The 57671-nt window shown below is 43.0% G+C and carries 26 protein-coding genes (1 of these 26 running past the window's edge); 7 read left to right on the top strand and 19 right to left on the bottom strand.

Annotation, left to right across the window (positions count from 1 at the left end; translation table 11 throughout):
- Both DW182_RS18820 and DW182_RS18815 read right to left on the bottom strand, forming a co-directional pair.
- Window positions 1-3118, bottom strand: partial view of a TonB-dependent receptor gene (locus DW182_RS18820; RefSeq protein WP_044533858.1) — the 5' portion only. 173 nt of this gene lie to the left of the window's left edge; only the first 3118 of its 3291 coding nucleotides appear in the window; its start codon is at window positions 3116-3118; the stop codon falls past the left edge of the window.
- 183 nt (window positions 3119-3301) lie between these two features.
- Window positions 3302-5215, bottom strand: coding sequence for a DUF4978 domain-containing protein (locus tag DW182_RS18815; protein WP_158580819.1), 1914 nt, complete (start codon window positions 5213-5215; stop codon window positions 3302-3304).
- A gap of 266 nt (window positions 5216-5481) precedes the next feature.
- Here DW182_RS18815 and DW182_RS18810 point away from each other — a divergent pair, with 266 nt between their 5' ends.
- Window positions 5482-5874 (top strand): hypothetical protein, encoded by a 393-nt coding sequence (locus DW182_RS18810; protein WP_225663093.1) that lies wholly within the window; start codon window positions 5482-5484, stop codon window positions 5872-5874.
- 107 nt (window positions 5875-5981) lie between these two features.
- Complete coding sequence (locus DW182_RS18805; protein WP_115503632.1) at window positions 5982-10019, top strand: two-component regulator propeller domain-containing protein; 4038 nt, start codon at window positions 5982-5984, stop codon at window positions 10017-10019.
- Window positions 10020-10220: 201 nt separating this feature from the next.
- Here DW182_RS18805 and DW182_RS18800 read toward each other — a convergent pair whose 3' ends face one another.
- The 17 genes from DW182_RS18800 to DW182_RS18720 form a co-directional block, all read right to left on the bottom strand.
- Window positions 10221-11201, bottom strand: a complete 981-nt coding sequence (locus DW182_RS18800; protein WP_115503548.1) for a glycoside hydrolase family 43 protein — start codon at window positions 11199-11201, stop codon at window positions 10221-10223.
- Window positions 11202-11321: 120 nt separating this feature from the next.
- A complete protein-coding gene (locus DW182_RS18795; RefSeq protein ID WP_118296492.1) occupies window positions 11322-14417 on the bottom strand; it encodes a glycoside hydrolase family 2 TIM barrel-domain containing protein in 3096 nt (1031 codons plus the stop codon).
- A gap of 127 nt (window positions 14418-14544) precedes the next feature.
- Window positions 14545-16476, bottom strand: a complete 1932-nt coding sequence (locus tag DW182_RS18790) for an alpha-L-arabinofuranosidase C-terminal domain-containing protein (protein ID WP_115503546.1) — start codon at window positions 16474-16476, stop codon at window positions 14545-14547.
- A gap of 9 nt (window positions 16477-16485) precedes the next feature.
- Complete coding sequence (locus DW182_RS18785) at window positions 16486-19011, bottom strand: alpha-L-arabinofuranosidase C-terminal domain-containing protein (protein WP_118296491.1); 2526 nt, start codon at window positions 19009-19011, stop codon at window positions 16486-16488.
- A 16-nt stretch (window positions 19012-19027) separates the two neighbouring features.
- Entirely contained in the window at window positions 19028-21955 is a 2928-nt protein-coding gene (locus DW182_RS18780) for a glycoside hydrolase family 97 protein (RefSeq protein WP_118296490.1), read from the bottom strand.
- A gap of 40 nt (window positions 21956-21995) precedes the next feature.
- Window positions 21996-23885, bottom strand: coding sequence for a family 43 glycosylhydrolase (locus tag DW182_RS18775; protein ID WP_233564190.1), 1890 nt, complete (start codon window positions 23883-23885; stop codon window positions 21996-21998).
- A gap of 231 nt (window positions 23886-24116) precedes the next feature.
- Entirely contained in the window at window positions 24117-25241 is a 1125-nt protein-coding gene (locus tag DW182_RS18770; protein WP_007660077.1) for a glycoside hydrolase family 88 protein, read from the bottom strand.
- Window positions 25242-25490: 249 nt separating this feature from the next.
- Complete coding sequence (locus tag DW182_RS18765; protein WP_007660078.1) at window positions 25491-26780, bottom strand: BNR repeat-containing protein; 1290 nt, start codon at window positions 26778-26780, stop codon at window positions 25491-25493.
- A gap of 5 nt (window positions 26781-26785) precedes the next feature.
- Window positions 26786-28036: a DUF2264 domain-containing protein gene (locus DW182_RS18760; RefSeq protein WP_007660079.1), complete on the bottom strand. Its 1251-nt coding sequence runs from the start codon at window positions 28034-28036 to the stop codon at window positions 26786-26788.
- A gap of 151 nt (window positions 28037-28187) precedes the next feature.
- Entirely contained in the window at window positions 28188-30089 is a 1902-nt protein-coding gene (locus tag DW182_RS18755; protein WP_370449831.1) for a family 43 glycosylhydrolase, read from the bottom strand.
- Window positions 30090-30184: 95 nt separating this feature from the next.
- The gene (locus DW182_RS18750; RefSeq protein ID WP_118216545.1) at window positions 30185-31681 is read right to left on the bottom strand and encodes a family 16 glycosylhydrolase; all 1497 of its coding nucleotides are present in this window, start codon (window positions 31679-31681) and stop codon (window positions 30185-30187) included.
- Between the two features lie 15 nt (window positions 31682-31696).
- A complete protein-coding gene (locus DW182_RS18745) occupies window positions 31697-32587 on the bottom strand; it encodes a discoidin domain-containing protein (RefSeq protein WP_118216544.1) in 891 nt (296 codons plus the stop codon).
- 27 nt (window positions 32588-32614) lie between these two features.
- A complete protein-coding gene (locus tag DW182_RS18740) occupies window positions 32615-34288 on the bottom strand; it encodes a RagB/SusD family nutrient uptake outer membrane protein (RefSeq protein WP_118216609.1) in 1674 nt (557 codons plus the stop codon).
- A gap of 40 nt (window positions 34289-34328) precedes the next feature.
- Window positions 34329-37349: a SusC/RagA family TonB-linked outer membrane protein gene (locus tag DW182_RS18735; protein WP_044532555.1), complete on the bottom strand. Its 3021-nt coding sequence runs from the start codon at window positions 37347-37349 to the stop codon at window positions 34329-34331.
- 39 nt (window positions 37350-37388) lie between these two features.
- A complete protein-coding gene (locus DW182_RS18730) occupies window positions 37389-39302 on the bottom strand; it encodes a RagB/SusD family nutrient uptake outer membrane protein (protein WP_082074120.1) in 1914 nt (637 codons plus the stop codon).
- A 32-nt stretch (window positions 39303-39334) separates the two neighbouring features.
- Entirely contained in the window at window positions 39335-42469 is a 3135-nt protein-coding gene (locus DW182_RS18725; RefSeq protein WP_118216543.1) for a TonB-dependent receptor, read from the bottom strand.
- A 345-nt stretch (window positions 42470-42814) separates the two neighbouring features.
- Window positions 42815-47026, bottom strand: coding sequence for a hybrid sensor histidine kinase/response regulator transcription factor (locus tag DW182_RS18720; protein WP_118296488.1), 4212 nt, complete (start codon window positions 47024-47026; stop codon window positions 42815-42817).
- A 363-nt stretch (window positions 47027-47389) separates the two neighbouring features.
- On the opposite strand from DW182_RS18720, the gene DW182_RS18715 reads away from it, so the two are divergent.
- The 5 genes from DW182_RS18715 to DW182_RS18695 all read left to right on the top strand — a co-directional run bounded on the left by DW182_RS18715 (window position 47390) and on the right by DW182_RS18695 (window position 57442).
- Window positions 47390-49405, top strand: a complete 2016-nt coding sequence (locus DW182_RS18715; RefSeq protein ID WP_370449832.1) for a DUF2264 domain-containing protein — start codon at window positions 47390-47392, stop codon at window positions 49403-49405.
- A 78-nt stretch (window positions 49406-49483) separates the two neighbouring features.
- A complete protein-coding gene (hemW, locus tag DW182_RS18710; RefSeq protein WP_118296486.1) occupies window positions 49484-50614 on the top strand; it encodes a radical SAM family heme chaperone HemW in 1131 nt (376 codons plus the stop codon).
- Between the two features lie 88 nt (window positions 50615-50702).
- Complete coding sequence (locus DW182_RS18705) at window positions 50703-51245, top strand: RNA polymerase sigma-70 factor (RefSeq protein WP_007660103.1); 543 nt, start codon at window positions 50703-50705, stop codon at window positions 51243-51245.
- Window positions 51246-51455: 210 nt separating this feature from the next.
- Window positions 51456-55742 carry a two-component regulator propeller domain-containing protein gene (locus DW182_RS18700; RefSeq protein ID WP_118296485.1) on the top strand — a complete coding sequence of 1429 codons (4287 nt, stop codon included), beginning with the start codon at window positions 51456-51458 and terminating at the stop codon, window positions 55740-55742.
- Window positions 55743-55846: 104 nt separating this feature from the next.
- Entirely contained in the window at window positions 55847-57442 is a 1596-nt protein-coding gene (locus DW182_RS18695; RefSeq protein ID WP_118296484.1) for a glycoside hydrolase family 43 protein, read from the top strand.
- The last annotated feature ends 229 nt before the right edge of the window (window positions 57443-57671 follow it).

The raw sequence follows: 57671 nt of genomic DNA, 5'->3' as shown, positions 1-57671 counted from the left end.
CAGACTTCGGTAATGAGTATCCTAACTGCAAGTTTTTCAGACGCATGTAACCGGCATTCTGCATATAACGGCTCTGAGTTTGTTGATTCTTAGATCCGAAGGTATTTCCATTCGAATTCGCAGAAGTAATGGGACGTGGATAGTAGGAGTCCAGATTGACGGGCAATTCATAACCTTCCAAACCAATAGGCTGGTCACGGAAATAATCATTATGTTGTTCCAAACCAATAGTATACCATTTGGAATAACCACCACGAACTCCCCAGAAGTAAGATGATTCACCCGGCCAGAAGTCATGTTTCAAAACGCCTTGTAAGAAGCAACGGAAATCGAATCCCTTATAACTGGCTGTCAAGTCAATACCGTAGAAATAATGCGGATTGCTATCACCCAGAATCTTCAAGTCACCATGGTCTTCCCAGGTACTGGCACCTTTACTGATTTTGCCATCACCATTCAGGTCTTTATACATGATATCTCCAGCCGCCCATTGCGAACCGATTGCATCTTGACCGCCATGAGGCAATGTGGCAAGATGGTTGTCCATCTCTTCCTGAGACTTAGCGATGCCGGCAGTCTCAAGTCCCCAGATAATACCGGTTTTCTTACCCGCCATATATGTACTGATAGAGCCTGTCTTGTTGCCGGGATAGCTGTCTATATAAGTTGTCTGGTCGGAAAGAGACAAGGTGACGCCGTAATTCAGTCCATTGTTCAGACGATCTTTCCAAGAGAGTGAAACTTCCCAACCTCGGGTCTGAAGGTCACAGTTATTCGTGTTGGGTACAGAAATACCCAATGTGTTAGGCATCTGGTCAGCCGGGCCAACCATGTTCTTTGTATAACGTATAAAGTAGTCAGCTGAACCCGTTAAACGGTTGTTTAGTAATCCCCAATCCAGACCAATATCCCAGGTACGGACAGTCTCCCATGTCAACGCCTCACTAATCAGGCTACCAACCGAAGCCGTATTGGGCTGCATGCCATTCTGTATCCAAGTACCATTGGCAGCCCCCAAAGACATCACACGATAAGTGGGATAATAGGAACTCGTATTCTGGTTACCCAATTGCCCGTAAGAGAAACGCAGCTTCAACTGATCCACCACTTTGGTAGCCGGAGCAAAGAACTTCTCTTGTGCAATGTTCCAACCTGCCGAGAAGGAAGGAGATAGTTGCCAGCGACTACCCCTACGGAAACGGGAAGTACCGTCATAGCGCATATTCACTTCCAGCATATAGCGGCCCATAAAGTCATAATTCAAACGTCCGAAGAAGCCGGCAGTAGCCCATTCTCTCGAATAACCGTTCACGCCCGTAGTCTTTTCTTCACCTTTTCCGCTCAATCCGGAGGTCAAGTCAAACTCCCAGAAATCTTCATCTTCTACATACAGTCCGTATTTGGTTACATCAAAATAATGCAGTTTGAACTCTTCAGCCTGGAAACCACCCATTAGTTTGAAGTTATGCTTGTCGGCAAACGAATGAGAATACGCAGTATAGACATTCAGGTTCAGATAATTCTCCTTTTGGTCATTCTCCTTCAAACTCGTATCTTTGCTGGTCACAATCTTGTCACCCTTCGGATCGTAGTTGTAGGCAGGGAGTGTAGCAGCCTTAGTGCTTTCTTCCTTGATGCTATAGTTAAACTCTACATTAGTGATCCAGTTCTTAACCGGCTCGATGATGAAAGCAGCCTGATGATAGTGCCGGTCGGTCTGTTGGGTTCTTTGTCCACCTTCAGCCAATGCACGGGCATTATCATGGTTGACGTGCCCATTCTGGTCATAAATAGGCATATTCGGCCAGTTACCACGTCCCAAACCCTCATAAAACCCATCTACAAGGCTGGTGGGCCTACAGATATCATTACGAGTGAAACGGGTAGAATAATTGAACTTCAGCCAGCTTGTCAGAGTAGCATTGATTTTAGCCGTGGTGTTAAAACGCTGCAAGCTCTCTTTTCCAAACTCAACAAGCCCTCCCTGGTCCAGATAGTTGAACGAAGCATAATAAGACATCTTTTCGCTACCACCCGTGACGCTGATGTTGTGTTCCTGTGAGAATACATGGTCTTTGTACATAGCATCCCAGATATCCGTATTAGCATATCCCTGAGTCCAACGGTCTTGCCAGGCAGTCTCACTCTTGGCATCCAATCCGACCTCTCCATTCGTAAACTTTCCATTCTGGAAATCAATCATCTTCTGCATCGTTTCATCTGTGTATGCACCCTTGATACCACGATTGGCATCCGCATAATTCATCATGACGGCAAACGAATAGGAATCCATAGCTTTCGGCATATTGATAGGACTGGAAATGCGGAAGCTATTGTTGTAATTGACAGACACTTTGCCGGACTGTCCCTTCTTGGTTGTGACAAGAATCACACCAAATGGTGCGCGCGAACCATAAATACTGGAAGCGGCAGCATCCTTCAAAACAGAGATATTCTCAATATCTTGCGGATTGACCGTATTAATGTCACCGACCATACCATCAATTAAAATCAATGGTGAACTGTTTGAACCGGAACCAATCGTACCCGTACCGCGAACGGATACACTCATATTCTTCTCCAACTGCCCCGAACTGGTTGTTATCTTCAGTCCTGGCACCAATCCCTGCAAAGCCTGAGTTGCCGACGTCACGGGACGTGATTCTATTTCTTTTGCTGTGGCAATGCCTACAGAACCTGTCAAGTTCACCTTCTTCTGTACACCGAAGCCCACTACCACGACTTCATCAAGCATCTCGGTATCATCTTTCAGCATTACATTGATTACTTTTCCTGCAACGGCCTGCACCTCTTGCGTCTTATAACCTATATAAGAGATGACGAGCGTTGCACCGGGATTGACGGCAAGAGAGAAGTTACCATTAATATCGGTAATGATACCGTTGGAAGTTCCTTTTTCGAGTACACTGGCACCGATAACGGGTTCGCCCGTTACGTCTTTCACAACTCCCGAAACCTTCACTTGTTGTTGAACGATTTCCATACCTGCTTCATTGCTTTCGGCCATCACCGCCAGAGGATGTCCTGCAACAAGACCCGTACAAAGCAACAAGGCAGCGAGTGCCTTCCGGTTGTTTCTGATTGAATCTGATTTCATTGTCTTTCTTTTAAATTAGATAAAAAGGGTTAATACAATCATTGTTCTTTTTCGTCGAATGAACGATGTGCAAATATATTAAGTCCGGAGATAAATAATGAGGGACAATTTCTCATGAAAGAAGGGGTAAATCGGGCAAAACACATGATAAAACGGGCATGACGAATTTACCCCTTCCTGTTTTTAATATATTTGCAGTTCATCTACATAGCCCGTACCCGTCCAAGTAGATTCTAAAGTAATGGTATTATCCGCCCCCGGACGAAGTTCAACAGATATTTCGGCACACCGATAAGCATTCCATGCACCGGTAGGTTTAAATTGAACGGTGAAACGGCTGCCATTCACATTCAAGCGGGCGGTCCGCACCTGAGTGCTTCCGTTGGAATAGCGCAAGGCAAGGGTTCTCTTGCCGCCCGTCAGTCCATCCACCTCTTTCCAGGTAGCATATCCGCCCGAAAGTGGAAACACCAAATAACCGGAACCGGAAAAGCCCCAAGCGTTTTCTATATCGACTTCCATGGTTACACCGCCACCCACATCTGTCAGTTCTGCTTGTCGGATGACGGCAGGCATCGGAGCTTCCGCCTTACGCAATAAACGTATAGTCCAACCGGCATCGGCTTTCAATGAAGTTATCTTCTTATTATTCTTCAGTTCCAAAGCACCTTCGTCCACCCATTTGTTGTTCGTATCAAAGTATCCTCTGCTTGTCGAAATAAATTCCAGCGAATCAGGCCAAGAGAAAACACCGCCTTTGGAAGTTGCCAGCACCACTTCACTACCGCTACGGATGATGCTGAGCGCCTGCGAATTGATATAACCGGGTTTAAAGGTGATACCTTCAACACCCGTAGTCGGCATCAACGAATCTCCTTTCCAATTATGGACGAAAAGCCCATATCCACTGGCATTCAGTGCAACATCCGTCATGACGCTATTCAACATTCGGTTCACCAGCCTCACATCTTCCAGATAGGCACCACGTGGAGCAAATTCGTTCTTCTCATCTTTAATAAAGATGCCATGATCGTCAGGACCGCACAACTCATAGTAATCAAAGTTATTATTGCCCGACAAAGCTGCAAGTTGCAACTGAGCTATATTGGGAATCTCGGCACCTATTTCCATTATCATACGGTAGTTCTTTCCCATATAAGGAACATTTGTCCGTACACTTTCAGCATACGAATCTTCCGTACCGAAGTGATGGCGATAAGTATCAATACCTACAAAGTCAATATAAGTGCCAACCGTGGAACGTAACTGTTCATTACTATACAGCACAGAATGTATATCGACATAAGTGCAGTTCATCCGTGTCCAAACAGGATAAGAGGACTCCTTGACGGCACGTCCCAGCTCACTCATATACTCCACAATTGTCGCAGACGGGTAGCTACGCACTTCATTTCCCAGCTGCACCCCTATCACAGTATGCGGAGAGTCATTATCCAAATCCCATTGGGCAATGTGTTCCATCACTTTACCCAGCACATAAGCTTCACGCGCCCTCAGTTTCTTATCACCAAGATCCAGAGAATAATCTGATATATCCCTTCGTATGGTATAATCACTGGTGGTCTGGCGCGAACTTCCCTCTGTAGAGAAAGATTGGAAATCACCTGCCTTGGGAGAGTGCATCACATAATCAGGCGTTCGCAACTGGTCAGGTTTCAACCACTGCACATGTCCTCCGCTATTCTGACTAAACCAAAGCATTTCCACTTTAAAATTATATTTCCGTGCCAGATTGAGGTAAAGCTCCAGCGTTGTCCAGTCGAAATGATCTTTACTTGGCTCCACCTCGTACCAGTGGATAGGAATGGAAAGGGTGTTGAATCCCAGTGCGGCAGTTTGCTCAAGTAATCTTTCACAAGTGGCTATATCCCAATTCCAGCGATAGCGCAACTTGTCGAAACGTACCTGTACATTGGTCATATAAAATGGTTTTCCATCTACCCTCAATACATATTTCTGCGAACCGTTGAGCGAAGTATCTACATAAGAGATTACTTTTTTTTGAGATGTTTTCTCCTTTGCCATCCCGCCCGAAGACAGCAACAGCAACATTGTGAATAGGATAAAAGATTTCATGCGAACCTTTGTTTTGTGTCCTGAATGGTTTGATTTCATGGTTTTCATATTTATCTGATTAATAAATTTCAGTAGAATGAAGAGACAGGCAAAAGTAACAAGTTTATCCGAAAACAAGCAGAGGCAAATCGGGAGAATAGAAAGGGGAAAACAGTCAACCGCCACGGGGGGTATTTCTCCTTAACAGAATAGTTTCTTCCTTCTCATCAAAAAGTTACTATTATCCCAAGAAAAAGTTTTCAGTATCGAATACAAATTTGTAAATTTTGCCTGCAAATATATATTCGCAAATTAGAAAGACAGGGGAGAACCTGCCCAACAAAGAAGGAAAACGCATGCTTTATCCACGCCTCATGCAGCGCGGACAAGCCGACACGGAATACATTGCACGAGTTCTATCCCAAAGAAGTTCATTCAGCAAAGGTGCCGTTGCCGGACTATTACAGGAACTGGCTGATGAACTGGCTTACCAAATGGGACAAGGAAAGTCCGTAAAGCTGGATGGCATAGGCACCTTTGTCACTGCACTCGCCTTGCGCGAAGACAAAGAACGGGAAACAGGCGAAGAAGATTCCACCCGCCGAAACGCACGGAGCATCATCGTAGGAGGCATTACAGCCCCGGGACTGGAGACACACAAGGTATACATTAATGGGTAAATTCACCAAATTGCAGGGACAAATCGAGCAAAACCATCTTCTTCAGTAGCGATTTTGCCCGATTTATCTTATTTTTGTTGCATAGAGAAATCAGAATTCCAATGAATATGCGACCACGTATCTGTCTTCCCCTCTTCATCCTGTTGCTACTTGCCGCCAACGGCATGGCGCAACCTTACATTTTGCGGCATCTCGGCATCGAGGACGGACTGTCGAACAATTATGTACGAGACATTGCGCAGGACCGACAAGGTTGCATCTGGATAGCGACGGAACTTGGACTGAACCGTTTTGATGGTTGTAGCTTCACCACATATAAGAGTAACAGCTCACAGCTAAACAGTGATGCGCTCAACGTGCTGCTATACGACGAAGCGGAAAACAGTCTGTGGATAGGCGGCAAGTTCAAAGGTATCAACAAACTGGATTGCTACACTTACGAGTTTCATGATTATGTGCCAGAAGAAAGCATACATATTGATAACATCGTACACCTTTCGCACGCTTCCGACGGTGGAATATGGATTACTCCACATAATGGGGACGTTATACATTATGACAAACAGAATCGGACATTCACCACACTTCCCGACATAGGAATCACCGGACTGAGCAGTTCAAACTGGTGTACCTTCGACGATGGGAAAGGTTTTCTTTACATCGGACATGCGCAAGGCGGGATGAGCATCATAGACCTGAAAAATAAAACCAGCCATACGCTCAGTAATAATCCCAACAATCCGCAGAGCTTGCCCGGCAACAGTGTCTACTCTATCTATAAAGACCATCTGGAAAACATCTGGGTAGGAACCAATCGCGGGCTTGGACTCTTCAGCCCGAAGACCGAAGAGTTCACCGTATTCAGGCATGAGCCACGCAATCCGCATTCACTGATTGCAGACCATATTTATGCCATCAAGGAGATGAACGACGGCAGTCTATGGATCACCAGTGACATTGGTGGCATCAGCATACTGGACTTACATAGCATCACTTTCAGAAATCCTGAGAGTGTGCAATTCTACAACATAACGGCAGATAACAGTAAGAATGGCGTTTCATCCGGAAATATCCGCAATCTTCTGCAAGATTCCTTCGGAAACATCTGGATAGGTAACTACAGTAGCGGAGTAGACTTTATCAGTCACACACAACCGGTATTCCACGTCCTTCCCTATATGACCGAGAAGGGAAACATCCTGAAGCACAAACCCGTCTGGGGCATTTGCAAAGATGAGAACGACCTGCTATGGATAGGCGGCGAGAACGAAATCAGCCTGTTCAAGAATAATGAGTTCCTGAAAAGCATCAATATCTCCAAACAATTGTCAAGACCTTACGGCCAAGTATTCTCCATAATCAATGCCGGGAACGGTATTCTGCTGCTTGGCATATACGATGATGGCCTGCTGAAGTTCGACATCCGTAGTGAACGCATCGAACGCATTCCACTGGATATGGAGAATGTGGACATCATCACTTTCTTCAAGGACACGGACGGCACCATATGGATAGGTGCAGAATACGGCATATACACGTATGCCAACGGACAACTGAAGAAAGAGACCCAACTGGATGCCCTGTTACCGGACAAGTCGGTATACGGTATCTTGCGCGACAGGCAAGGGAAACTCTGGATAGGAACTTATGGAGGCGGAATAGCCATCTTCGACAGCAACAATAAGACGGTTGCCAAACTGAATACAAGCACTAACTTCTGCTCTAATGCAATAAACCACCTTCACATGGACAATCAAGGTGGCATTTGGATTGCTACGCGTAATGGAATCGGTTACATTAAAGATACATCCCATCCCGGAGAGTTTGAATTATATGGCTATAAACAAGGACTTGAAGACACTTTTGTGCGCACTATCCAGGAAGATGCATCGGGCAATATCTGGCTCAGCACCAACGACGGCATCTCCCGCTGGAACAAGCAGAAACAAAACTTCGATAATTACGATTATCGGGATGGTATTCCTATGGGAAACTTCATAGAAGGCTCGGCTTGCCGTACAGAAGACGGTACACTCTATTTCGGTTCGTTGAATGGTGTTTGCTACTTCAACCCCGAAAATTTGATTACTGAGCGACAAGTAGCTCCTGTACAGATTATCGAATGTAAAGGGCTTGATAACCAGATAGAAAGTCGTAGCGGGGAAACACTCATCCTGGCCTCAAACGGCAATATCAAATTGCCTTATGATCGGAATTCATTCCGTATCTATTTCTCCGTTCCCGACTACTCGCAAAGCCAACAGGTGGAATACGCCTATCTGATGGAAGGATTGGAAAACACCTGGACTAATACTTTAGGTGAAAACCAAGTGACCTTTCGCAACATATCTCCCGGAGAGTATACATTTAAAGTGAAAGCACGACTGAGAAACCAAGAATGGGACGATACGCACATTGCCACCATCACTATACATATATATCCTCCTTTATGGTTGACATGGTATGCCAAAATCTTTTATATCCTGCTGATATTGTTATGCGTATTTTTCTGGTTTCGCTTCTATAAGCGTAAACTACTGTTGGAAAGTTCTCTTGAATTGGAAAAGAAGAAAAGCCAGAATGAACAAGAACTTAATAATGAACGACTGCGCTTCTATACAAACATTACTCACGAACTGCGTACTCCGTTAACATTGATACTCGGCCCATTGGAAGATTTGGTCAACGATCCCCATATACCCACCTTCTATAGTAATAAGATTAAAGTAATCCACAGTAGTGCCATCCGGTTGCTAAACCTGATTAACCAAATACTGGAATTCCGTAAAACAGAAACGCAAAACCGGAAACTGACCGTATCCAAAGGAAACTTAGGTAATTTGGTCACTGAGACTGGATTGCGCTACAAAGAGCTGAACCGAAACGGAAAAATTACATTCCAAATCAATATCGACACCCGGGAAACAAAACTTTATTTTGATACTGACATCATCTCTACCATATTGAACAATCTACTTAGCAATGCAATAAAGTATACACCGGAAGGAGAAATCAGGCTCATTATGCGTTCAATTGTTGAAGAAGAAAACAAATATACGGAGATAGCAGTAAGTGATACCGGATACGGAATAGATGCCGAGTCTCTCCCTCATATCTTCGACCGCTATTATCAGGCAAAAGGAAAGCATCAAGCATCAGGAACAGGCATCGGACTCGCATTAGTCAAGTCATTAGCCGACTTGCATGAAGGTACACTGCAAGTAGAAAGTGAAATTGGCAAAGGTACCACTTTCACCCTCCGGCTCCTTGCTGAAAACACTTATCCTAATGCCCTACACAAAGAAGAGAAAATGGAAAAAAAACTCATTGAACCGGAAAAATCGGAAGAAGAGGATAAAGAAGAGGCTGATGTTCGTCCGATGTTACTCATTGTAGAAGATAACGATGACATCCGGGAATATATTGTTTCTTCTTTCAGTAACAATTATCGAATCATAACCGCTACCAACGGGAAAGAGGGTTTGGAACAGGCACAGAAGCATATACCTGATATTATCATCAGCGATATTATGATGCCCGTAATGGATGGAATAGAGCTTTGCAAACGGGTAAAAGAAGATATATGTACCAGTCATATTCCCGTTATCCTGCTTACAGCCAAAGACTCCATCCAAGATAAAGAAGAAGGATACGAAAGTGGTGCTGATTCTTATCTGACAAAGCCTTTCAGTGCCAAGTTACTAAACAGCCGCATACACAACTTACTAGAATCAAGAAGGAAACTGGCACTCCTTATTGCAAACCGTACCAAAGAATTGAAGCCGGAACAACCACAGGAGCCTATCAAATTAAGTCGTCTGGATGAAGAATTCTTGGCCAGGTTTACTTCTATCGTAGAAGAGAACGTTGATATAGACAAGCTCGACATGTCTTTCATGATGGATAAGATGAACATGAGCCACTCCACCCTTTACCGGAAGATAAAGGGGTTAACAGGCATATCAGGCAATGAGTTCATCCGGAAAATAAGACTGAAAAACAGTCTCCGCTTATTGATGGAAGAAGGACTAAACATTTCCGAAGCTGCTTATGCAAGCGGTTTCAATGACTTGGGGTATTTCCGGGCTTGCTTTAAGGAGGAATATGGAATGGCACCGTCGGAGTACATAAAACAGAAGCAATAAAAAGATGAAGCGGACATCCCTTCTAGCTGAAAGAATGTCCGCCTCTTATAACAACTACCTACTGAAAACTGTAACTAAAAAAACTACCCTTTGTTTATTAATACCAATCTTATGTTAATCTATAACCTATTGTCGATGTTGCAAAGATAGGGTGAAATTTCTATTCAGTAGTAGCACAATTGTTTCATAAAAGGTGATAAATCAGTCAATTTTCAGTTTATCCCCCGATAAATCGACTTTAAACAGGTGCGGAATACGAATATATCGCCCGTTCACATCTTTATGACTATGAACCGACATCATCCACTCACCATCCAAAGTACGAAACAACATTCCATGTCCGAAGTTAGGCGGAGTGACCGGTTCTTTCTCTTGTATCCAAGGACCATCCAAGGTTCCACTCTCGGAATAGGCAACGCCTTGTGTATAGTCCTGGAATACCCAGCTTGTCCATATCATACCTAACCGGCCCGTACCTGTGCGGAAAAGCCATGGTCCGTCAGTTACACGGTTGGGCAATACTTTGTCCCCCATCTTCTCACGGCTCCAGGGAGAGTCACTGGCACGGAAAAGAATCTTTCCTTTGCCGATGGAACCGCTTAAATCGGGCTTTAATTCAATCTTTTCCATCGTACCGTTCCAGTTTTGCAGCCATTCGTGGCAATAGATCATATAAGGTTTGCCATCACTGTCCACCCAGAATGTCCCATCAAGGGTAGGCATATTCTCGGGTAGGTAAGTGGGGTCTTTCATAGGTTTATAAGGGCCATCCGGTTTATCACTGACCAGGATGTGGCTGGCACGACGGGGGATGACGTTTCCTTTTACGGTATCAATCTTGATGACGTTATTCGTAAAAGTGGCGAAATAGTAATATTTTCCATTGTATTCGTGCAGTTCAGCTGCCCAGATTTCGGGTTTAGGGCCCATCCAGGAGTCAGGATCAGTTTCTGCTACACGATAAGGGCCTTCCCAACGGGCAAGGTCTTTGCTTTTCCAAAGGAGGCCGCCGGTGCCGGTCATATAATAAGTGGAGGTTTTCTTATCGGCCAGTATGCAGGGGTCACTCAAGTGGATGGAATCAAGAGGGATGTTGGTACGGAAGCGGTTTGGGACCTTCTGCTGGGCAGATGCAAGGACAGAACACAAGGTAAATATAAACACCAATAATTCTTTTCTCATATTAGTTCTTTTAATATAATGAGGATAGATACGCGGACGACGCGGATAAGGAGGACAAACGCGGAATAATCATAAATCCGCGTTTGTCCGCTTCATCCGCGTCGTCCGCGTATCTATAACTTATTCAATTTCTATGCCGTGTTGTACCGGAGTAAGGATGAACGTAAATTCATAGTCACCATAAGGCAACTGATATTGTGGCAACGGCCATGCACCCCAACTGTTCACACATCCTAAGCCCATCTGAGCCTTGTCGATGCAGAGATTTGTCAGGTTAGCCTCTTTCACTTCGGGAGAGTGGCTCTGACCTTTGTCCCAACCATCGTCCAAAGACTCGATAGTATAGTGCAGGGCTGATGCGGAGAACGGAGCGTCAGCTACAATCTGCAAACCGCGTCCGGCATCGTTCAGTTGCTTCCACCAGCGGATATCTGTCTTCGTACCTGTTTCCTGCGGACGGATATAAGAATAGAATTGTTCATCTACACTTTGGCGATACAATCCCAGATCTGTACAATGATTACGGTCACTGTAGTTCTCTACCGGGCCACGGCCATAGTATTCTACAGTTTCAAAAGTCTTGGGCATCTGCATCTGCATACCGAAACGGAACATATGAGATACTTTAGCCTGCGGATCGGCAGTCATCTTCTGAGTCACCTTTACAGCACCCTTGTTGTTGATTACATAAGTAAGATCCAGTTTGGCAGAAACATTCTTCATTTCGTATTCTGCACGTACCACTGTCTGATTGTCTACTGTCTCCCATTTGAAGGAAGTTAGCTTCAGACCCGGGTTCTTCCAGACAGCGAATTTCTGTTGCAAACCTGCACCGAAATCATTGTCCGTAGGTGCACGCCAGAAGTTAGGTGCCAGTTCGGCATCTTCGTTCATCAATTCCGTGCCTGCTACGTTGTAGCGATTCAGGTAACCGGTATGTTTGTTGAATTCCAGACGGAAGTTATCACCGTTGATGATCAGATAACGCCAGTCGTTTTCCTGGATTTGAGGAGCAACGGTAGGAGTATTCACAACTTCCACATTCTTCAGGTCCATAGCAGGAGCCTTGTAGGGGTTCAGTACAAGCTGGTCTTTGGCTACGGCATATCCGGCAGGGAGCAAACCTTCGCGGTTCTTCAGGCGATAAGTTACATTCAACAACCATTCTTTGCATTCGCAGGTTTTGCCGATGTTCAGTTTCACTCTGGCAGTCTGCTGCGGAGCTACGTTGAGGTCTTCTACACGACCGGTACGAATTACTTTACCGTTAGCAAGCAATTGCCAATCCAGATAGTAAGCGGAAAGGTCACGGAAGAAGTTTTCGTTGTACACGTTCACTTCACCGTTCTTCAGGTCAGCAGGAGTTGTCCAGATGTTCTGGTAATAGTAACCCACTTCGTACATGTGCGGATTGGGAACACGGTCGGGACTGATCAGACCATTATCACAGAAGTTCTTGTCGGAACCGTCGTAACGGTTGAAGTCACCGCCATAAGCGTAGATAGTAACACCGTCTTTGCCTTTCCAACGAACGGACTGGTCTACGAAATCCCAGATAAAACCGCCTTGCAGGTTGGGGTATTTACGGATCAGATCCCAATATTCTTTGAAACCGCCCTGTGAGTTACCCATAGCGTGGGCATATTCACACTGGATAAGGGGCTTCTTGGCATCTGTACGCTGGCCATATCTTTCTATGTGCTTGTAATCGGCATACATGGGACAGTCGATGTCGGTAAACTCGTTTCCGTGTGCCTGTTCGTATTGTACGGCACGACTGGAATCTTCATTCTTGATCCAACGGTAGCAAGCTTCAAAGTTAGGTCCGAAACCGGCTTCGTTACCCAATGACCAGAAAATAATGCTGGGATGATTGAAGCCGCGTTGTACGTTGCGCTGGTTACGTTCCATGTGAGCTTTGGCATAGTCGGTGCGTTTAGCCAGTGTCTTTTCACGATAACCCATACCGTGTGATTCGACATTAGCCTCAGCCACTACATACAAACCGTATTGGTCGCAAAGGTCGTACCACAGATTGTCATCAGGATAGTGACAGGTACGCACAGCGTTGATATTAAATTTCTTCATGACCTGGATATCCTGGATCATGCGTTCGGGAGATACGACATAACCACCATCCGGATCAATTTCATGACGGTCGGCACCTTTGAAGAGAACGGCCTGACCGTTTACTAATATCTGGTCACCTTTCAATTCAATCTTACGGAAGCCTACCTTTACGGGGATTACTTCGTTGCTGCCTTGCAAAGTGGCACGCAGTGTATAGAGGTAAGGAGTTTCGGCTGTCCATTTATGCGGATTTTCCACATTCATCAGAATGGTACCGCTACCTTTGGCTGTTTCCGTAGCTACTGCCTTGCCGGTAGCATCCAGTAATTCCAGATTTACGTTACCACTGCCTTTCAGGTCGAGCGTCACACGCAGAGAACCATTTTCGTATGCCTCGTCCAAATCCGGAGTGATACGGATGTCCTGGATACGTTTCTTGTTGCGGGCATAGAGGTAGCAATCACGTCCCACACCACTGTAACGGAAGAAGTCCTGGTCTTCTAGGTAGGTTCCATCACACCAGCGGAATACCTGGAAAGCGATAAGATTCGTTTGTCCGGGTTTCAAATAAGGAGTCAGGTCAAATTCGGCTTCAAGCTTGCTGTCTTCGCTATAGCCTACATAACGACCATTTACCCAGAGATACATGTTGGAGGTTACAGAACCGAAATGAGCAATGATGTCTTTCCCTTTCCAGTCGGCAGGAACAATGATTTCACGACGGTAAGAACCTACATGATTGTTCTCTATAGGAACCTCAGGAGGGTTGTTCTGGAACTGATTACGCCAGGCGTAGCCGGTGTTCACATAAATAGGATCACCGTAACCATTCAATTCCCACACAGCTGGGACTTGCAGATTATCCCATCCTTTGTCATTGAAACCTACTTCCCAAAAGTCGGTAGGACGTTGGTCGGCATTGCGTACCCAAGAGAATTTCCAGGTACCGTTCAAAGTCATGTAATTAGTAGATTGGGCTTTCTTGCCTTGCATGGCGGCATCTGCCGATTCATAGGCAAAGTAATTAGTGTGCATGGGAGCACGGTTCACGGCATTGATTTCCGGATCAAGCCACTCTTTAAAGGACTGTGCATTGGCAGTCAGAGCCAGGGCTGCAAAGAGTCCGGTAATAAGATGTTTCTTCATGGATATAAAATTAGTATGTTTGTAGCGGCACGAAGAATATTTTCTGCATACCGCTACAAAGATAGGGTGAATGAACTTTTTTTAGGGTGAATAATAGTTCAAAAAAGGGGGAATAGAGTTCAAAGAGCTACTGTATCCGGTACACTCCGAACGAACGTGGTTCAAGTTTCAGTTTCAGAGATTGTCCTTCTACCTGTACCGGACGTACACGGGGAACAATCGCTTCCTGATCCAGCGTATTTACTGTGCGCCAATTGTCATTCTGTAAGTAAGTGCAGGAACCGGCAACCAACTGACGTTTCTTCAAACCATTGAAATCGATCTGAACATCGGCAGGCTTACTGCTTGCATTCACCAGTTTCAGGATGATTTCTCCGGTAGGTGCATTCAGTGCAGCTGTTGCATAGAGGCTGTCCTGCCCCGCTACTGCTTTGCCATCCATCTTCAGGCTGAGTACATCGGTACCGGCATTCATGCCGTACATCTGCTGAACGTAATAGTTCGGTGTGCGCATCATGCGCAGGTTATCGAACCAGATCAGGTCGGGATTCCACTGCCAAGCGTCTACGTGAGCAAACAACGGCGCATAAGTAGCCAGATGAACAACATCCGCATTCCGTTCCAGTCCCGTCATAAAGGCAGCTTCGGAAAGGGCGGCGAGGAAGTTGTTATCCTTCTTCGTGGAATGATCGTGTGAAGCATATTCTCCGGCGAAAACCTTCGGACCTTTGCGGTCGTAATTGTCATAGCGTGACGCATTGCCAAAGAACCAATCAGGATTCATGTAGTAGTGTTCGTCCACCAGGTCTACACCGATACGCTTCATTTCGGGCCAGAGATAATCGAATTTATCACCGCTGGCACTCGGGCCGGAGCTACCTACAACCTTCACATCAGGATATTTCGCACGGATAGCTTTTGTGAAAGCTTCCAAACGTTCTACATAAACCTTATCCCACTGTTCATTACCGATACCGATCATCTTCAGATTGAAGGATTCGGGATGTCCCATATCGGCACGCACTTTTCCCCACTTGGAAGTAACAGGCCCGTTGGCAAATTCAATCAGGTCGAGTGCATCCTGTATGTACGGATCGAGTTCATTCATCGGAACTACTTCGTTGCTTTCGTACTGGCAGGAGAGCCCGCAGCTGATTACCGGAAGAGGTTCTGCACCGAGGTCTTCGCTCAACAGGAAGTATTCGAAGTAACCAAGTCCCAAAGTCTGGAAATAGTCAGGGAAGGCTTTATGTTTGAAGGTGTAGTTCCAGCGGTTTTCATTCAGAGGGCGGTTTTCAACAGGACCTACGGAATTCTTCCACTGGTAACGGGTTTCAAGACTGTTACCCTCGATGATACAACCACCGGGGAAACGGAATACGCCCGGGTTAAGGTCATAAAGGGCTTGTGCGAGGTCGGCACGCAGGCCATTCTCACGTCCTTTCCAAGTATTCACAGGGAACAGGGAGATATGATCCATATCCACCGTACCACGTGTTTCGAGGACGATACGCAGGCGGGCATGAGCATCTGTGAAAGGAGATTTCAGCACCGCCGTCAGCTTTTGCCAGTTATTGCCGCTGACTTCGATTTCTTTCTTCAACAGATTCTGTGCATTGGAGTTGACAAGCTCGATGGAGAGCTTCATCGGCTTCGCATCCGGCGTGCGGGCATAAACGGAGAAACGATATTCTTCACCTTGCTTCACACCGATGCCGCGGTAACCTTCATTATCCAGTCCGGCGCGCAGCAGACGACCATCGTTCACTACGCGTACATAGTGAGGATTGCGGTCAAAACAAGGATTTGCATCCTGAACGGTTACATTACCGAAAGGCACCCAACCCACGAAAGGTTGTGGGAATTCAAACGAACGGTTCTTTACCAGTTCGGCATACAGACCGCCATCGGCACCGAAGTTGATATCTTCGAAAAAGATGCCATACATTTCAGGTTGTATCTTTGCCGTCGGTTTAGAAACGTCGACGGTCATTACATGTTGTTGTGCCTGCATGCTCAAAGCAAGAGACAAAGCAAAAAGGGCAGTTAACTTTCTCATTATTATATCTTATTTTTTCTTTTCAATATTCTGATGGATACGTATCACTGTAAACGAATAAGCAGGCATAGAGTAAGAAAAGTCATTTCCTTCTACCTTGAAATCAGAAGAAGCAGGTTTAGCTCCTCTGTCTTTCGGATCACCTGTCAATATCGTTTTTGTAGCCGAAGGATTTACCAAAGTAACCCCGTCCAACTTCACCTGGGAAGAAACTTCTACCGGAAGCATATTCACTAACTTCACGATATAATCTCCGGTATTAGCGTCTTTCACAACTGATACTCCGACACGTTTCTTCACGGCATCCCAGCCATTATTCAGTTTTACCGTAGAAGACAAGTATTCGGTACCGGCATTCTGACCATACATCTGTTGGGTATAGTAGCCTACTGTGGGTTTTACTTCCGCATTATTAAAGTAGATTAAATCCGGATTCCATTGTGTATGGCCTTCTTTAGCCAATAGAGGAGCATAAGAAGTCATTTCTACTACATCACCGTTACGTTCTACGGCAGTCAGGTAGAGAGCTTCGGCAAGTGCAGTTTCTACATTATTGGGGCGTCCCGGCAGGTGAGCGGCGTATTCGCCCAAATAAACTTTCGCTTTGCTACGGTCGTAATGGTCGTAATATTCCTGATTGTGAATCATCCAACCCGGTTCTACATAGTAGTGTTCATCTACCATCGGTACACCCAGTTCGGTAGCAAGATCCCAACCTACTTCATAATCCGTACCTTCGTAGAACGGACCGGTAGTACCAATCACGGTAACTTCAGGATGTTTTGCTTTTACGGCATCGAATATCATCTTAAAGCGTTCCACGAAGACAGGTGTAATCATGTCCTCATTACCAATACCGATGAACTTCAGGTTGAATGGTTTCGGATGTCCGGCTTCCGCACGCTTCTTACCCCACACGGTTTTGCGGGCATCTCCGTTGGCATATTCTATCAGGTCGAGAACATCTTGGATGTACTGATCCATTTCTTCCATCGGAATACCACCCTGCTGTCCCATGCAAGTCAGTTCATCCTTGGAATGGTGGGCGCAGGTACCAGAGTTCTGACAAGGTACACCGGCTGCAAGCACAGGTACGGGTTCCGCACCCATATCTTCACAGAACAAGAAGTATTCGTGGTAACCCAGACCGCGTGTCTGATGGTATCCCCAAAGATTGCGAAGCGGCTTGCGGGCTTCCAACGGACCGATAGAGCCTTTCCAATCATAAATATTATCTATTCCATCGCCATGAGCCACACAACCGCCGGGAAAACGTACGAAACGGGGATGCAGGTCGGCAAGCGTTTGTGCCAGATCAGCACGAAGTCCGTTCTTACGACCTTTGAAGGTCTTTTGCGGAAAGAGGGAAATCATATCCAGCGCATACTTGCTGACAGCTTGCGGAACAATAGACAGAGATGCAGCAGCCGCATCACTTGTGGCTGTCAAGACTGCTTTCTGTTGTTTCCACTCTTTAGATGTTACGTTTACGGCAGTTTGTGCTATAATTGTTCCATCTTTATCAACCAAGTTCACAAGTACCTTGCCTCCTTTACCCTCAAGTACTTTACCAAAGAGTGAGAAGTCATATTTCTCGCCTTTCGTCAAGGCTATGCCATCGAAACCGGCATTCACCAATGCAGTTTGTTCAGCTGCACTCACATCGAAAACAGCATAATGGGGATTATTAGGATGAATAGGATTCTCCGTTGCAATACTCAATGTAGCATCACTCCCCTGAACACTCCAGGAGTGAGTACTATTCCAGTTCTGATCGTTACCACGGTCGGTCGGGGTATATTCAAAGTCGCGGTTCTGAACCAGTTCGGCATACAAACCACCGTCAGCTCCATAGTTGATATCCTCAAAGAAAATACCAATCAGATGCTTGCTGATTTCTTTCGCCTGACCTGCATTTACCTGAATGGTAGCCTCTACTGGCTTGAGGTTGGCAAAACGTACAGGGTCTTGCTCGGTACGCTCGGCATTCAGTGACTGGCGGTATTTCTTATGTTCGGCATAGCGAATGATTTGCTGCACGGTAGTATAGGGAACTTCCTGCACCCAGCCTTCTTCTTCCGAACCATTCACCAACACCTTCTTCTGAGTGGTGGGATACACATCTTTGGGTTCATACTTACTGCGTTCTTCGGGAGAGAAATAACTCTGTGCTTCCCACTTCTGCAAGTCGGGAGAGGTTACATAGGCAAGTGCCTTACCGGTATTCGTAGTTTCCCAGATGCAATGCCACTTGCCATCGGCACGGGTTTGCATCAAATGGGGCTTGAACATAGTCTTTGCCCGTCCCCACGGACCAAAGTCGGAATTCACATAGGCAAATCCATTAGCTACGCTAAACCACTTCTCTCCGTCGGGACTCCAAGCAAACTTCAGGCCGCTGCGTCCATCACGGTTCGAATAGGAAAAGAGGTACACCTGATTCGGTTCATTCGTCACGCCCTCCACCTTTGCCTGCACAGGGAAGACAAAAGACAGAAGTAAACATACACTTAAAAATCTAATCAATCTGTTCATGGTATTATTTATCGGGTTATTTGTTTTTCCAGTACTTTCTCAGCTTCTCAGCCTCTTTCTTAGTGATGTGGATTACTGCTCCATGTTTCGGTGACGAGAAGTTAGTCGCCTTCATCACACCTTCATTGAAGTGTCCTAGATCTTTGAAGTTCACAAAATCAGTGGTTTCACTGAAACCGAAATTATGAGGATTGATACCATAGATGTCATACATTACCACCCATTTGTCTTCGCCAATGCGCTTCCACATGTTAGGAGCTTCGCAGGCTTTCGGCTCCGGATCTACCCATTCCGGCAGGTAAGTATATCCACGGTTGATATATTTCGAAACAGCTTGTTTGATGCCCGGTGTTCCGTCGTGAGCGACGTAGAACATGTGATACTTATCACCTACTTTCGTGATATCAGCATCGATAGCTGATTTGGTAGCATCGGGATATTGGAACAATAAGCGGGGTTCTGTTTCCAGACCGTCGAAGTCTCCGTTTACATAAGCATAGTACAGCATATTCCGTGCATTGCCCATGCGCATGGTGAAGTAGATCATTATTCTGCCTGCATGTTCATCGTAGACCAGTTCAGGTGCCCAAGCACAACCGATCTCATCATATCCGGGGAAAGTCTTGTCAATACGGACCACATGGTGTGTCCAGTTTACAAGGTCTTTTGATTTCATCAGGACAAAACCACGGTTGTTGCCCCAGCCGTATTTGGCTCCATCACGCTCCCACTCGGTGTTGCGCAGACCTTTCTGCTGGGCAAAGATGTGCAGGTCGGTCATGGCAATGTAGAAAGTACCATCCGGTGCACGATAGATATGCGGATCACGGATACCTTTCTGTTCGGCAATCGTATCACCGGCAATAATGGGCTGACCGTTATTTACATCCGTAAATGTATATCCGTCATCACTGACTGCGAAATATAAACTATGTGTATCATCTTTGAAATAGGTAAACAGATAGGCTCCCATTTCCTTTTCATTCGTTTTCCAATCCTGAACCAGTACGGCACCACCTTGCGGTTGGAGGGTCAGTTGGAATTTGCCGTCAGCTTTCAGTTTCAGAGTTTGCAACTGAGGTTGCAGTTCTTTATCATCATTATAGAATGAAAGAGTCTGTCCTGCCAGCATAGGCAATTCGAGTTTCAGTTTCAGCACTTCTTTTGTACCGTTAACAGCCGCTACATACCATTGCTTACCGTGACGACGTGCAACGACTGCATATTTTCCAGGATAACCATCAATAAAGCGTGTTTCATCCCATGTAGTAGGCACCTGTTTCATAAAGTCCAGGCAAACTTGCGGGGCATCTGTCAGATTGTTGGGTGCCAAAGCATAATTCTGAATAGGGTTCTGGAACAATACAGCTGTTGCTAACTGGAATACATCCGTCGTGCGACGGGTAGTTCCGCCATTGTTTCCCCGGTTCAAACGCTTGTTCAGGAAAGTACCGCCAAATTCCATGCAGCCTACCGCATTACGGATAAAGGGATGCAGGCAGGCATTGAAAGCTTCTTCATCACAGAAATGTTGATTGAAAATCAGATTCTCGGAAGCCAGTACCGCTTCGCTGCCTACATAGTTGGGATACATCCGCTCCCATCCGCGAGGCACTGTACAGCCGTGGAAGATTACCATCAGACCATGATCGTCAGCATCACTCAGAATACCTTCGTACAAACGCATGGTTTCCTGTTTGTCTCCACCGAAGAAATCTACCTTGATACCTTTCACACCCTGCTCCTGAAGCCATTTCATTTCACGCTTGCGGATAATCGGATCATCCATCATATTGACAGGCCCTTGCTCGATATCATTCCAATAACCGCTTGAACTGTACCACAGGAATACATCCACACCCTTACCTTGTGCATAGTCGATGAGAGATTCCACACGCTTATGGCCGATTTTCGTATCCCACCAGTTGTCAATCAACACGTATTCATACCCCATTGCAGCAGCCAGATCAACATAACGCACCTGGTCATCATAATTAATACTGCCGTCCTGCCAGAGTATCCAGCTCCAGGTACCACGCCCCATCTGATAATCATGTTCCGTCTCATACAGCGGTTCCACTACATCCCAGATCACAGTGGTTTCTACAATAGGCTTCAATGTCTCACCTACCGTAATCGTACGCCAAGGGGTAGAACCTGGTAAAGCGAAAGCGGGGGCAACTGTTCCGTTACCATTATTCTCTTCAGCCATCGGAAAAGCTACCGTATACAGATTTCCTTCTGTTACATCGCTCAGGCGCGAACCGCAATAGCGACTGTCTACACCTGTCTCACTGACAAGCACCCAGCCATTATCTCCTACGCGGAACAGGCAGGGGAAAGTATATCCGTGTCCGTATTGCGAACGGACATCCATCGGGGCATCCGCCTTATATTCTTCTTCATAACTCGGTTTTGTCCGCTTCCAGCCTATCATGGCGTCACTTTGCGGACACATGAAGGTAGTAGTCTGTTCAGGAAAACGGAAACCGGTTGCTTCGCTGTTCACAACAAGGCTTCCCCGTTCGCCCTGGCGGGGCAACGTATAGCGGAAAGCAACGTCATTATTGCTCACACGGAAGATTACGTCCATCTTCTGCCCTTTTGCATTGACAAAGGCACATACCAGTTCATTGGCCTGATAATGTATCTTGGAAGCTTTGATACGCGATTGCGTGTAAACGGTATCAATTTTCCTTTCTTCATGCCCGGTCAGTTTCATTGCTTTCGCAAAGTCTCCCACATTGGTCTCCAGACCCAACGGAGATGATTCCAGCATCTGTTTCCCGTTATAGGTGAGAGAATACGATGCTTCCTTCCCTTCCGGACACGAAACTGTTAGTTGTAATTTACCGTCAGGTCCGCTGACGGTTACATTCTGTGCTGTCAGCGGCAAGGCTACCGCCATACATAAAAAAGTTAATCCCTTCAGTTTGTTTCTCATGGTCAAATAATGTTTCTCTGGTATTTTAATAGTCATATAATTAAAGGGTTGGCACTACCCGTTTAATCGTTCCGTCTTCATTGAATTCCATACGGTCAATGCATACTTCCCGATGCGTACCCGGACCATCTTTCAGGAAGTTCTTATTAATACGATGGTAAACGATATACCACTCATCCGTACCCGGAATTTGTAACACTGCATTGTGTGCAGGACCGTAGATTTGTTTCTCCGGATTCTGAATCAGTACAATCGGATCTTTAGCTACCTCAATAGGTCCAAGCGGCGATTTAGATGTGCCGTAAGCCACGTGGTAGTTGGGTGAGCCAGTGTCATCTACCGACCACATAAAATAATAAAGTCCGTTACGGTAAAATACATAAGGAGCTTCACGGAATGCATAATCCTGCAAGGTTCCTCCTTCGGGAGTCATTACCGTAAGTGTTTTCTTCTTGATGGAAATCATGTCTTTGTTCAGTTCGGCGCCGGCCATGTAGCCATTTCCCCAATACAGATAAGGTTTACCGGATACAGGATCGGTGAAGACATCCACGTCTATCTGCTGTCCGTGTCCTACGGGAGAGTCTGTAATGATGGGCTGTCCCAGATCGGTAAACGGTCCGACAGGTGAGTCGGCCATTGCTACGCCGATTTGCTTTCCTCCGCCTTTGGCGGGATTGCCGCTATAATAAAAGAAGTACTTGTATTCTCCCTTGATGAGTTTTTCCTCAATACACGGTGCCCAGGCATTTCCATTCGCCCAAGGTACCTGTTCGGATTTCAAATCCAGCATAACGCCTTCATAGTTCCAGTTCTTCAGGTCGGTTGAAGAAAAAACAGTGAAATACCATCCACCCCAACCGGGTTGTCCGTCTGTTGTGGAATAGATATAATATTTCTTTGTCTTGTTTGAGTATAAGATTTCAGGGTCGGCATGAAATCCGGGCAATACAGGATTGTTCGGTATTGCCCCCAATTCGACAGGCTTGCCCCATTTATCCGTGATACGGATCAATTCATCGCGTGTGATAGGAATAATCGTTCCGTGGCGGGGATGGAAGTTCATCTTCACCTCACTGTCTATCACTTTGAAGTTCTTCAGGTCGGTAGTTTCCGTAAACTGATATTTGCCTTTCATGTATACATCATACATTAATATATACTTATCCTGATTTATCAGTTTAAATGTGCCGGCACCTTCCACAGCATCCTTTGTTTGCTGCTTGTAATCCGGTTCTTCTTTCCACTGGCCGGAAGTCAGTGAACGGGTGGTTGCCACTTTAATGCCGTTTCCATGTCCTTCTGTCTTATAGAACAGGTGGAAAACACCGTCTTTATAGACAATATCCCCGTCGATACATGATTTCTTATTCTCCGGAATGAAGAGTGGCTTCGGTTCACCAATCAGATCTGTAAAGTCGTCATTGGCATACGCATAGTAGATGATATCGGCTCCACCGGCATACTGCATAGACCAGTACACCATATATTTTCCGGCTTCAGGGTCGAAAACCGTCTGCGGTGCCCAAACACGTTTCAGCTTTTCCTGTCCTTTATAGCGTTTCTGCATGTTGATGATGGAATGCGTCCAGTTTACAAGGTCATTGGACTTCAGCAGCACCATCGCACGGTTTGAATCCCAACCATTGTCAGATACCATATCTGTCACCACCATATAAAAGGTATGACCATCCTGACTTCTCAGAATATGCGGATCGCGCACACCACCGGTCGAACTGATCACTTTCGAATCAAGAACGGGCTTACCGTCATTCAGCGCCCAATATGTATATCCATCCATACTTACGGCATAACATACAGCTTCTTCACTGATGTGGTTACCTGTAAAGTAGGTAAACAAATAAGCCACATAATCTTTTTCAACGATAGGATGTTGTTGGGAAAAAGAAGGCAATGTCATTGCCAACATTAAACTAATAGCAACTGCAAAATGTCTCATAGTATTCCTCATAAAATTCACGTTAGTTATTGGGTGTCAAAAATACACATAAAAAAGGAAATATACTACTACGAATCATGCAAAAAGGGAATAATTTTGTGTCATTTCATTAAAAAACAAAGATTTACCCACTTATCTATAAAAAAATGGAGTTTGTCGGCAAAACAAACTCCATTTCGTATTTCAATTAAAAACGAATGTTCAATCCAAGAAACGTACCATTTCACAAGCAGCCAATAAGAATGCTCCCACTCCAAAGTTAGCTGTTGAATTGGCATCTACCACCTGCCCCGGAATTGCCTTTTCTCCGATAGGCTGCACATAACCGATACGTCCATCCGGCTGTAAAGCAACAGTCGTTAGATATTTCCAGGCTTTTTCTACTACAGGCTGATAAGTAGCCTTATCCAAAAGGCCGTTATTCATACCCCACAGCAGACCATAGGTAAAGAAAGCAGTGCCACTGGTTTCCGGTCCGGGTGCATGTTCCGGATCAAGCAAACTCCGTGTCCAGTATCCTTCCGGTTGTTGACAGGCAGCCACAGCTTTTGCCATTGTCTGAAAACGATCTATATATTCCTGACGGTATTTATCTGTTTCAGGTAAATCCTTTAATACTTTAGCCAGTGCCGCAAGCACCCAGCCGTCTCCGCGTGCCCAAAAGTCTTTCTTACCGTTCGCACTTTTATGTTTGGGATAGATATATTTCCCGTCACGGTAATACAGGGCATCTTCGGGATCATACATCAAGCTATCGGCAAATACCCAATATTCATGCAGTTTGTCCAGATAAAGCGGATTACCGGTTATCTTATATAGTTTAGTCATAACGGGCATCACCATATAGAGTCCATCGGCCCACCACCAATAATCGTTCTTATCCGTACTCATCTGATATTCCATCACTTCGCGGGCACGGGCTATTTTCTGAGTATCCGGCTCTATGTTATATAAATCTGCATACGTCTGGAAGCAAATCTGGTAATCACCGAAAAGCACATACTCATTACTTTCACCGTAGCTGTATTTCCACTCGGCTTTATTGTCCGATTTGGCGCCTTTCCATTCATTGTGCTCTGCCCAAGCCTTGGAATAATCCATGAAAGCAGTATCTCCAGTCAGGAAGAACGCTTCCATATTACCTGTATGATAGGCGGCATTGTCCCAGAATGAACGCCCATGCTTCGGATTCTGTTCCTGCCAATAGTTATTCACTTTATAAATAATATCCACAACTTCTTTAGCCTCATCTTTTGGAGCCGCACAAGCCAACAGCCCACTCAGACAAAAAGCTAAAAGTATCACATTTCCCAAAAATGTTTTCATATATTTTTCTTTTTTTACTTAATTACTATACCACTCGTTATTATTCATAAAGGAAGACAAATTCAGATCTACTGAGTACCTCCTTGAAATTGTGTCCCGGAGTGAACCCTATTCAGTCGTATACTGAATGCCATTCAGTCGTATACTTAACCCTATTCAGTCGTAACCTCATTATCCCCCTCCCAGAAGGCATTCTGAGTAAGGATTAAAGGGAGCCTGCCACTATAGTAAATTATATATGCACAAAAATTAATTATTCACTTCCAGCACATATACCGGTTGAGGAGCAAATTCAACCATACGTTCACCATCACCTTGTTTAGTATGCTGCACAAAAAGATGGAGCCGGCGTTTCTGCTTCCATAGTTCCGTGTCATGCGAGGGTTCCCAGGCGTCTACCGCAAAGTCTGTCAGGTCTGTAATAGTCCATTTTCCAGTTCCCACAGCCTGAGCATGTGCCATCGACACTCTACTTCCCCGTTCTTCATCACGGAAGATGTAGAATATCTCGCCACCATCCACCACGATACGCGGGCGGGCAATTGGAATCATCTTTGTACCACCACCTTTCAGAGAAAAAGGAGTATGACGATCGGAAACCTGGCGATTCTGCCACATTTGTCCATCGTGCCACACAATACGGTATTGCGGAACATCACTATCAGGATCGCGCCAATACGTGGCAATATAAGGATTACCACTTGCATCTGCACTCATACTGGTCTGGTTGATGAGTTCTGAGTTTTGTGGAATACGGCAGGCATACTCTGCATTATTGTAACGAATAGGCAAATCATATTTCTTGCCATTCGCCTTATACCACGTGACACCGTTATCATAGGAGCGGGCATAACAAAGATCATGATTAGTCTCCACATGCCATGTTTCGCGCCATACCCACGACAGGTGTATGGTTCCCTGCTCATCTACATAAAGCTGCCAGTAGGCATTCCGCTGATCTTCACCATCTATCAGGACATCTTGTACGCGATACCATTTTTTCTCTTTCACAGAATAGCGGTTCATCACCAGATTTCCCCTGCCGGAAGAACCGGAACGATAAACAAACAACAGATCGCCTCCATTCAACGGATAGAACTCCGGATAAGTCACATTTCCCTCATCCACTCCGGTCATAGGCTCTTTATCACCCAGTTCCAGAGTATATGGAGCAGTGCTGCGACAATAATTCAGTTTATGTCCGTGATGGTCAAATGACAGATGCAAATAACCATCTCCGTCCAGCATCATGCTGATTATATTATGGGCATCCTTTACATTTCCCTTGTATTGTGTCCGTTGTAACGTCCATTGGTCAGAATTCAACTTCCGTTTGCCGAGCACCAGATAACCGTCCCCGTCATAATAACTTATATACTGTTCATCTCCTTGTGTCACAAGCGAGTTGTTCCTGAATACAGTCGTATTGACTGACGTTTGGCTATATCCGTTCCCCACTTCCACAAGACGGGACTGTTGCGCCCGGAGAGTGGAAAATACCAGGAGAATCAGAAAGAAAAAAAGAATGCGTTTATTCATAATTATTATTCGTAATATGCGTGATCTTTCGGGAAATCTTCTCCTCCCCATGCTTTCTTTGATGTCCAGGGCTGTGGCGCATCTGTCCAGAAAGGATCATCAGCAGCCAAACCTAATGGCAAGAAAGCAAGCGAAGCCAAATAAAGACTACCATTATTGGTATACCAGTCTGAAATATTGGGTTGAGAACCATTAAAGCCTAATGTCAGATAACCTTCCGCATTGAAATTGCGGTTATCACCGAACATGCGTTGAATAACAGCTGTCATTGCCGCACGCACCTGTCCGGCAGGCAATTCTTTCGGTAGCCAGCCACGTAATGACAACAAGGCAAGAGGCTGTAACACACCGGTACGATAAGTAATTGAACGGCCAAATACGGGGAAAGCACCTTCAGGAGAAACAAAGCGTTCCAATATCATACCGAAACGCTGCATACGCTTCAAAGCTTTCGGGAAGTTTCCGCCTTTCACATTCCAGATGTTTCTTTTTCCTCCATCCGTCATCACGTCAAGGCATTCCACATACATGGGGTGAAGCACAAAACTGTTATAATAGTCAAATGCAAAATCTTCTCCGTCACTGTACCAACCATCGCCCACATACCACTCGTCTACTTTACGTAAAGCAGAAGTTATACGATAGTAATCGGTTTGGGCACCTGCCTTTTTCAGGAAGCATTCAACGGTTGAAGAGAATAACAACCAATTCGTATAAGGGGGATCTACCCGGCGCAATTGTTGGAACTCAGCAATATATCGCTGTTTTGTCAAATCATCCAATGGAACCCATAAGGCATCATATCCACGCAAAAAGCTTTCAGCTATATAGGCAGCATCTACGAGAGGTTGTCCTTCCTTGCGCCATAACAGGTAATCTTTACTTTCCGGGTCCACTGATTGGGCATAACTCTTCAATGCCCACTCACGCAATTGTTTGCGCTGCTGACCTTCTGCCGTGTCATCATCAGGCAATGACAACCACGGAGCCAGTCCGGCCATCAACCTGCCGAAGCATTCCATATAAGTCACTCGTTTATCACGGCCATCCCATGTAGGACTTAACTCTACCATCATATTTTCCTGCAATTTACCTTCGCTCATATTGCTCAGTACAGGTGCAGCCATCTGATAGAGAATGCCTGTCCATAATTCACGATCAGTCTTTACTTTTTCAGGTTTCTTTTTGGCCGATACATTAAGAGGTATCAGCAATGCTACGGTCAATAGTAGCCAAAGATATTTTCTTGTTTTCATGATATTCTATATAAGTTGTTTTTCATTGTTGCAAATATATCCGTTTCATAAGAAAACGAACTACTACAAATATTGCAAAAGAGGATATTTATCGGTCATTTCCGCTATAAAATGCATAATTTTCAGGAAAATCTGGTCTTTTCCATCTTTTCTACTGCTTCTGATATACCCGTACATAGTCTATTTCATAGCGCATGGGGATTCCTTTATCATCAATCTCTCCACCGTTTATGCCACCAAGAGCTAAGTTCAACAAAAGATATTGAGGCTTGCGGAAAGGGTTCGTCCCTTTTCCGATGGTGCCATTCACAGTTTCGCTCAAAGGAATTTCATTCAGCAATTCATCATCCAGATAGATTTTAATGGCCGTTTCATCCCAATCCATACGCCAGATGTGAAACTTATCCGCCCACGCCGGATCTTTATCTGTAAAATGAGTAAAAGGAATCGCTTTACTATTCCATTTGGCATTCCACTGTCGGTCAGTTCCCCAAGCGGCATTTGCCAGAATATGCGGTACGCCTTTGATGCGATAATATTCCATGATGTCGATTTCGCCACACGAAGGCCATTCCATACCGCTGCCCAATGTCCAGATAGCAGGCCATGCCCCTCCGCTCACAGGAATCTTGGCGCGAACCTCGAATCTGCCATAAAGAAATTCTTTTTTACCGGACGTTGTGATGCACGAGGAAGTGTACTCGATAAACTCCCGCTTCTTCCGCCAATCGTTACTTCCGGCCTCATACCAGGGATTTCTACGCCCTTCCTCTTTTCGCGCTTCAATAATCAACTTTCCATCTTTGCAGTAAGCGTTGCCTTTCTGATACCACTGGGCTTCTTCATTGCGTGCAAAACCATTATCATAGCTCCAAACAGTTGTATCCGGAAGACCATCCGTATTAAATTCATCACTCCACACCTGTTTCCACTCCGATTGTCCGAGCGGATTCATCTCATCCGTCCACTCAATAAACGGAACATCCTGTTCATCAAACTGTATAGGCAGCCAAATGTGTCCGGAATACATCAAGCTCTTCGGCTTCCAGACATCAGCCATAAATATAAAACGGTTCTCCGGTAATTCCAATACAAATGTACTTTGTCCGCCAAAGGTTTTCTCACTGTTCCGTCCGCGGCACGGATTAGGATGTTGCTTCCACGGTCCCCAAATGGAAGACGCTGAAAACATACGGGCTTCATTAGGATCCCAACCGGTACATCCGGAAGTTATCATCCAATACATATTATCTTTCTTGAATAGGGTCGGCGCTTCGTTATGTCCACCTGGAAAGATACGGATATAGCGTCCTGAATGCTGCAAATAATCATCTGTCAATTCTGCAATATGCAGAGTCAGATTTTCCTCGGAAGAATAAATGTGATAAGCTTTGCCATCGTCATCCACAAATAAAGTCATATCACGGGACATTTGTCCGCCTTCTAAATCGCGCTTCACAAAAAGTCCTTGGTTAACAGCCTTGTACCACTCCGGAGTCCACCACTTCTTATATTTCTTCATATTCCATGTCAGCTTCCGGTCTGCTTCAGACATATTTTCAGGATAGATTCCGGGGTTCACCCGCCCGGAACGAACAAAGCGGTAAGGTCCCTCCGGTCTGTCACTGACAGCCACAGCCGCACGAGCGGGTCCATAGCCTTGGCCTTTCAGTTCCAGATGGAACCACATTACAAATTTCCCGGTCTTCTTATTATATATCACTTTGGGGCGCTCCATGATGCAACCACGTTCAATATCGTTTCCAGATTCTTCGGATACAGCAAGTGCTATGCCTTTGTGAGTCCAATTCTGTAAATCGGAAGATGCATAACAGTTCACTCCCACTTCGGTAGTGAAACCGTTCTCGGGGCGATGTTCGCCAAACCAATAGTACAGACCTTCATGGAACAAGATGCCGCCGCCATGGGCATTGATATAGTTTCCATTGCTATCTTGCCACAATTTATTGTTAATATTCTGAGCCTGCACAGCAAGGCAACCAGTCAGCAATACTAATACTAGCAGTACTTTATTACGAATATATTCCATCATCCTATTATTTATTACCTTAAAAAAACAATATATCCCGTATTATCCAAAAGTTAATAAGACCTCAGACAATACGGGATATAATTGATTTAATTTATCTACTTATTCTGATAAACCCGTACATAATCAACTTTATACTCCAACGGGAATTTAGAGATTGCCGGCGTACCGCCATTTCCACCCAAAGCAAGGTTCAAGAAAATCTGCTGTCCGAAACCTTCACCGTCATTACCGGCATCCTTGAACGGATTCCTCCACGAACCTCTCCACCAATCATTCAGTCCACCACTACCATTATTTGTCTTGCTCAAATCTATCTCATTCATCAATTCGTCATCCAAATAAAGTTTGATGTAATTATCATCCCAGTCCATACGCCAAATATGATACTTCTCAGCCCAGTTAGCATCCTTCTTTGTAAAATCACTTAAAGGCCGATTATAGGAATCCCATTTAGCACTCCAACGAGTATCACTTCCCCAACAAGCATTTGCATGAAGACTTTGTACCCCATTTACAAAATAGTATTCCAGAATATCTATTTCGCCACCCAAAGGCCATTCCCAACACCAGCTATCCTTACTGCCACCAGTAGTCCAAATAGCAGGCCATGCACCTGATTCTGTCGGTATCTTAGCCCTAACAAGCATCGTGCCTTTTCTAAATCTATATTCTTTCGTAACAATGCTACTTGAAGTATACTCGGCATACTCACGGTTCGTCTTCCAATCACTGCTGCCCGCCTGGTAATTAGGATTATCTACCCGTTCACGCTTTCCTGTTATAACAAGAACCTCTCCATCGCATACCCCATTCTTATCCGAATACCACTGTAACTCCTGGTTACGTTGGAAACCTTCCTCAAAACGCCATACATCTGGATTAGGAACACCCTCATAATTGAACTCCTCATTCCAAACGAGTTTCAAATTATCAGATAACTCTTCAGGAGCCGGATTCGGATCAGGCAAATACTCAGGACCTGTTTCCGGTGCCACATACTTCACTTGAAAGAAAAGCATCAAGCTGTTAACCTTATCATTGATTGTATACGAAGAAGAATCTACAATTTTCAAAGGCAACACAAAAGTCATATTCCGTTCTTCTTTTTGTACCAAAGATATCATTTTTTCCGAATAAACTAATAATTCCAAATCATCAGATAGCTTAGTGCCAGCCAACAATTCCAATTTATCCGATGGCAATAGATAAAACTCTTCAGGCAACAGCTCCGCTTCTTTATACTTTTCATAAGCTCCATCTTCTCCCGCCTTGGCTTTAGCTATAACTTTCGACAACGAATCTTTATTGACTATCAGATTCACAGTAGCATTCTTATCTGCATTCCTATTCTGATAGAGTGCAATATTTAACTTGTATGAAAAGTTATCAGCCTCTTTATTTGATTTACTTAGTTCTGTGAATAAATTACACTCTCTACCATTCCATAGTTCACTTGCCTGCTTCAGTTCTAACAGATTAAGTCCAAGGCCTCCTTTGTAGGTAAGATCATATCCATCATCACAACTATAAAAACCGATTGTGAAAATAGCCATGTAAACGGCTGCCAACCATTTTATATTATTTTTCATCATTGTATATCAATTAAGTTAATCTAAAGGTACTGTCTCCGGATCATATACTTCTACTTCTACATCATAGAAATAAATCTCCCCTATATGAAAATAATTCTTATTCAAAGAACTTGAGATAACATTAAATCGGAAATATTTAAATTTTTTCCCGGCTATCACATAATCAGAAGAATATCTGGTAGCTTTTGTTGCCGGCAATCCACTTAAGACTGTCACTGTTTCCCAATTTTCTCCATCATTACTGATCTGAAACTCTGCCGCTGTAGGATAACCGTCTGTATTAGACGTATTACGGGTCCAATATCCAAAAGCAAAATTCTCATGTTCTTCCTCAAAAGCGATCTGTATATAATGAGGCAATGGGCTTTGAGGACTATGCCAATTTGAATGAAAGAAAGTCTCCGGGTTTCCATCAACCAAATGGGCATATTGCCCCTCACTTGCATCCGGGTAATTACAAAGCAATTGTTCCTTGGTCAACTTTACTTCCTTACGCGACTTCTCTGTCATCGTAGCCGGAGCTGCTCCCGACTTAGCTTTCACTTCCGTCACTGCACTACCTTGATTAGCAACATTAAAAGTCTGAAAAAAGAAAGAATAGTCACCAAAGCGGGCACGTGTATTCTCAACCAACAACTCAGTCGTATTTTTCGACACCAGTTTACATATATCTTTTTTCTGTAGCGGATCATTATACCTGATCTGCATATAAGCAAAGTCTTCTTCAGGAGCTGTCCACGTCAGCTTTATCTCTCCCGGTAATGCTTCGGACTGAACTGCAGAAGCACTGATTGCAGCAGGTGCAGCTGTAGAACCCATTATTTCAAACGGCTCAATCTTGTCATCACAACCAGCCATACCAATAAGTGCAGAAACGACAATGATATATTTCAAATTAAATTTCATATTCTTAAAGTATATAAATTCAACATTCTATTTTATCTCCCAACCCGGATTCTGCGTCAGGTTCTTATTCTTCCGGATCTCAGAATCCGGTATCGGGTAGAAATACATCCTATCATCCCAAGTCAACGGCTTCGTTGTCTTCTTGTATGCGAATGAGTCATCACCCAACTTCGTTATTTCCATTCTGGCAATAGAAGTTACTCCTCCTTCTTTCCAACGACGGATATCCCAGAAACGATGTCCTTCAAATGCCAGTTCTACCATACGTTCACGCTTGTAACGTTTCCAAAATTCATCTCCACTGATACCTTTGGGCAACACAGGCATGTTAACACCTGTACGAGTACGTATCTTATTTACCGCATCACGCGCTGTTAAGAAGAATTCATCGGTTGCCATTTCAGCCGAACCTAAATATTGAAAAACGGCTTCTGCATAATTCAGGTAAAATTCTCCCAAACGGAAAGTTATCCAACTATGGCGTTTACCACCTGTACCAGAACCTGCACTAATATCAATGCTGCCATCCAAGTATTTTTTCAAATAATATCCTGTCGGTGTGGCATACGAAATCGGTGCACCGTTTCTTCCACCTATATAAGTTTCCAACGGATTAGGATTGGAATCAGGCCATTTGTCGCCATTACAAGCAATAGTCATTTTGAAGCGCGGGTCTCTTCCCTCATAGGGATTCGCAGGATCAGGCTCTCCACCATTCTTCATTTCATAAGCATCAACCAAGGTTTGCGTTGGACAGTTCCCTGAATTGGCATTCTCCATACCAATAGGAAAGTTATCATATTCCGGTGAACTTGTATCCCCCACACGACGAGCAAAAATCACCTCAGCAGCCTGATAATTATTAGTGCCCCAAAGATCTGTATATTTACCCAGGACTATACCATTCTCCATACAATAGTCAATAACATCCTGACTGAACAATGCGGCTTGTCTCCATAACTCCTTGTCTCCACTTTCATTAAAAAGTTTACTGGCCCGATAGAGTGCGGCACGCGCTTTTAAAGCCAAAGCAGTACCACGGTTTACACGTCCAGTTTCAGGATTATCTCCACTAGCCGCATCTCCTTCAAGATTTTTATAAGATACCGGAAGCTCAGATGCCACAGCATCACATTCGCTTATTATAAAGTCAAATATCTCAGAAGCTGACGTACGTTTGATAGAATTAGCCTCAGCCTCAGTTAATATCTCCGTAGTAAAAGGCACATCACCATAAGCACGAACCAAGCGGAAATAGAAATAAGCACGCAGCAGGCGAACTTCATACTGATAACGGTTGAAACGAGTCATTTGTGCCTGATAATCTTGAGTGAAACGCAAATCATAAAAGTCCAGATCTTTAGCTTCCTTCAGAAAATAATTTACTGCACGGATGCCGGAATAAATTCCCCATTGAGATTTAGGGTTCATTGCCGTCCAGTTACCATTGGTATAATCCAATACAGAAGACCAGGTAACCGCCATCTCGGCCTCATCGCAAGCAGAAGCCAATGAATTTATACTTGGAAGATCGTAATCAAGATAGGAATAGATATTATTCACAAATCCTGCCGTACGCCCAAAATCAGAAAAAACATGCGTATTGTCATAATTGGTATATTCATGATAATCCATCTTGTCGTTACATGCCGACAGGGAGACTGCACAAATAATGCCGATATATATATTTCTTAATTTCATATTCATTACAGTTAATAAGTTCAAGATTCCAAAACATAGTTTAAAGTCCTAAGGACAGACCGATATGTACTGAACGAGTTGCCGGCCACTTATTATCCCCCATTGCTTCAGGATCTGTCAAGTCAATGCTGTCAATGCTAAACAAGTCAACACCCCGCACATATACTTTAGCCTGTTTCATTTTGATTTTGCTTAACCAAGCAGCCGGGAGTTTGTAATAAACTTCACAATTGCGCAATTTCAAGAACGAACGGTCAGCCAACCATACAGAACTGGCATATTGTGTATTGTTATCCACCACTTCAGTACTCAACCGCGGAAAACGAGCCGAAGGATTCTCTGGCGTCCAATGATTGTCGTATACATACTTCGATATGCTAGTATTGTTAATCAACGGCATATATAAGGAAGAAGAAAGTTGTGCCGTGTAGTTGCCCACGCCTTGGAAATATGCATTAAAGCCCAATCCTTTCCACTCCAGTCCAATATTAAATCCATAATAGATTTCCGGGCAATTATAGTTATACCCCATAGGAATCATATCATTTTCATTAATCACGTTATCACCGTTGATATCTTTATATTTGATATCACCCGGCTTCACCGGTCCAAACTGTTGTGGAATACTATTGGCAATATCAGCATCATCAACAAAATAGCCAATAGCCTGTAATCCCCACACTTGTCCTACCGGCTTGCCCGTCTGATACAAATAGTCGTATGCACGGGGTTCTTCCAGCATCTCCTTTATTTTGCTACGGTTATACGAGAATGTACCACCGGCACTAAGTTGGAAATCACCAATTTTCTTAGTATAATCCAAACCGAACTCAACCCCATGGCTATCAACTACACCTGCATTTAGATACGAACTACCCACTCCTAATACAGCCGAGTTCTGTCCGGCAGCACTTACCCAAATATCTGAACGTCTTTCATAAAAGCCGTCTACCGTCAGGGTAAGCCCTTTCAACATGGATATATCCAAACCAAGATTATATTTATAAGCTTTTTCCGTGGTTCCGTTTAAAGATGGTAAACGTCCTTCTGCCCATCCACCGTCACCATTAAAATTATCTTGTATCGGATAACCGTTAGCACCGCCCACAACCGTATTCCAATATCCATTAGACGGTATATTATCAGTATGGATAATACCAAATGATCCACGCAGCTTCATAAAATCAATAAAACTCTGATTCTTCATGAAGCCTTCATTCGAAATAACCCACGCCAATCCAACAGTAGGCGCCACTCCCCAACGACTATCAGGATCCAATCTATTCGAAGCGGAAGTAGTCAATGTGAAATCAGCAAAGTATTTATTGTTATAACCATAATGTGTATACCAAGCAACATTCTGTGTATACAAAGTGGTATTTACTCCATTCTTGTTATCGAACTTATAAGTATAGAGTAACATAGAGTAAAGATCATGCTTTCCAAACTGACGTGCCCAGTCCACATTCATCTGAAAATTGAACGAACGGTGTTGCCAGTCAAGTTTGGCATTATCACCGGTCACGCTTCCTACAGTTCCTCCCTCAAAGTCATTGAACTCTACCGGTTTGCCATTCTCCCATTTAGTTACGGACTGCATACCATATTTGGCACTTTGCCTGTAATCCTCCCAATAGGAAGCAATGTTATCATATCCAATACGAACGGATGCGCCCAAGCCCTTGGTTACAGAGGATAAATCCTGCTGCAAAGCCATATCAGCATATAAAGCACGTGTATGTCCTTTGGTATATCCACGTCCTTGAGCCAAGTAAACCGGATTCATGCCACCGTCCCAAGTAGAATTACCACCCCACAGACCTTTTTCTGTCCGTATAGGGAATGCTGCCGAAGGAACAGTGAAAATTTTACCTATCAGGTTCTCACCAGCTGAAGCCGGACGGCTAAATTCATTCAAAACTCCCATGATATTAGCTTGCATACGAGTCTTAGGGCTTAAATCAATATCAAGGTTAGAACGGAAGTTTGCCTTTGAATATTTATTTTGAGTGGAATACCCCTCATTGGCATTGGCATTTTTAATAAAGCCTTTATCGTTCTGCAAGTTCATCATAGTGAAGTAACGCATCTTAGTAGAACCTCCACGGAAAGTCAATGTCGCAATGTCTGATGCTCCACGGTCGCGAAATACTTCCTCTGCCCAATTTACATTAGGATAAAGATACGGATATTTGCCGCTTTGAAAAGCGTTCAGTTCATTTTGTGAGTAACGGGGAGCTCTGCCATCATTACCTAAAGCTTCGTTCACAGCACTTGCATAAGCATAGGCATCAGCCATTTCCGGAATACGCGTCTGCGTATTGAAAGAATGATCATAAGAAAAATTGATCTCGCGTGTACGATACTTACCACGTTTCGTGACAATATTAACCACACCATTGATACCTCTATATCCATAAAGAGCTACAGCTGCGGCATCACGTAACACAGAAACAGACTCAACCTCCTCCGGAGTAATATAATTCAGTGCATTCCAATTGTTGTCACGCTCCAAACCATCCACCAGCAAAAGGACGCCATTGTTGTTATTCAAAGTCTGTAGTCCACGAATCGTCATAGAAGGTATTTGCTCCCATATATTAGCGGTTTTTTGCATCGTTGTCAAGCCAGTCACGTTGCCATAAAGAGTATTACCGACATTCATAGCCGAACGATTGTTTATTTCTTCCGCATATACTGTAGATACAGCTCCCGTAGACTCTGCCCGATTCTGCTTTAACCCCAAGCCATACTCTACATTTTCTGTGGAGAAGTCCATGACAATAGTCATTATCTTATTTTCCGTAACAGCAGCTAACTTAGTAGCATCATTCCAAGTTAAGACTTTTATTTTTTTACCTTTTTCAGCAGCTATTTCAAAGCGTCCATTTCTATCGGTAGCGACCTGCACTTGCGGATTGCTTTCAACAAATACCAGTGCCCCTTCTACAGGATTACCTGCCTTGTCAACCACCTTGCCTATCACATTGCCATCTTGAGCAAAGCCCTTCATGCCTGCACAAGCCAACATTGCCAAAGCTATTATCTTATATTTTTTCATATTATTCTTTCTTTATTAATTGAATGTTTCCTACAGCAATTAATTCCAACCCGGATTTTGCGTCAACCCATATTCTTTATTTACTTCTGATGGTGGGAAAGCAGCCAAATACCACTTCGGACTGAAATTGTTCCACCAAGAACGTGCAATATTCTCCAAAGCAAAGACTTCATATTTGAAATTCGACGGTTTATCAGGGAATTCACCGGCATTCCCGTCCGTTCCACTCCAAGGCTTGTCGCCTCCACCATCGTTACGGTAAATACGTAGACCATGCAAAGGCTTCTTGAACAAATCATCACGTTTATAACGGATCATATCGAAGAAGCGTACATCTTCCAATCCAAGTTCACAAGCTCTTTCACGAAGAATCTCTTCAAGTAGAGCTTCTTTATTGGTCATCAGGTTCTTACTCGGATTACAAGCGTTCAAATCACCCAATCCTACACGAGCCCGTACCTTATTTACATTAGCAATAGCAGCGGAAAAATCTCCCTTTGCTTGCAGACAAGCTTCAGCATATATCAAATAAATTTCCGCCAAACGCAAATAAGGCCATTCCAAATAATTTCCAGCCAAACTTCCTTTACCTTCCTTGAAAAACTTATAACAACGGAAACCTGTAGCCCCCTGACCTGTTTCAAGACGCGAGTCGCTAATATTTTCACGTCCTCCAACCCACATCTCCGCTGCATGGTCACCATAGCGAGCACCATTTACCAACATAGTTTCATAAAGACGAGGGTCGCGATTCGGTTGGTTATAATCATTATTATAGAAGAAAGGTTGCGCACCTTCTTTCAAATAATCATCAGTGAAAGGCTTTCCATCATTCATAGGGAACATCTGCATATATTCCAACGTCGGAGTATATCCGCCAAACGTCACCCATTCACCCCAATAATACCACCAATCCCAGTTGTACTTGCCGATGATACGCGTAGAGATAAGCAATTCCGTATTCGTCTCGCGAATGAAATAAGCTTTATTAAAAGCTGAACGATATGCAGCAGGAGTTGCAGATTCCGGCTGTATCAATGAATAGAAACCACTCTTATTCAATTCCTTAAAGAAATCATCACAAGCTGTCCAACAACGATTCCACCACTCTGCATTATAACCACCAAACCATGCTTGCTTATTATCAATAGCAATCTGCGGATTTTCATTACAATAAGGTTCGTTATCATTAAACAATGGGCTGGCAGCAAACAACAATATTTTACACTTCAACCCCATGGCAGCCGCTTTCGTAAAACGTCCTTGCCAATTTGTATCATCAGCACCCAAATCCCATGGCAACACACCGGAAGCTTCATCCAGCAACCTCACCATAAAGTTCACAGTTTCTTCAGCAGTAGCACGTGGTATTTCATAAACAGCTTCTACTCCATAAGTTTTCTCCACAAGTGGCAAGCCACCATAATGACGGAACAAATCAAAGTAACGAGATGCCACAATCACTTTCGCTTCAGCAGCTAAACGGACTTTTTCGGCATCATCCATATCAGGTACGCGCCCCACATTTTCGACAAACATCCACGCAGCCCGAATTGCTTCCCAACAGTTCTCTTTCTTATAATTGAACCGGGTCTCACTTGTATCATCTTCATCACTGGCTTTATATCCGCCCGAATAATATTTACGATTCACACCATCCCAAGAATTGTGACTGTGCCAACAATCAGACAATGTTTCAAACATACCTGTATTCATCTTACCGTCCACATCATTCCAGTTCGTAGCAAGTCCATAATATAATTTACTATATGTTTTCCACAGGAATGCACGCGCATAATCAGCTTTTCCAAAAATAGTATCCTGATTCATATCACCTGTATCAGGAGCCTTTTCCAAAAAGCTATCACCAAACTTTATCTGATCAACACATGACGAGAAGAGAATTGACATTCCCGCAAATGTTGCTATAAACCATTTAGTCAGTTTTTTCATATTCTTAATTTCTTAGTTATAAATGAAAAGGATTAAAATCCTACTTTCAAACCAATATTAAACACACGAGTCAAAGGATAATTAGGACGGTCGCTCTGACGAGATTCTGGATCTCCCCACTTAAATCCGGTAAAAGTAAGCAAGTTATATCCATTCACATACATCCTGCAATTCGTCAATTTCAATTTCTTCATGAAAGGGAAATCGAAATTATAACCAATCTCCACATTCTTCAAACGCAAATAACTTGCATTCATCAGATACAGATCAGATCCTCTGTAATTATTATCAGAATGCGACTTTGTTATACGGGGAAATTTTGCCGTAAAAGTATCCTCAGAAGAGCGCCAAGTATTTTCATATTGATAGAGTAGCAGACCTTTATTCTGAGTATCACCTAAGGGCTGTCTGAACTCACTCAACATACGATCCACATTCCACGCACCGGTCCATTGCATGGAGAAATCAAATTTTCCCCAAGAAAACCCGGCACTAAGTCCGGCCGTATATTCCGGAACATCGGTGTAACCAAGATCACGGGTTGCATCATTGCCATCCAGTTTGCCATCATTATTCAAATCGACATAGACTGCATCTCCCGGCAATAGCGTTATACCATGGTTAGCAATGGGCTGGCCAAATTCTTCCTGATAACGCGCATCGGCAGTCTCGTCGTAAAATCCCCAGAACTTATACATTGAGCGAGCACCAATACGTCGTCCAGTCTCATACATCCAAGGTTCGTTCTTCTTCACTTCATTCTTATATATAATCTTGTTTTTTGCATACGACATATTGAATGTAGCCCAATAGCGGAATTGATCATTCAGTTGATCATTCCATTTCACTTGCAGCTCATAACCTTTATTCTCCACTTCACCTACATTAACCAATGGAAGCACCATACCTAAAATACTTGGCAAATAATCCGGTCTGGAAAGAATGTCCTTACGTTTTTCAATAAAATAGTCAACAGAGAAACTTAAACGATCATTCAGCACATTAAAATCGATACCATAATTTTGCTTCAAAGAAGTTTCCCATTTTGAATTCGGATTAGACTGACTGGCTTCATAAGCGCCCGGTACCTTATTATTTACATTCTGACCAAAGAAATACCCATCGTTACCACCGTAACTATATTTACCCGGCAAATATATGAAACGGTCAGAACCATTCTTATCATTACCCACAAGACCTACGGAACCACGTAATTTCAAATAGCCTATAGTCTTTTTCAAAGGAGCAAAAAACGGCTCCTCGCTAATAACCCAACCTAAAGAACCGGCAGGAAAGAATCCATAACGGTTCTCTTTTTTAAAGTTCTCAGATCCATTATAACCTACATTGAACTCGGCCATATAGCGCGTCTTCCAATCATAAGTTACACGACCTACCAAACCGACATATCCAGAGGGGATATAAGTATAAGTTCCACCAGGATAATATCTCTTCGATTGGTTATAAAGTGCAAGGGCTGACACGTTGTGATCACCAAATTTACGGTTATAGTTCAAAGCCAGCTCCATATACCAGTCACGTGCTTTTCCAAAATCTCCGTCACTGTAACTCATCTGAGTATCCGATCCTTCCTTACGGTAAGTAATAGCCCCATCATCATCAACAAGAGGCACATAATATGCAGCCGAAGAGCTACCTTTCTTTGTATTTGAATAAGATGAATTATAAGCGCCTTTCAATTTCAATGAAAGTCCTTTCGTTATAAAATCCAATTTCTGATTCAAAGCTAAATCAACATTCAGCACATTGGTTGTTCTAGTTCTGAATCCTTTACCATAATAAGATGCCAAACCATCTGTTCCCGGTTTAGGTACAATATCCGGATTAGTTATCACACGTTTTCCATTTATAATACCGGCACCGGCAAAGGGTACCGCCCAATAAAGCTTACGGAACAGCTGATTCTGATCTTCATCAGATTCCGGAGTACGCTTCGTTTCAATACGTCCACCGATATTGACGGACAACAGTGTTGTCTTAGTTACATCAAAGTCAAGATTGGCACGATAGTTATAGCGGTCATAATTGAAATTAAAATCATTAGTAGCACCCAATTGCTTAAACATACCTTTCTGATTAAAGAAACCGGCTGACACGAAATAACGCATATTGCTAGTACCACCTGATATATTCACGTTATGTTGCGATTGGAGCGCAGCCTTATTCATACAATAATCAATCCAATTAATATCAGGGTAAAGTATCGGATTCGTATGATCACGGAATGTAGCAAGTTGTTCCTCTGAGTATATGGGAGAACCTCCATCATTCGTTTGCCACATATTTACATAGTCAGCATATTGATAAGAATTGGCAAACTCCAATTCCTTAGTCCGCACATTCACACCGGCAGAAGTAGAAAAAGAGATTTTAGCTTTTCCCTCCGCACCACGCTTCGTAGTAATCAAAATTACACCATTGGCACCACGCACACCGAAAACCGCCGTAGCCGAAGCATCCTTCAACACTGTAATACTCTCGACTTCATTAGGGTCAATCTGCGACATATCGCGCTCCACTCCATCCACTTGAATCAGCGGAGAGGCCGAACCCGTAAACGTTGCAATACCACGCACATAAATATCTGCCGCATCAGCACCCGGCTCACCTGAATACTGAACAGATGACACACCTGTTACTTGTCCGGACAAAATGTTAGAAATAGAACCTGCCGGCGTCTTTAACAGTTCATCTCCTTTCATTGAAGAAATGGCACCTGTTACTGACACCTTCTTTTGCACACCGTAAGCTACAACTTGAACCTCGCCCAGCATTTGGGCATCTTCCTCTAATACTATATTAAGACTAATACCCTTTTTAACAGAAACCACTTGTTCCTTATAACCTATAAAACTGATTTGTAACTTACTCCTGACAGGGACATTCAGACTAAAATTGCCATCAATATCGGTAATAACACCGGTAGCTGTACCTACCACCATAACATTAGCACCAATAATCGGCTCACCATTTGCATCCTTGACTGTACCAGTCACTTTTACCGTATTTTGCAGTACACCCTGTGAAGAGGGAATCTCTTCACCATATCCTTTTAAAGGCACTGCTAATAACAATAAAATTGCAATAGAAAATAATCGACAAAGTTTTTGCACTTGCCATTTACGAAAAAAGTCATGCTTTTCCATTAGCAATAATTTTAAGATTAAACATTAATTAACAACACATTCATTACTTATACAAGTAAGATCAATTATTCTTTTTCATTCTTGATCGCGGCACAAAAGTAGGGGAGCAAAAAGCAATACACCCTCTAGAATAGCCCAAACAGATGCTAATTTGTTTCATGACACAATTTTCCACATAAAATGAAACATTATTCTACATAAATTTTCAAATGTGAGAGCGTTTTAAAAGAAATGTATAAAACGAATAAACGGGTAAGCAACGCAATAGGACTGCAAGAACAATATTCCATTTTTCGGAAGTTGCTCTTGCAGTATAAAAGACAAGATAGTTAACAAACAGATACTCTATTTTTCCGGAACATCATCTTCCACTGTGCCATTCGAAGTAAAACGCTCCATATATTCGGAAGGGTGCATACCAAACTCTTTCTTAAAACTATTACTGAAATAACGCGGATCATTATATCCCACAGCATACGCCAATTCTGAAATACGAATACTCTTCTTCTCTTCCATTATACGACAAGCTGCTTTCATACGAATATTCCGGATAAAGGAAACATAGGTAAGACCGGTCAATGACTTCAGCTTCCTGAAGAAAGTCGATTTAGCCATATACATCTCCTCCAACAGCTTCGCCTGATCAAAGTCAGGATCGTCCAAATGACGATGCACACAATCAATAGCCCGTTGCAGAAAATCCTCATCAACACTGGTGTAGTTCAACTCTTTGGCTTCAAACATCAACTGTTTCTTGAAGTCCTTTCCCATACGTTCGCGGCTACGGAGCAAATTGGAAATACGCGCATGAAGAACACTCAAATTGAAAGGTTTACTGATAAAGCCATCAGCACCCGACTCATAAGCCTCAACCCGGTCTTCCTCCTTATTCTTAGCCGTCAGCAAAACTACGGGAATATGGGACGTTTCAAACTTATTCTTAATATATCGGCAGAACTCAATGCCATCCATCTCAGGCATCATTACGTCAGAAACAATCAGATCGATCTCTTCCTGCTCCACCACATCTATAGCTTCCTTACCGTTATTAGCCGTGTGAACCATATAATCCGCACCCAGCAATTTCGTCATTAACTGCAATAGCTCTTCGTTGTCCTCAACAATCAGTATAGAGTATGAAGACCGGACAGCAGCTGGTTCAGCTTGCTCCTCGGTATCATCATCAGAGGCATTTTCGCCAAGCTCATCTGATAACGGTTCATTCTTTGCCTCTTCCGCATCTGCCGGTAAGCTTTCTTCTATTTCTTCTTCCGCATACGAATTCCGGAGGACCGGGAAGTTTACAATAAATAATGTACCTTCCCCTTCTTTACTTTCTACCGTAATAGTACCATGATGCAATACAACCAAATCGCGCACCAATGACAAACCGATGCCGGTTCCAATGGTCCTGAACTTCCGGTAATCCCCTTCATAGAAGCGTTTGAAAAGGTTCTTCTGAGCTTCTGCCGATATACCGGGTCCATTGTCTTTCACCACCAGACGTGCTGTTCGATCTTCATTTTCAGACAGTTCCACACTGACCATGCCACCGGGACGATTATATTTAGAAGCATTAGACAGTAAATTATAGAGTATCTTATCTAATTTATCCGGATCAAAATAAGCGTTGAAAGGATCGGGCGAACATGAAATCCGGAACTGAATATCTTTCTTCTTCATCAAGGGGCGGAAGCTATCCAGACTGCGATGTACAAATTGCGCGAGGTCACCTTCAGAAACCCGCAACTTAAGATTCCCTGTCTCCGACTTGCGGAATTCAAGGATTTGTTGCAGCAGGCGTATCAGGCGATTGATATTGTTATTCATCACTCTATATTGCTCCTTATACGTTGGTGCGATCCGTCTCAGTTCATCCACCGAAGCAGAAAGAATAGTCAACGGAGTCAGTAACTCATGAGTAATATTAGTAAAAAATTGCAATTTGGCATGATTAACTTCTTCCGCCTTGGCTTGTTCCATCTCACGCAGATGCAGAGCATTTCGCAAACGAATACGGTTACGTATCACTCGGAAACTATAATAAATGATACCGCAGATACACAATATATATAAGGTGTAAGCCCACCAGGTCTTCCAGGGAGGCGGCAAAATTACGACTTTCATCCGGAGTGTCTCTTCGCTCCAAATACCGTTGGCATTAGAAGCCTTTAATTGAAAGATATAAGTACCTGACTTCAGATTGTTATAATAGGCAAAACGTTTGGAGTCACCAGTATATTGCCAACCAGAATCAAAGCCCACCAACTGATAAGCATATTGATTTCTATCCGGATTGGCATACTCTAATGCCGAAAATTCAATACTAAAGTTATTGTGCCAATGATCCAACTGTATCTCTTTGGCAAAGCCGGGCGAAAGTTGTGAAATCGCCATACGTTCTTTTGCAGGCAGATTTCCCCATGACTGATTGAAAATTTTAATGTCAGTCACTACCACAGAAGAGGAAAAAGGCTGTTCCTGCTGTTTCTCCGGATAAAAGCTATTGTATCCCCGGTGTCCGCCGAAGAACATTTCACCGTCAGCTGCAACCGCCTGAGCACTGCGGATAAATATATTATCCTGCAAACCATCTACTGTGGTGTACAAACGGAAAGTCGCACTTTCCAAGTTATCCGACAGTGTAAGCTTTATCAATCCGGCATTCGTGCCCAACCATAAATTACCCTCTTTATCACTCCTGATACTGACAACCGCATCTCCCGGAAGATTCCATTTCGCATGTACCGGAAGAAAAGTGTCAGTAGCTTCATCATACAGACTCAGTCCGCTACCTCCTGTTCCTACCCAAATACGTCCTTTGGCATCAGTGTAAAGACAATCGGCATACACACTGTTAAGCTTTTCATTCGTAGCAGAATAACATGAAACGGTATAACTTCCTTTTTCATCACAATGAAGCCGAAAAACTCCGTGTGTATTGGAAGCTACCCACATATCTCCGTCATTTCCTTCAGTCAGATACATAGCCGGAATGTTTCTCATCTGGTTACTTCCAACCTGTAAAGTGTCCAGTCGCACCGCTTCTCCATTCACTGTACGCATTGAGACTCCATTACGTGTAGCAAACCAAAGGTTGTGCTTTGAATCTTCATAGATATGAAAAACGCAGGAACCTGCCAACCACGGTACATCCTGAGCATAGTAGTTCTTCACCCTCTGTGCAACAGGCGCCTTCTTATTCACCTCATAAACTCCTCCGTCATAAGCAGCAATCCAAACGTGCCCAGTAACGGAATGTTGCATCATAGACATTATTGTAGAGATGCCACGATAGCGATTAAATTCGGGCATTTGGGTATAATAAGTGAATTTCCCGGTTTGAAGGTTCTTCACTCCCACCCCATAGGTTCCTATTCCCAGCCAAAGCAGCCCTTCGTCATCCAACAAAATGCTGCGGACAGAAGTCGTCTTCAGCATTCGTTTGACCTCTAGCAACTGGTCCCAATAGAAATCTGCTTTCCTGGTACTTACCTTATTTACGCCACCGCCAATCATACCTACCCACATCAATCCCTGGCGATCACGCAGAAGGGAAGCCACTTCATCACTGGCTATAGAATTGTCTGATTCACTGGGATAATAATTACAGAAAGACTCGTTTCCCGTATAATTTTCGGCCAACGGAAGTATACTTAGTCCCTTACGAGTTCCTATCCATAAAGAATGAGTATTAAGATCTTCGGACAAAGCATAGATGATATCATCTGAAATACCGGTAGCGTTCTTTTCATCGTACCGATAAGTAATCCAAGTAGTCTTATCCGGATGATAGGCGTCTTTCAACAAGGCTAAGCCACCGCGCCAGGTTCCCACCCATATATTTTTTCTACTATCCTGAAAAACATAATGAGCAGAATTTTGGCTATTCATCTGTGGGTATCTGAAATACTTACCGGTTTTCTTTTCATAGCGATACAGCCCCGCATTCCATGTTCCGATCCAGATATCTCCCCGGTCATCTTCGAGTAAAGATTTTATAGCAGTCCTGGGCATCACGTTTCCTGTATTTTCACCACCATGACACAAAAAGTCGTTCATCTCCTCTTTCCACTCATATACTCCCCAATCTGTAGCAAACAGGATACGTTCATCACTCGTTATCAAAATTTTAGGAATACTGTTACCGTTCATCTCCGGATGGTCAATTTTCCGTATTACCCCTGTTTTTTTGTCCAAAACATTCAGTCCGCTATAAGTGCCGATCCAAAGGCGATGTTTTGTATCTTCCGCTACACAAAAAACATTATTGTTAGTCAACAAATCAGCACGGAAAAGATTGGATTTATAAGTAGTGAGAGAATAACCATCATATTGAAAGAGCCCGTTACGAGTAGATATCCAGATATATCCGTCGCGATCCTGATAAATGGACTGCACATCCTTACTGAGTAAACTGTTTAGTATAGATGAAGACTTAAACACCAAAGAATCTGACTTAGGTATTACTACAGCTTGACATATCAAAGGAAAAAATATTCCAAAGCAAAAAACAAAACCCCAGATTTTTTCTTTCATAGTAAGCATTATTTTCATGATTATCCCCGTTTTGAATATTATTAATAACACTCGACAAATATACGTAAATATATCTAAAAGAATCTTATCCATTGGTAATTTTATATTTCAATCATTCCAAAATGAGACATACCTGAAACATACTTGCTCCGTACCAACCCCGTAATTTCCCCGTCCGGAGGTACTTCTGAGTGGAGAATGTACGGAGCAAATATGCTTCTGATAAGGCTTTAACAAGGAGCGGATAAGCTCAAAAAGACAATATTGATCTAAATTTCACCCTTTTTGGCACTAAAGTAGCCGTTTATATTGCCCAAAATACCTTTTCTTTGCGAAGAGAAAAAAAGGAGAATATTCTTACCATGTAATACACACATTATGATGAAAACCGTATTTTTAAAACTAACCGGAGGATTGTTACTACTTACTTTATCAGTATCCTTAGAAATGAATGCCTCCTCGCCACAAGCTAAAAATGATTCCGTATTTCATTTGGTTAAACCGGATTATCAGTTGAGCCCACTGACGGGCATGACTCGCCAACACTGGATGGACGCAGCAACCTATTTATTGGACGGAGCATTTAGCTACATCCACACATTGGATGAGCCGATGCGTTTCCCCAAACAACCGGGAAAAAGCTATCCAACGGATGGAAAGTTCAACAAGACGGAAAATCTGGAAGGACTTTGCCGCACCATGTTTGTAGCAATTCCTCTATTAAAAGAAAATCCAGATTTGGTACTGAATGGAATCAAAGTCGGGGATTATTACCGGCAACAGTTGCGCAATATGAGTGATCCGTCGAAGTCCGGATATATTCAACATCTCAAAGGTGGGCCAAGCCAGACACTTGTAGAATTCGGAGCACTTGCCCTGTCGCTTACCGTAATGCCTGAGATTATCTGGGAGCCACTGACTCAAAAGGAGAAAGATGATCTTGCCGCATTAATGCTTAGTTATGGCAACGGACCGACAATCGGTTCTAACTGGCGCTTCTTCAATATATTCGTCATGTCTTTCTTCAAAGATCAAGGTTATGAAGTAAAAGACGGGTATATGGATGAATTGCTGCAAAAATCACTGGCACAATATCGTGGATACGGATGGTATAATGACAGTCCGGCCTATGACTACTATAGTATGTGGGCTTTCCAAATGTATGGTATGATTTGGGCACATTATTACGGTGAGAAATTTAATCCGGAAGCCGGACGTCAGTTTGTCAGCAACTTCCGTGATTTGGTTCCTAACTATCCTTATATGTTTGCTGAGGATGGTAAAATGAATATGTATGGACGCAGTATTACGTACCGTATAGCTGCCGCTGTACCTTTCCCGCTGATGGGGTGGCTCAATGATCCGTCTATCAACTATGGCTGGATGCGCCGCATTGCTTCTTCCACCTTGCTCCAGTTCCTTGAAAATCCTGCATTAATGGAAGACCGGGTACCCACACTGGGATTCTACGGAGCTTTTGAACCTGCCGTACAGATTTATAGTTGTCGTGGCAGTGTTTACTGGATGGGAAAAGCATTTCTTGGATTATTATTGCCTGCTGATAATCCGTTTTGGACAGCTATCGAGAATAACGGAGCTTGGGAAAAAGAGTTTCAACCCGGCAAGGTGTATAATAAGTTCATGGAAGGCTCTAATACCTTGGTGACTAACTATCCCAATAGCGGCACTTCGGAAATACGTGCATGGTGTCACGAAGCAGTAGCTAAAGACTGGCAGAAGTTCCGTTCTACCGAGAATTATAATAAACTGTCTTACAACACAGCATTTCCCTGGATGGCAGACAGTCCGGATGGCAAGGTATCTATGAACTATGCTGTACTGAATGCCAAACAAGAATGGGAAGTACTACGCCTCTACACCTTCAAGAAGTTTGAAGATGGAATTTACTACCGGGATGCAGAACTTGAAACAAACCCGGAAATCAAATTCCGCCTGGCAGAAATTCCACTTTTTAATGGTATTCTGCGTGTAGACAAAATATCTTTCCCGATTACAACAGAATTACGTTATGGACACTATTCATTACCGGAATTAAAAAGTCCCATTGTTACAAAGGAGCAAAAGTTCGGAGAATATACCGCCTACTGCATGGATAATGGAGCCTATCAGACAGCGCTTATCAATCTTCAGGGTTGGTCGGAAGTGGAATTTGTACAGACTGAAGGACTACATCCGGTAAGTAATAAATGTTCCGTAATCAATGTAGCCACCACTCATTCCGGTGATAAAGTCTTTATCACACTACAATTATGGAAAAAGAGTGGCAAGCCATTTACTAAAAAAGAATTGGCACCTGTAAAGTCCTTCAAACAGACCGGAGACACTATAACCATTTATTTCTCTGACGGAACGGTGAAGACGGTTTCTCTCTCCTGATGTAAGTTTCGGAAGGAATAGTTATCTTTGCCGCCAAAGTAAGAACTACAGAAGTTCTTCTACAGAAACAATATAGTTATGGCAGGCATCTACATACATATCCCCTTCTGCAAGACACGTTGCATTTATTGCGATTTCTATTCCACCACACGTTCGGAATTGAAATCGCAATATATCCGTGCCCTTTGTCGGGAGTTGACGGAACGCAAGGAATATCTGAAAGGGGAAGCTGTTGAAACCATTTATTTCGGCGGAGGTACGCCGTCACAATTATCGGAGGAAGACTTTAAAGAGGTTTTCAAGACGATTGAACAGGTTTACGGAACGAGGAAAGCAACAGAAGTAACTCTTGAAGCAAATCCCGATGACCTTACGGAAGAATATACCCAAATGCTACGTACTCTACCGTTCAACCGCATCAGTATGGGAATACAAACTTTTGATGATGCAACACTACGATTATTGAACAGGCGGCATAACGCCGCACAAGCAATAGAAGCAGTACAACGCTGTCGGCAAGCAGGTTTTCAAAATATCAGCATTGATCTGATTTATGGTTTGCCCGGAGAGAATGACCAACGCTGGGCACAGGATTTACAGCAAGCAGTCAGTCTTAACGTGGAGCATATTTCCGCTTATCATCTGATTTACGAAGAAGGTACCCCTCTTTACAAAATGCTGCAACAACACTCTGTATCTCAAGTGGACGAGGACAGTAGTCTGAACTTCTTCTCCACATTGATAGACACTCTTTCTGCTGCCGGATACGAGCATTATGAGATTTCGAACTTCTGCAAACCGGAAATGTACTCCCGACACAATACTTCTTATTGGCAAGGTATCCCTTATCTGGGATGCGGCCCGTCCGCACATTCCTTTGATGGAGACTCGCGCGAATGGAATGTAGCTTCACTAAATCAGTATCTTTCATCTGTAGAACAGGGGCAACGTCTACACGAAACAGAACAACTGGATACACGAACCCGCTACAATGAATACATCATCACAGGTCTGCGCACAATGTGGGGAATATCCACTGAAGAGCTGAAAAGTAAGTTCGGCGACCGACTTTGGGAATATTGTTCGGAACAAGCCAAACCTTATCTGGAAAATGGGAAATTAAAGTTGCATAACGATCGGTTAAAGCTAACCAGGGAAGGCATTTTCGTCTCAGACGGTATCATGAGTGATCTCTTGAAGATAGATTAACTACATATTTTAGAAAGACGAGAAGCACGCAGAATAGGATATTTAATTTGAAACTCTTACCTTTGTCCGGTGATTGCATAAAGACAATATGACAGAACAGGAAGTCAGAAGATATCTACGGAAAATGAGCGAGCAGGACTCCCAGTCTGCTTTCCGGGAATTTTATGATATGACGTACGACCGCCTGTTCCGCATTGCTTACTACTATACCCATCATGAAGAATGGTCACAAGAGATCGTACTCGATGTTTTCATGAAACTTTGGGAACATCGTAAACAGCTATTAGATATAGCTAATATCGAAGATTACTGTTTCATACTCGTGAAAAATGCTTCTCTCAACTATATAGAAAAAGAGGAACGCCGCCCTACCCTATCAGCTGAAGTTTTACAAGAACCTGCAGACCAGGATGTATCTCCCGAAGATACTCTTATCAGCGAAGAGCTGTTTGCCCGTTACGTAAAAGCCCTCGACCGATTACCGGAGCGTTGCCGGGAAGTTTTTATCCTGATTCGCGAAGAAAAACAGACATACGCACAGGTTGCAGAGAAGCTCGACATCAGTACAAAAACGGTGGATGCACAATTGCAGAAGGCAACGAGCAGGCTAAAAGAGATGTTATTGAAATAGTTCATTATACAGGATACCCCCTTCAGGATGCTCTTCTACAGCTATAAATGACAGATTTTACAGGTATATGTACGATTATTCATGGTACTTTATTTCTTGTTGGCTACTTTTGCTACCCAATAAAAGTGAATTCATATAAATCAATTCATTTTTTTATTCTAATATTCTAATTACTTTTATTTTCCATTTATTAATAATCTTGGAATCTATATGAAACGCATAATTTTATTAGCCCTCATATCTCTGATTGCTCTTAGTCCCAACGCCTATGGTGAAATTGAACTCCGGGCCAAGCAAATGAGAACCACCGATGGACTTCCCAGTAACTCTATTCGTAATATATACCAAGACAGTAAAGGATTCCTATGGTTAGGTACCCTAAACGGGCTTAGTCGCTACGATGGTAATTCTTTTCTTAACTTCCAACCGGAAATTAATGCCAACGGACGTATTTCGTTGATAGATAACCGAATAAACAGAGTGATAGAGGATCAGAACGGTTTCCTCTGGATAGGTACAGGACCTGAATTATATAGCTGTTATGACTTGCAGAAAAGCCGTTTTGTGGATTTCACCGGAAGTGGAGAATATGAGCAAAATTATGCCTATTCATTATTTGCCTCTAACGGAGACATATGGTTATACCACAAAACAAATGGTGCACGACACATTATAACTAAAAGTGACCGAACCATGACCTCCGTAGAATTTAAAACCGAACGTGGAAATCTGCCGGATAATAGAGTTCAATTTATAAAAGAAGATGAAGCCGGTCGTATTTGGATTGGTACGATGCGTGGGCTTGCATTCATTTCTAAAGGAGATTTTAATATTATAGACAGGAAGAACAATTTTATAGCTTCCATCACACACGAACGGGATATGTTCTTCCTAACGGATGATGGCTATATATATTGGTATAATACAACTTCCGGGAAACTATCTAAATCTGCAGAACTGCCTGCTGGGAAAATACGTTCTAACTGCAAATTCGCATTTAAAAATCAATGGATTATTTTCACTTCCACGGGTACATACAATTATGATTTCAACTCTCATAAGGTGACAAATGATCCTAAACTGAACATCAAAGAAGGTATTGTACTCAACGATAACCGTGGTAACTATTGGGTCTTCAATCATACAGGGAAAATCTACTATATTCTTTCAGAAACAGGAGAAACAAAAGAACTACAACTAATACCCAAAGATAAATTAAGCTATATTGATAATGAACGTTATCATATAGTACATGATTCCCGAGGAATCATCTGGATTTCAACTTACGGCAATGGTTTATTCGCCTACAAGCCATCTGAAGATAAATTAGAGCACTTCGTTTCTAATACAAAAGATTCTCCCATCGGTTCGGATTTCCTATTAGCTATTATGGAGGACAAAGCGGGAGCTATTTGGGTAAGCTCCGAGCATTCCGGATTATCACGCATCACAATATCCAATGAAGGGATAACCCGCATCTATCCGGATTCTCCGGATCTCTTCGACCGTTCGAATACCATTCGGATGTTGAGTCGAACGGACAATGGAAATATATGGATAGGAACTCGAAAAGGGGAATTATATAATTATGATATTCACTTAAACCCTCAATACAAGAATCAATATCTTCATTCCAATGTTTACGTTATTACTGAAGACAATCGCGGAAAGCTCTGGATGGGAACCCGAGGAGAAGGATTAAAAATAGGAGACACATGGTATAAAAACGACCCTTCCGATCCATCATCATTAGCACACAATCACATCTTTTCTATTTATCGTGACAAAAAAGGCCGTATGTGGGTAGGTACATTGGGAGGAGGTTTAGATTTAGCCGAACCGACAAGCGATGGCAAGTATAAATTCCGCCATTTTTTCCAACAAAAATATGGTTTAAAAAGAGTAAGAGACCTATTAGAAGATGAAAACGGTATGATATGGATGGGTACCAGCGAAGGATTTTGCATTTTCCATCCTGACTCGCTGATTGCCAATAGCGACAATTATCATTTATTCAACAACGTAAATGGTAAATTCTGTTCTAATGAAATCAGATGTCTATTCCGTGACAGCAAAGGCAGAATGTGGGTAGGTACTTCCGGAGCAGGAATCAATCAGTGCACTCCTACAGACAACTATAATTCTCTGGAATATGAACACTACGGTATACCGGAAGGGTTAGTAAATAATGTGGTAATGTCTATCGAAGAAGATAACCAGGGAAAACTATGGGTAGCAACAGAATATGGTATTTCCAAATTCACTCCCGAAAACCATTCGTTTGAAAATTACTTCTTCTCCTCCTACACACTGGGAAATGTTTATACAGATAATTGTTCGTGTAAGGGAGCAGATGGAAAACTTCTTTTCGGTACAAATTATGGTCTGACAATTATCGAACCGGAGAAAATGCCGGAAAATGAAACTTTCTCTCCTATTGTCTTTACTAATTTAAAAGTCAATGGCATCCAGATGAGTCCCGAAATGAAAGATTCTCCCCTAGCAGAACGATCTTTGGCTTATTCTGATAAAATCACTTTAAAATATTTTCAGAACTCTTTTATTCTGGACTTCTCCACTTTCGATTATTCAGACAATGGACAGACTAAATATCGATATTGGCTAGAGAATTACGATAAAGGATGGAGTGATCCTTCTTCATCAAGTTCTGCAGCCTTCAAATATCTCAATCCCGGTACTTATACTCTCCATGTAAAATCTTGCAATGGAGCCGGTATCTGGAATAACGACGAAACTATTTTAAAAATAGTTATTGTTCCTCCATTTTGGAAAAGTAGCTGGGCCATGTTAGGATATGTAATTCTAATCATATTAGCTTTGTTCTTTGCCTATCGCATTGCCAATAATTTCAATCAATTACGTAATCGTATCCATGTAGAAAAACAATTGACAGAGTACAAATTAGTATTCTTCACCAATATTTCCCACGAATTCCGTACTCCGCTCACATTGATTCAAGGCGCATTGGAGAAGATGCAGCGCATTGGCAATATTCCAAATGAACTGGTCTCTCCATTACATATAATGAATAAAAACACCCAGCGTATGCTGAGACTTATCAACCAGTTACTGGAATTCCGAAAAATGCAGAATAATAAGTTAGCATTGTCACTGGAAGAAACAGATGTTATCGGCTTCCTCTATGAAATATTTCTCAGTTTTGGTGATGTAGCAGAACAGAAAAAGATGAAATTCCTTTTCAAGCCATCCGTACCATCTTATAAAATGTTCATCGATAAAGGAAATCTGGATAAAGTGACTTACAATTTATTATCGAATGCTTTCAAATACACCCCTGCCAATGGTACCATCATTTTTTCCATACAGATAGATGAGACAAAGAAAACTATACACATTCAAGTTTCTGATACAGGAGTAGGCATTCCCAAAGAAAAACAACATGAGTTATTCAAACGCTTTATGCAAAGCAGTTTCTCTGGTGACAGTATCGGAGTTGGATTACATCTTACGCATGAATTGGTACAAGTTCATAAAGGCACCATCGAATATAATGATAATGAAGGGGGAGGTTCCATTTTTACTGTTTGTCTTCCTACCGACAAATCTGTTTATACAGAAAAAGACTTTCTTATTCCCGGCAATGTGCTACTAAAAGAGATGAACGAACAAACACCTCCTCTGAGTGAACGTACTCCAGCCACTTTAGAATCTCCCCAACCAGCAATTCCTCTGAATAAACGAAAAGTGCTGATAATTGAAGATGATAATGACATTCGTGAACTGCTGAAAGAAGAAATTGGCACTTACTTTGAAGTAGAAGTGGCAGTAGATGGAACATCTGGCTTTGAGAAGGCCCGTACTTATGATGCTGACTTAATCATTTGCGATGTCCTGATGCCAGGAATGAGCGGGTTTGAGGTCACAAAAAAATTGAAATCGGACTTTGCAACCAGCCATATTCCTATTATTTTGTTAACAGCACTCAGTTCGCCAGAGAAACAACTGGAAGGGATTGAATCCGGCGCAGATGCTTATATATCCAAACCATTCAGCATCAAATTCTTGTTGGCACGAGCGTTCCGCCTTATAGAACAACGGGAAAAACTCCGCGAAAAATTCTCCAATGAACCGGGTATTATACATGCAGCCATGTATTCCACCGATCGTGATAAAGAGTTTACCGACCGTCTAGACATCGTGTTAAAAGCTAATATTTCGCGTTCTGATTTCTCAATAGAAGAATTTGCTCAACTTATGAAACTTGGACGTACGGTATTCTATAAAAAGATACGAGGTATAACCGGATATTCACCCAACGAATATTTACGCATCATGCGTATGAAAAAAGCAGCGGAATTATTGTTATCGGAAGAACACCTTACGGTAGCAGAAGTGGCTTATAAAGTTGGCATAAATGATCCGTTCTACTTTAGCAAATGCTTTAAAGGGCAGTTTGGCATATCACCTTCTGTATATCAAAAGGGAGGTGAAAAGCCTCAGATAGAACCGGAATAAATTACAATATTACATGTATCCGTATTATTTTACTGGAAAACAATACGGATTTCGGCCTATTTTTGTGACCTTAATAACTAATACATTTTATTTCAATGAAAAGTATGAGACTCATTTACGTCCTCTTTTTTATTTCCATATCCTTTGCTCTAAAAGGACAGGAGATTCCTAAGTACTACGACAACCCTGTACTGTCTGGATTCAATCCTGACCCTTCAATTTGCAGGGTAAATGATGACTATTACATGGTCACTTCTTCATTCACCTGGTACCCCGGTATCCCCATTTATCATAGCAAAGACCTTGTAAACTGGGAAGTTATAGGACATGCCATTGATCGTCCCGACATGATAGACATGAATGGGGTAAATGATAACAATGGCATCTGGGCAGTTACTATACGTTATCATAACGGAATTTTCTATCTGATCACCACTGCTCATAAAAACGGAGAAAATTTCTACATAACTGCCACTGATCCCAAAGGACCATGGTCTGCCCCTGTATGGCTGAAAGATGCAGCAGGAATTGATCCTTCCTTATTCTGGGATGATGATGGCAGATGTTACTATACAGGTAATTTCTGGGATTTCAAAAAATCATGGCCTGCACAATGTGCTGTATGGATGCAGGAATTAGACCTTTCCCAGGGAAAACTCGTCGGTGAACGGAAAATATTAACTTACGGACATGCCAATAATGCAACGTATGCCGAAGGCCCCCATATTTATAAAATTGACGGAAAGTATCTCTTATTGATGGCAGAGGGAGGTTCAAGTTATCATCATGCCATAACCGCACACCATAGCAAATCATTATGGGGACCTTATGTAGCAGCTAAAGTCAATCCGGTACTCACTCACCGACACTTGGGCAGCAAGTGCCCTCTGCAAGCTTTGGGTCATGCCGACCTTGTGCAAACTCAAAAAGGAGAATGGTATTCGGTTTTTCTGGGAAAAAGAATGCTAAATGAGTATAATCCCCTTGCAAGGGAAACTTTTATGTGTAAAGTAGAGTTCGAAGATTCCACTCCGATTTTCAATCCGGGAATGGGCATGATATTGCCTAAACAGGAAAGACCAGACCTTCCGTGGACACCTATTAAAGCTAAACCGGTGCGGGACAATTTTGATTCTCCCACTCTTGGTTCAGAGTGGTACTTCGTAAGAATACCTCAAAAGGCATTCCACAATCTAGCAAACGGTCAACTGGCTTTGACCTTACAACCAGAGATAGTAGACAGCCTAGTAAATTCAGCTATGGTTATACAGAAGACCAGGCATCATCAATTCAAGGCAACTGCCCTGTTGAATTTTCAGACAAAGAAAGATAATGAACAGGCAGGATTGATTCTTTACCGAACTGCCAACGGATATTACAGTCTGCTGAAAGATAAGTCCGGCATTGCTTTAATAAAAAAACACCTTGAAAAAAAGGAAACCATCGAACATATCCCATACAACAAACAAAAGGTGTTTTTATCTGTAGCAGTTAATGGTACAGAAATACAGTTCAGCTTTGGAGAGACCCAGGAACATATGATAAATATTGGCGGTATTCAGAATGTAGCACCTTTATCGGATAACAAATTCAATAAGTTCAACGGTACCGGTGTTGGAGTATATGCTACGAGCAATGGGAAACAATCTCGAAATAAAGCTCTCTATGATTGGTTTGAATATATTTCAGACAAAAATTAAAAGGCATATAAAAAGAAAAATCTGCAATAAATTTCTGAAATATCCATCTTATGAGATAAAAAATATGGTCTCGTGAAATGGATATTTTTATATCACGAGACCATTTTCATTAGTTTATTTTCGGCTTCAATTCATCCGGAGATCCTTTTGTATATGATTTCACATCACCTGCTACTTTTTTAACCTGAATAATTCATAGTCTCCACAAAAAAGAGAACGCCCTTCTTGT

Source organism: Bacteroides sp. AM16-24 (assembly GCF_003471885.1).
Taxonomy (GTDB): domain Bacteria; phylum Bacteroidota; class Bacteroidia; order Bacteroidales; family Bacteroidaceae; genus Bacteroides.
This window is presented reverse-complemented; position numbering and strand designations above follow the sequence as displayed.

Excerpts from the sequence above, each read along its gene's own strand:
- DW182_RS18780 (WP_118296490.1), bottom strand. The coding sequence starts at position 21,955 with ATGAGAAACAAACTGAAGGGATTAACTTTTTTATGTATGGCGGTAGCC.
- DW182_RS18740 (WP_118216609.1), bottom strand. The coding sequence starts at position 34,288 with ATGAAATTAAGAAATATATATATCGGCATTATTTGTGCAGTCTCCCTG.
- DW182_RS18695 (WP_118296484.1), top strand. The coding sequence starts at position 55,847 with ATGAGACTCATTTACGTCCTCTTTTTTATTTCCATATCCTTTGCTCTA.
- DW182_RS18730 (WP_082074120.1), bottom strand. The coding sequence starts at position 39,302 with ATGAAAAAACTGACTAAATGGTTTATAGCAACATTTGCGGGAATGTCA.
- DW182_RS18790 (WP_115503546.1), bottom strand. The coding sequence starts at position 16,476 with ATGAGAAAGTTAACTGCCCTTTTTGCTTTGTCTCTTGCTTTGAGCATG.
- DW182_RS18755 (WP_370449831.1), bottom strand. The coding sequence starts at position 30,089 with ATGATGGAATATATTCGTAATAAAGTACTGCTAGTATTAGTATTGCTG.
- DW182_RS18715 (WP_370449832.1), top strand. The coding sequence starts at position 47,390 with ATGAAAACCGTATTTTTAAAACTAACCGGAGGATTGTTACTACTTACT.
- DW182_RS18705 (WP_007660103.1), top strand. The coding sequence starts at position 50,703 with ATGACAGAACAGGAAGTCAGAAGATATCTACGGAAAATGAGCGAGCAG.
- DW182_RS18700 (WP_118296485.1), top strand. The coding sequence starts at position 51,456 with ATGAAACGCATAATTTTATTAGCCCTCATATCTCTGATTGCTCTTAGT.
- DW182_RS18720 (WP_118296488.1), bottom strand. The coding sequence starts at position 47,026 with ATGAAAATAATGCTTACTATGAAAGAAAAAATCTGGGGTTTTGTTTTT.
- DW182_RS18800 (WP_115503548.1), bottom strand. The coding sequence starts at position 11,201 with ATGAGAAAAGAATTATTGGTGTTTATATTTACCTTGTGTTCTGTCCTT.
- DW182_RS18760 (WP_007660079.1), bottom strand. The coding sequence starts at position 28,036 with ATGAAAACAAGAAAATATCTTTGGCTACTATTGACCGTAGCATTGCTG.
- hemW (WP_118296486.1), top strand. The coding sequence starts at position 49,484 with ATGGCAGGCATCTACATACATATCCCCTTCTGCAAGACACGTTGCATT.
- DW182_RS18750 (WP_118216545.1), bottom strand. The coding sequence starts at position 31,681 with ATGATGAAAAATAATATAAAATGGTTGGCAGCCGTTTACATGGCTATT.
- DW182_RS18735 (WP_044532555.1), bottom strand. The coding sequence starts at position 37,349 with ATGAAAAAATATAAGATAATAGCTTTGGCAATGTTGGCTTGTGCAGGC.
- DW182_RS18795 (WP_118296492.1), bottom strand. The coding sequence starts at position 14,417 with ATGAAGAAACATCTTATTACCGGACTCTTTGCAGCCCTGGCTCTGACT.
- DW182_RS18805 (WP_115503632.1), top strand. The coding sequence starts at position 5,982 with ATGCGACCACGTATCTGTCTTCCCCTCTTCATCCTGTTGCTACTTGCC.
- DW182_RS18775 (WP_233564190.1), bottom strand. The coding sequence starts at position 23,885 with ATGTTGGCAATGACATTGCCTTCTTTTTCCCAACAACATCCTATCGTT.
- DW182_RS18745 (WP_118216544.1), bottom strand. The coding sequence starts at position 32,587 with ATGAAATTTAATTTGAAATATATCATTGTCGTTTCTGCACTTATTGGT.
- DW182_RS18725 (WP_118216543.1), bottom strand. The coding sequence starts at position 42,469 with ATGGAAAAGCATGACTTTTTTCGTAAATGGCAAGTGCAAAAACTTTGT.
- DW182_RS18765 (WP_007660078.1), bottom strand. The coding sequence starts at position 26,780 with ATGAATAAACGCATTCTTTTTTTCTTTCTGATTCTCCTGGTATTTTCC.
- DW182_RS18815 (WP_158580819.1), bottom strand. The coding sequence starts at position 5,215 with ATGAAATCTTTTATCCTATTCACAATGTTGCTGTTGCTGTCTTCGGGC.
- DW182_RS18785 (WP_118296491.1), bottom strand. The coding sequence starts at position 19,011 with ATGAACAGATTGATTAGATTTTTAAGTGTATGTTTACTTCTGTCTTTT.
- DW182_RS18770 (WP_007660077.1), bottom strand. The coding sequence starts at position 25,241 with ATGAAAACATTTTTGGGAAATGTGATACTTTTAGCTTTTTGTCTGAGT.